This window comes from Streptomyces sp. NPDC085900 (assembly GCF_044540925.1).
Classification (GTDB): Bacteria; Actinomycetota; Actinomycetes; order Streptomycetales; family Streptomycetaceae; genus Streptomyces; species Streptomyces gilvifuscus.
In genome coordinates this window covers 450,904-505,861 of record NZ_JBITSP010000007.1, presented here as the reverse complement: position 1 = coordinate 505,861, position 54,958 = coordinate 450,904, and the positions used below count along the sequence as shown (strand labels likewise).

The window sequence follows — 54,958 nt, the reverse complement described above, 5'->3', positions numbered from 1 at the left end:
CGGGATGCCGCCCTGGCTCTCCCGGTCGTCCCGTCGTCGCCGGTCGTCCGGTCTGACCACGTCCGCCTCCCGCTACGCCACCGTCGATTCGGACGAGTCGTCGAAGTCGCTCAGGTGCTGTTCCACGAAGGCCGCCGCCCGCTCCTCCGCCTCCAGTTCGGCGGCGCGCAGGGCGTCGTCGGCCAGGTCGCTGGAGGACTCCGTCATCGCGCGGTCGGTGAAGACGAGAGGGCGTTCCGTCTCGGTGACGAGGTGTTTGACCACCTGGACGTTGCCGTTGACGTCCCAGACAGCGATACCGGGGGTGAGGGTGGGGATGATCTCCACCGCCCACCGGGGCAGGCCCAGGACCCGGCCCGTCGCGCGGGCTTCGTCGGCTTTCTGGGCGTAGATCGTCCGGGTCGACGCCATCTTCAGGATCGCGGCGGCCTCCTTGGCCGCCGCGCCGTCGACGACGTCGGACAGGTGGTGGACGACCGCAACGAAGGACAGGCCCAGCCGGCGCCCGAACTTCAGCAGCCGCTGGAACAGCTGCGCCACGAAGGGGCTGCTGATGATGTGCCAGGCCTCCTCGACCAGGAAGACGCGCTTCTTCCGGTCGGGGCGGATCCAGGTGTGCTCCAGCCACACGCCGACGATCGCCATCAGGATCGGCATGGCGATGGAGTTGCGGTCGATGTGGGACAGGTCGAAGACGATCAGCGGCGCGTCCAGGTCGATGCCGACCGTCGTCGGGCCGTCGAACATGCCGCGCAGGTCACCGTCGACGAGCCGGTCCAGCACCAGCGCCACGTCCAGGCCCCATGCCCGTACGTCCTCTATGTCGACGTTCATCGCCTCGGCCGACTCCGGCTCCGGGTGCCGTAGCTGCTCGACGATGTCCGTGAGGATCGGCTGGCGTTCGACGATCGTCTCGTTGACGTAGGCGTGCGCGACCTTGAGGGCGAAGCCGGCGCGTTCGTCCAGGCCGTGGCCCATCGCGACCTCGATGATCGTCCGGAGCAGCGCGAGCTGGCCGGTGGTCGTGATCGAGGGGTCGAGGGGGTTGAGCCGGATGCCGTGGTCGAGGGCGGCCATCGGGTCCAGCCGGATGGGAGTTATCCCCAGCTCCTCCGCGATGAGGTTCCACTCGCCGACGCCGTCCTCGCCCTGTGCGTCGAGGACGACGACCTGGCGGTCGCGGAAGCGCAGCTGCCTGAGGACGTAGGTCTTCTCCAGGGCCGACTTGCCGTTGCCGGACTCGCCGAGGACGAGCCAGTGCGGGGCGGGCAGCTGCTGGCCGTAGAGCTGGAAGGGGTCGTAGATGTAGCCCTTGCCCGAGTAGACCTCGCGGCCGATGATCACGCCCGAGTCGCCGAGGCCGGGGGCGGCCGTCGGCAGGTAGACCGCCTGGGCCTGGCCGGTGGACGTGCGCACGGGCAGGCGGGTCGTCTCGACCTTCCCGAAGAGGAAGGAGGTGAAGGCGTCGGTGAGGACGGACAGCGGATCCCGCATCGGCGAATCAGCCCCTACCTTCGAATGCCGGTGGCGAACGGAAGCGTGTTCACGAAGGCACGGTGGTGCTCGCGATCGCACCACTCCAGCTTCAGGTACGACTTTCCGGCCGAGGCGCGGATGGTCCGCTTGTCGCGGGCCAGCGCCTCGGGAGAGCGGGAGGAGACGGTGATGTAGCCGACCAGGTTGACGCCGGCGGCGCCGCTCGCGAGGTCCTCGCCGCGCTGGTCGAGGCGGGTGTGGGCGGCCACGTCGCGGGGGTCGACGGTGCGGTTCATCTTGGCGGCGCGGCTCGCTTCCGCCTCGTCGTTGGTCTTCTCCGTCAGCATGCGTTCGATGGCGACCTCGGTGGGTTCGAGGTCCATCGTGACGGCGACCGTACGGATGACGTCCGGGGTGTGGACCAGCAGCGGGGCCAGGAAGTTGACGCCCACCGGGGTCATCGGCCACTCCTTCACCCAGGCGGTGGCGTGGCACCAGGGGGCGCGGGTGGAGGACTCCCGTGTCTTCGCCTGGAGGTACGTGGGCTCCATGGCGTCTAGCTCGGCCGGCCAGGCGTTGCGCTTGGTCATCGCCTGGATGTGGTCGATGGGGTGGTCGGGGTCGTACATGGAGTGGATGAGGGAGGCGAGGCGGCCCTGGCCGAGGGGCTGGCGGACGCGGATGTCGGCCTCCTGCAGGCGCGAGCAGATGTCCGTCAGCTCGCGGGCCATGACGACAGCCAGACCCGCGTCCCGGTCGACCTTGCGGCCGTTGTGCGGGCGGGCCGCCCGCGCCATCGCCTGGGCCTCCGCGGCCAGTTCGCGGGTGTAGTGCATGCAGGCGACCAGGTAGGCGCGGTGCTGCTCACTGCTGGTGGACACCATGGACTGCAACTGGTCGTACGACTGCTGCAGCCAGCCCGGCGCCTTGTCGTCGCCGCGGACGGAGACGTCCTTGGCGTGGGCGTCGGGGTCGGCGGGCAGGGTGCGGGCGAGCATCTGCAGGCGGGTGACGAAGCCGTCGCCGTTGGCGACGTGCTTGAGGAGGGTGCCGAAGCGGTCGACGAGGGCTTCCTGGTCCTCGGAGTCGCGCAGGCCGACGCCGGGGCCCTCGATCTCGATGGCGGCGGTGACGGTCCTGCGGTCCGCGTGCAGCAGTACGGCGATCTCGTCGGGCCCGAAGGGGGCGGCGAGCCAGTTGATGCGGCCGATGCCGGGCGGCGGGCCGATCTCGATCTCGCGGCCGTCGATGCGCGTGCCGGCCTCCATGACGCCGGAGCGGTAGACGGTGCCCTGCTTCAGGGTGCGCTTGTAACTGCGGTTGATCTCGAACCACTTGTAGAACGTGCGGTGCTTGTACGGCACGTAGACCGCCGCGAGCGCGAGCAGCGGGAAGCCCATCAGCAGCACGATGCGCAGGGAGAGGACCGGGACGAGGAGCCCGCACATCATGCCGAGGAACGCGCCCACGATGATCAGCGCGATCTCGCCGGACTCGCGGTTCCGGCCGACGATCGCGTTCGGCCGGGCGCGGCCGATGAGATACGTACGGCGGGGCGTGACCGGATGGGACAGGTGGGACTCGGTCGTCAACGCCCTTCACCTCCCGTGCGGTTGGTACTGCTGTTGCGGGTGTTGCTGGCATGCGGGGTGTTCACCGGGCTCGCCGAACGGGGTGCGGGTGCGGCGGAGGGGACAGTTCCGCCGCCACCACCGGTCGGGGTGCGGGTGCTGTGGGCGGCTACGCCGCCGCTGACCGGGTTGGCCGGCCGGGGGCCGCCGCCGGAGGACGACTGGCCGCCGCCTCCGTTGTCGTTGGCCCGGGTGCTGTGGGTCTTGATGCCCTGCGCGACCATGTTCGCCGGGGAGCTGATGACGGCCGCGGCCTTGCCCTCGGCGCCCTGCATGATGCGGTTGTTACGGCCGCTGGCGATCTCGTCGCCGAAGCCGGGGACGAAGCGGTAGATCATCGCGCTGGCGAAGATGGCCAGCAGGATGATGGCGAGGCCGGAGACGACGGCGGAGAAGGAGTCGGGGCCGTTGGCGGAGGAGAGCGCGCCGGCGAGGCCCAGCACGATCACGATGATCGGCTTGACCAGGATGACGGCGATCATGATGCCCGCCCAGCGGCGGACGTGGCCCCAGAGGTTCTTGTCGACCAGGCCGGCGTAGACGACGGTGCCGAGGAGCGCGCCGACGTAGAGGAGCGCCGCTCTGATGACCAGCTCCAGCCAGAGGACGCCGGCGGCGAGGATGCTGACCAGTGACACGACGATCAGCATGATGGGGCCGCCGCCGATGTCGGTGCCCTTGTTGAGGGCGCCGGAGAAGGTGCCGAAGAAGACGTCGGTCTGGTCGCCGGTGGCCTTCGCGAGGACGTCGGTGACGCCGTCGGCCGCCGATACGACGGTGTAGAGGATCAGCGGCGTGAACGCCGACGCCAGGACCGTCAGCCAGAGGAAGCCGACGGCCTCCGAGATGGCCGTGGTGAGCGGAACGCCCCTGACGGCTCGCTTGGCCACGGCCAGGAGCCAGAGCACGAGGGTGAGGATCGTCGACGCCGCGAAGACGACCGCGTACTGCTGGAGGAACTTCTGGTTCGTGAAGTCGACGTTCGCGGTCTCCTTCACGGCCTCACTGAGCTTGTCGATGGTCCAGGAGGCGGCTTTGGCACAGCCCTTGGCGAGGGAGGAGAGGGGATCCAGGGTGGAGGTCGGGTCGAGGGAGGTGGACCCACTGGTGCCTTTGTCGTTGTTGCCGCGTTCGCAGTAGTCCTTGGCGGGGCCTCGGATGAGGTCACAGGGGTCATTGCTCGTCGTCGGGCTGGGCGTGGGTGCGGCGACGGCATGCGTGGCAAGCAGAACAGCGGTGGTCTGTACGGCGGCGAGGACGGCCGTGACCTTGAGGAAGCGGTGGTTAGCGCGCATACGTGAAGCCTCCGTACTCCTCGACGGCCTTCGTCATGTCGTCGGCAGTGGAGGCCTTCTGGTCCCGCCCGACCGGCACGGGGCCGTCCTTCTGCTGGAAGTCTGTGACTTTCCAGTCGTTGCCGACCCACTTCAGCTGGTACGTGGTGGTGTACCAGCTCTCGGACACCGGATTGGTCGAGCTGACGCCGGACAGGCCGAAGAGGGAGGTGTACCAGACCTCGACGGTGGCGGCGGTGGCGCTGGACGACGTCGTCTTGGTTCCGACCGGGATGATCCGGGAGACGAAGGTCTGGCCGCTCGGGGCCGAGCCGTTCTTGTCCAGGCCGATGTTGGTCAGGAACTTCTCGTTCGAGTACGCGCTGTCGGTGGCGGACAGGCGTGTGGCCGCCACGTCGGGGGCATAGACCGTGTTCACGATCTGATGCCGAGTGGACTCGGTGAACATGCCGGTGGAACCGAGCGCAACCGCGTAGTTGGCAGCCGCGCTCTGTGCCCCCTGCTGGTCGTGCGCGTACCCAGTCGGGATCCCGGCCGTCCGCCCCTGCACCGGCTTCGTCCCGCTGGCCGCGGTCGGTGCGCTGTTCGGCTTGTCCGCGGTGCCGCTCGTCGAAGAGGAATCGTCTCCTCCGCGGTTCGCGAAGGCGATCGCGGCGATGAGGAGGACCACCACGCCGACCACCGTGACCAGGCTCCGGGACGACGTGCGGCCGCCTCTCCGCGCGCCCCCGTACACGTCGCTGCCGCCGTCGGGCAGACGGGTCCGGGTCTGCCCCTCGTCTCCGAGACTCATGCCGCGTACGCCCTCTCCACCTCGTAGACATACGACGGTAGCCGTGCTGGAAGCCGCGCGGGCGCGGTGTGGTGACTCGACATCAGGGAAACGCAACCTCGGCCGGGGAGCACGACGGGCGGGTGGGGGAGGAGGGAACGTCTGCTAGACGGCCATGCCGTACACGATGGTGAAGAGCGTGCCCAGGGAGCCGATGATGAATACGCCGGTGAGGCCGGCGATGATGAGGCCCTTGCCCTGCTCCGCGCTGAAGGTGTCCCGCAGGGCGGTCGCGCCGATGCGCTGCTTGGCCGCGCCCCAGACCGCGATGCCCAGACAGAGCAGGATGGCGACCGCCATCACGACCTCGATCATGACCTTGGCCTCGTTGCCCAGGCTGCCGAAGGGGCCCCAGTCCGGAGCGATCCCGCCGATGATGGTGTTGATGTCTCCCTTGTCGGCCGCAAAGAGCATGTAAGTCACCGCCCCTGGTGGGTAGTTCCGCAGTTCCCTCTGCCGGGTGTGCAGAGGTCAGGCTCATTCTCGCCGACAATGCCGCGGTCGTATGTCGACTTGGCGTCATTGCTTGGCGGGTTTCGTACGAAAAGCACGCTCGGTCACTCTGTGTATCACGGCAGGTCACGCCGGGCAATGAGGCCTGAGCGGAACCTGTGTGTGGTTCAGTCGTTGACCCCTTCTGTGACCTGGGCCGGTTCTGACGGCTGGTCGGGTGAGGTGTCGCGCCGATGTTCTCCGGGTGAAGGGTAACCCGGGCACGCGGAGGAGCCGCGACCCATACCGGCCGCGGCTCGCTCCCTCGGTGACGGAGAGTCAGCCCGTGAAGGCGGAGACTCCTTCCGGGGTGCCCCAGCCGGTCGGGCCGTCGTAGCCCGTCTGGGCGGTGCACAGGTAGGTGGTGCTGCAGCTGCCGTTGTTGCCGCTGGTCACGTCGTTCAGCGCCGAGGTGCCGGCCTTCGTGTAGGGGAAGGAGGCCGGGTAGGAGGAGGACGACGGGGTGCCGGCGAGGGCGTAGACGGCGGCGATGATGGGCGCGGAGGCGCTCGTACCGCCGAAGGTGTACCAGCCGGCGGTGACGCCGTAGGAGTCGTAGACCGAGACGCCGGTCGCGGGGTCGGCCACGGCCGAGACGTCCGAGATCGTGCGCTTGGAGCAGCCGGTGTCGGTCTGCCAGCTCGGCTTGGTGTCGTAGGAGGAGCAGCCGGAGCCGGTGCCCTCGGTGCTGGAGGTCTTCCAGACGGTCTCGGTCCAGCCGCGGGTGGTGGAGGAGGTCTTCAGGGCCGTACCGCCGACCGAGGTGACGTAGCGGGAGGCGGCCGGGTACTCGGCGCCGTAGCCGCTGTCGCCGGCGGAGACGGTGATGGCGACGCCCGGGTGGTTGAAGTACGAGGAGTCGTACGAGGTGTCGGAGGAGGACTCGCTCCCGCCGTAGCTGTTGGAGACGTACTTCGCGCCGAGGGTGACGGCCTCGTTCACCGCCTTGCCGAGGTTGGCCATGGTGGCGCTGGTGGCCTCGACGAGCAGGATGTTGCAGTTCGGGCAGACGGCCGAGGCCATGTCGAGGTCGAGGGAGATCTCCTCGGACCAGCCGGCGTCGCTGGAGGGCAGCGAGGTCGTGGAGCCGGTCTGGCTGACCTTCTTGAAGCAGCCGTTGGCGGTCGTGCAGGCGGAGAGGCCGTAGTACGAGCGGTAGGTGGCGAGGTCGGACTCGGCGTTCGGGTCGTTGTACGCGTCGACGATGGCGATGGTCTCGCCGGAGCCGTTGGAGGCGGCGGCGGAGGTCAGGCCGTAGGCCGACTGGAGGTTCGTGGGGCCGTAGCCGGAGGGCGTGGCGGCGTCGGCGGCCTTGGGCGTGACGCCGGTCCTCGCCGCCTGCTGCTTCTGGAAGGCGGTGAGGCCGCCGGTCACGCGGTAGGAGTTGCAGGCCAGTTCGCCCTGGTGCTTCGGAGTGGCGCAGGGGGTGGCCGTCCAGGTCACCTTCGACGAGACGGTGGCCGCGTCGGCCTGGACGGCGGTGCCGAAGCCGGCGAAGACGAGCGCGGCGGCCGCGATCGCCGCGGCCCCGGCGCGGCGCAGGCCCCTGCGCACAGGTCTGTTGGGGGGAGTGGAACGCATCGTGCAGCCTCCTGATGTTCCTGGGTGGGGTGGAACAGGGGCGGTGCGGGTGCGATCCGCCGGTACGTTCCCCGGCGGAGGGCGGCGGCCCGCGACGACTGTCGCTTGTTGAGTACGCGACAACAAGAGGCTTATGGAATCCTGACTTCCGGATTACTGAACCTGTTTCGGCCCTTTACCCAACGCACAGGCCGCTCAATGGAGTTGCATGGGCGGGCCGGTGCGCGACCGCTAGCGCTTGGTGCACTTCGGGTAGTTCAGGCCCTCGGCGCAGAGGCTGTACGCGCTGCTGCTGACGTCCACCTCTTCCTCCTTGCCGGCCTTCGTACGGACCGTCAGTTCGTACTCGGTGTGGCAGCTGCGGGTCCTCTTCTTGCCCTTCTTCTTCGTCTTGCACTCGTGGTCGGTGTCCTTGCTGACGACCGTGCCGGTGACGGGCTTCGGCTTGCTGCAGCCGGCCAGCGGTGCGGTGAGCGCGGCGACGGTGAGCAGGACTGCGAGAGTGCGCTTCATGTGGTTTCCCCCGTGGGTGTCATGTACCGGATGTGCTGCCGGGGCATGGTACTGAGAACGGGAGGACGGGTCACGGCCGGCTGCCGTGACCCGTCCTCCTCGTGTGCCGCCGAGGAGACCCCACGTACTCCTCACTCGGGCGGCTCCCCGGTGACCCGTCGGGGAGGTCCTGGGCGGTGGTGCTCAGCCCGTGAAGGCGTCCAGGCCCTCCGGGGTGCCCCAGCCGGTCGGGCCGTCGTAGCCGGATCGGGCGGTGCAGAAGTAGGCGGTCGAGCAGGAGCCGTTGCTGCCGCTGGTGACGTCGTTGAGGGCGGAGGTGCCGGCCGCGTTGTACGGGTACTGGGCCGGGTAGTCGCTGCTGCCGGGGGTGCCGGCCAGCGCGTAGACCGAGGCGATGATCGGGGACGAGGCGCTGGTGCCGCCGTAGGTGTTCCAGCCGGTGCCGTCGGAGCCGTAGGAGTCGTAGACCGAGACGCCCGTGGCGGGGTCGGCCACGGCCGAGACGTCGGCGATCATGCGCTTGGAGCAGCCGGTGTCGGTCTGCCAGCTGGGCTTGGCGTCATAGGAGGAGCAGCCGGAGCCGGTGCCCTCGGTGCTGGAGGTGTTCCACACGCTCTCCGTCCAGCCGCGGCTGTTGGAGGAGGTGGAGAGCTTGGTGCCGCCGACCGCGGTCACGTACTTCGAGGCGGCCGGGTACTCGGCGCCGTAGCCGCTGTCGCCCGCGCTGGCGGTGATGGCGACGCCCGGGTGCTTGTAGTACGAGGAGTCGTACGTCGTGTCGGAAGAGGACTCGCTGCCGCCGTAGCTGTTGGAGACGAACCCGGCGCCCAGCTTGACCGCCTCGTTCACCGCCGTGCCCAGGTTGGCGTCGGACGCCGATTTGGCCTCGACGAGCAGGATGTTGCAGTTGGGGCAGGTCGCGCTGACCATGTCGAGGTCGAGGGAGATCTCGCCGGCCCAGCCGCTGTCGGCGGAGGGCAGGGAGGTCGTGGAGCCGGTCTGGGAGACCTTGGTGAAGCAGCCGTTGTCGGTGGTGCAGGCGGACAGGCCGTAGTAGTCGCGGTAGGTGGCCAGGTCCTCCTCGGCGTTCGGGTCGTCGTAGGCGTCGACGATGGCGACGGTCTGGCCGGAGCCGTTGGAGGAGGCCGCGTCGGTCAGGCCGTACGCCGACTGGATGTCGCTCGGGCCGTAGCCGGTCGGCGAGTCGGTGGCCGCGTTCGGCTTGACGGTCTTCGGGGCGATGCCCTTCAGCGCCGCCTGCTTCTCCATGTAGGCGGTGGTGCCGCCGGTGACGCGGAGGGCGTCGCAGGCGGCGTACCCCTTCTTCGGGGTGGCGCCGCAGGCCGCCTTCTCGTACTGCACGTGGGCCTTGGCGACCTGGGCGGCGATCGTCCGGGCGCTCACCTTGGGCGCGGTGGCCCGCGGGGCGGCGTCGGCGTGGGCCGCGGTGCCGAGGCCGGCGATGAGCAGGGCCGCGGTGGCCGCGGCGGCCGAGCCGGCTCTGCGCCATCTGCCTGATATGTGGGGGGAGTTGGGGGTGGACGTACGCAACGTACAGCCTCCTGTGTGAGGTGGGGCAGGGGCCTGCGGGTGGGGGCCACCGGTGAGGTGGCCGGTGGGGGCGGCGGCCCGCGAAAGACCATCGCTTGTTGAGTACGCGACAAACAAGAGCGTTTCGGAATCCTGACTTCCGCATTACCGAAGGGGGTTGCGGGATTGCTGCCCGATGGCGGCGGGATGGCCGGGGGATGGGCGCCGTTTGACCATGAGCACAGCAAAACCACAGCTTGACGCGCGTTGACCGGACCGGTGAGGGCGGCGGTCGCACGGGCCGGGAGGCGAGGTCGGCGGCGCCGCCGTACCGTGGATGTCATGGCCGTGTCGTCGAGCGTCCCGCCCAGGAAGCCGCCGTTCACGGAGATATCTCGGTGAACGGCAGACTCTTTTCTCACCTTCGTCGGCCACAGTGGTTGCCGATGAAGCGCACCTCACGCATTGGCAGGCGGGTTTCCCGCCCCGTGTTCGCGGCCGTCGTGCTGCTCGTGCCGGCCGTCACCTCGGCCTCTCTGGCGGCCGCCGACGACGGGCCCGGGCCGTTCGGCGTCACCGCCGTCGCGGCGGCGGGCGGACCGACCGAGAGAGTCGGGGCCCTCTTCGGGGCCGACCGGGCCGGCAAGCTCGCCGGCGGACACTTCTGCACCGCCTCCGTCGTGCACAGTCCGGGCCGCGACCTCGTCGTCACCGCCGCGCACTGCCTGGACGGGGACGGCGACCTGATCTTCGTGCCCGGATACCGGGACGGGAAGGCCCCGTACGGGGTGTGGAGCGTGCGCAAGCGGTTCCTGCCCGACGGGTGGGCCAAGGGGCAGGACGAGGACAGCGACGTCGCCTTCGCCGTGCTGGGGGAGCGGGACGGAAAGGGCGTCGAGGACGTCGTCGGGGGCAATCGGTTCGTCGCCGGTACGGCCACCGGAGCCACCGCCGTCACCGTCACCGGGTATCCCAACTCCCGTGAGGTACCGGTCAGCTGCACCAACAAGCCGACCGCGCACAGCCCCACGCAGCAGCGGATCGAGTGCCCCGCCCTCAGCGGCGGTACCAGCGGCAGTCCCTGGGTGAACGGGGACGGGCAGGTCGTCGGGGTGCTGGGCGGGCACGAGGAGGGTGGCTCCACCGACGACGTCTCCTACAGCGTGGTGCTGGGGACCGAGGCCGCCGAGCTCTACCGGGACGCCACGGCCGATCCGTGAGACCAATGGGGTCGAAGACCCCGCGTGATCATTCCGGAACACAGCGCACGCCCCTACACTGACCTGGGCTACGACTCCCGGGCGGCGAGGGGCGGTTGACGGTGCGTAAGGCGTGGATCATCGCGACGGCCGCTGTCGGCTCCGCCCTGGCCTTCGTGATGCTGCTCGTCGTCGGCGTCTACCTGGTCGCCGGGAACATCCTCAACGGGGTGGGCGGGGGGACCAAGGCGCTCGCCAAGGGCTCGGTGCCCGCCGCCTACGCGGCCATCGTGCAGAAGTGGGGCAACCTGTGCTCCGCCATCAACCCGGCGCTGCTCGCCGCCCAGCTGTACCAGGAGAGCGGGTTCAACCCGAACGCCAGGAGCGGGGCCGCGGCCGAGGGGATAGCGCAGTTCATCCCCGGGACCTGGGCCACGCACGGCATCGACGGCAACGGTGACGGCAAGAAGGACGTGTGGGACCCGCAGGACGCCATCCCGTCCGCCGCGTCGTACGACTGCAAACTCGCCTCGTACGTGAAGGACGTACCCGGGAATCCGACCGAAAACATGCTCGCGTCGTACAACGCCGGCGCGTACGCGGTGATCAAGTACGGGGGCGTGCCGCCGTACCGGGAGACCCAGAACTACGTCAAGACGATCACCACGCTCGAGGAGAGCTTCGCGGCGCCCGTGACCCGGGTGGACCCCAGCCAACAGGCGGCCGGCGCCATCTACTACGCGCAGAAGAAGCTGGGCACGCCCTACCTGTGGGGCGGCAACGGCACCGCCGCGGACGGCGGGCGTTTCGACTGCTCCGGGCTGACGAAGGCGGCGTACGAGAGTGTCGGCGTCACCCTCCCGCGGGTGGCCAACGACCAGTACAACGCCGGACCGCACCCCAAGCGCGACGAACTGCTGCCCGGAGACCTCGTGTTCTTCTCGAAGGATCCGACCGACTCCCGGGCCATCCACCATGTCGGCATTTATGTCGGCGGTGGGTACATGATCGACGCGCCGCGAACGGGCGCCGTGATCCGGTTCGACCCGATCGACACTTCCGAGTACTTCGGGGCAACCCGGGTCACCGAAGATGGCGCGAAAGCATTGCCGACCACGGTGTGAACCGAGCGTGAAACCACCCCCTGAGCTGGGGCAACGGGTCTCTCTTCGATAACGTCTGCGTGATCATTCGGTGGAGTGTGGAACGTAGTAAGCGGGACCGTGCGTTCCTGTTGACGTAGTGGCGCACGCGAGTGCCCGAAGCAACGACGAAGGGGCCGCGGCACGATGGCTGGACTCGCTGAATCCGGGTCGAACCCCGACGTCGACCTGCTCTACGACATCAACGGACTGGCCAAGGACGCCCCGCACTGGTTCGACCGGGGCATGGAGTTCGTCGGCGAGTACGGGCTGCTGCTGGCCATGGTGCTGCTCGTGCTGTGGTGCTGGTGGTCGGTGCGGCGGCGGGGCGCGGAGGACGCCGCCTCCTCCGTGGCCGCGCTGGTGTGGACGCCGATCGCCGCCGGGATCGCGGTCCTGGTGAACGTGCCGATAAGGGGTTTCGTCGAGCGGCCGCGGCCGTTCCTTCAACACCAGGGGCTCGATGTCCTGGTGTCCGGCAAGACCGACTACTCGTTCGTGAGCGACCACGCCACGATCACCATGGCCATCGGGGTCGGGCTGTTCGTCGCCAACCGCAAGTTCGGCATCGCCGGGATCGCGCTGGCGCTGCTCGAGGGGTTCTGCCGCGTCTACATGGGCGTGCACTATCCGACGGACGTCGTCGGCGGGTTCGCGCTCGGGACGGCCGTGGCCCTGCTGCTGTCGCCCCTGGCCATGGCCCTGCTCACGCCGCTGATGAAGGCCGTCGAGGGGTCCGCCTGGGGCGGCTGGGTCGTCCGCAGCCGCCGCCGGCCCGGTACGGGCCGGGACACCGTGCTCCCCGGCGCCCGCAAGGACGTCGAGTCGGAGGAACGCGACCTGGCGGCGTAGGCCTCCGGGGCTCTACAGCGCCTGCGGGTAGGTGAAGAAGCGGTTCGGGTCGTACTGCTTCTTCAGGGTCGCCAGCTTCGCCGCCGCGTCGCCGTAGTACGCCTTGCGCCAGTCCGTCAGGGTCGGGTCCGTGTAGTTCTGGTAGGCCGCGCCGGAGGCGTAGGGCTTCATCGCGTCGTGGGCGTGAGTGAGCCAGGACTGGGCCGCGGTGCCCGTCGTGCCGGGGCGCCAGGACGCTATGTACTGGGCCAGCATGCGGCTGCGGCGGTGCACGAAGGCGGTGGCCGTGGGGGAGACGCGGTTGACCGCGCCGCCGAGGGCCGTCAGCGCGATGCTGCCCGCGCCGCCCTGGACCGAGGAGATCTGCCGCAGCAGGGTCTGGATGCCCGCCGAGGAGATCGAGCGGTCGAAGAAGTCCGACCGGGCCGCGTAGGTCTCGCGGCCCAGCGCGCCCTGCGGGTTGCGGCCCGGCGTGGAGCCGGGGAGGTGGCACTGGGCGGCGGTGGGGAACGACGAGCAGCCCGCGTAGGCCTCCATCGCGCCCTCGTACGAGTGCCGCCTGAGCGTGACGCCGCGGGCCGCGGACCCCACCTTCGAGGCCAGGCGGTCCAGGGCGTTCTGGAGTTCGCCGTAGGTGCCGAGGGAGAAGGCGGCCACGGAGACGCTGGGCGAGCCGCCGTTCTCCAGGTGGCAGGAGGACCAGATCTCGTCCGGCTGGTCCGGGCCCCACTCCTGCCAGGCCCGCAGCACGGCGGCCGCCTTCGACCAGGGCCAGGTGACGTACGCCGACACCGCCTGCGGCGCCGGGTGGGTCTTGAAGCGCAGTTCCGTCACGACGCCGAAGTTGCCGTTGCCCGCCCCGCGCAGGGCCCAGAACAGGTCCTTGTTCTCGCTGGCGTTCGCGGTCAACTGCCTGCCGTCGGCCGTGATCAGCGTCGCCTGGGTGAGGCTGTCGCAGGTCAGGCCGTACGCCCGGGAGACCACACCGTGGCCGCCGCCGAGGACCAGGCCCGAGACGCCGACCGAGGGGCAGGAGCCCGCCGGGATCGTCACTCCCTTGGCCGTGAGGCCGCGGTAGACGTCGATCAGCTTGGAGCCGGCGCCCACGACGGCCTCGCCGCCGCCGACGCGGATTCCGTTCAGCCGGGAGACATCGAGGATCAGCTTGCCGTTGCCCGAGGACCAGCCCGCGTAGGAGTGGCCGCCGTTGCGGATGGCGACCCGGAGGCCGTGGGTGCGGGCGTAGGAGAGGGTTGTCCGGATGTCGTCCGTGTGTGCGACATAGGCGACCGCCGCGGGCTTCAGACCGTCGAAGCGGGTGTTGTACAGCTGGTGGGCGGTGGCCCACTTGGCGTCTCCCGGGCGCACCAGCGTGCCGTCGAGGTCGTGGGCGAGCGCGCTCCAGTTCGCGGCGGAAGCCGACATCACCGTCGTACCGGAGGAGCCGGTGGCCGTGGCGGGCGTGGCGTTCGAGGAGGTGGCGCCCGCTGTTCCGGTGCCCTTGCACGCCGCCAGGGCCACGCCGGATATCGCGGCCGCGCCGCCACCGATGAATGCACGCCGTTCCATGTTCTGCCTCCCGTTGGCTCTCGGGGAACGAGACGGCTCGCCGGACCCGTACGTTCCACCGGGAGTGTCACCGCTGTGTCACTGTGGGGCCGGGACCTCCACGTGCCCTCCCCGTGAGCATTCCGTGACCTAACCACAACGTCTGCAGGGGTTCACCTCGCGTTCATTTGTGGCCATCGGCGCCTTCACCTGATCTGCCTAATTTCGGCCCTACGAGATGCGGTCATGCCTCGCAGAGGCGGTCCGTGTCACCGAGACTTCGCAACCCTCGCACGCCGCCGGATTCAGGACGGCGGCTCCTGGAAGGAACTCTTTCACAGTGAAGCTTCAGCGCATGAACCGGCGGGCCCTCGCCCTCGGTGCCCTCGCCGCTTCCGGCGCCCTGGTCCTCACGGCGTGCGGCTCGGACGACACCAGCTCGGGCAGCGGTGGCAGCAGCGCTTCGGCGACGACGGGCGCCAGCTCCATCAAGTGCGACAACGCCAAGGGCCAGCTGCTGTCCGACGGCTCGTCCGCGCAGAAGAACGCGATCGACGCCTGGGTGGCCCAGTTCTCCAAGGCCTGCGGTGTGCAGATCAACTACAAGGCGGGCGGCTCCGGCGCCGGTGTCACCTCCTTCACCCAGGGCCAGCTGGCGTTCGCCGGCTCCGACTCGGCGCTGAAGCCCGAAGAGGTCACCGCCTCCAAGAAGGTCTGCTCCGGCGGCCAGGGCATCGACCTGCCGATGGTCGGCGGCCCGATCGCGGTCGGTTACAACCTGTCCGGCGTGAGCAACCTGGTCCTCGACGCCCCGACCCTGGCGAAGATCTTCAACAGCAAGATCGCCTACTGGGACGACGCGGCCATCAAGAAGCTGAACCCCTCCGCGAAGCTTCCGCACCTGAAGATCCAGGCCTTCCACCGCTCGGACGAGTCCGGCACCACGGACAACTTCACCAAGTACCTGATCGCCACCGCCAAGAGCGACTGGCCCTACTCCGGTGGCAAGGCATGGCAGGCCAAGGGTGGCCAGGCCGCCGCCCAGTCCTCCGGTGTGGCCGCCCAGGTCAAGCAGACCAACGGCTCCATCGGCTACTTCGAGCTGTCCTACGTCGCCGACGGTGTCAACGCCGTCAGCATCAACACCGGTGCCAGCGCGCCGGTCGCCCCGAGCAGCGACTCCGCCTCCAAGGCCATCGCCGACGCCAAGGTCGTGGGCACGGGCAAGGACCTGTCGCTGCAGCTGAACTACAACACCAAGGCCGACGGCGCCTACCCGATCACCCTGGTCACGTACGAGATCGTCTGCGACAAGGGCAACAAGTCCGACACCCTCCCGGCGACCAAGGCGTTCCTGCGCTACATCGCCTCCGAGGACGGCCAGAACGTTCTGTCCGGCCTCAAGTACGCCCCCATCCCCGCCGACATCATCGCCAAGGTCCGCACCACCATCGAGGGCCTGAACTGATCTGAGCGTGTGGTCCGGTCCCGGACCTGATCCGGGACCGGACCACACCGTCCGGTGCACCGCCGCCACGAGCCGTACCAGTCGTACGGCTTCGCAGAACCGCACAGGGTGCGGTTCCGCAGACCGGAGAACCCGATGGACACATCAACACAGATAACCGACGCCCCACCCCCCGTCCCGCAGCCGACCGAGGCCGAGCTGAAGCGCAACGCCCGCGGCGCGACCCGACCCGGAGACCGGATCTTCCTCGGTCTGTCCCGTGGGTCGGGCATCTTCCTGTTGGTGATCATGGCCGCGATCGCGGTCTTCCTCACCTACCGCGCGTCCCTCGCGCTCAGCAAGAACCACGGCAACTTCCTCACCACCTTCGAGTGGAACACCAACGTCACGCCGCCCAGCTTCGGCATCGCGGTCCTGGCCTTCGGCACGGTGGTCTCCTCGATCATCGCCATGGTCCTCGCGGTCCCGGTCGCGGTGGCCATCGCGCTGTTCCTCACCCACTACGCCCCGCGCCGGCTGAGCGGTCCCATCGCGTACGTGGTCGACCTGCTCGCCGCCGTGCCGTCCATCGTCTACGGCCTCTGGGGCGCGCTGATCCTCGTACCGCACATGACCGGCCTCTTCGGCTGGCTCAACGACTTCTTCGGCTGGACCGGGATCTTCTCCTGGGACCAGGGCGCCCCGCGCTCGCTGCTCACCGTGGGCATCCTGCTCGCGATCATGATCCTGCCGATCATCACCAACGTGAGTCGCGAGGTCTTCCGCCAGGCTCCGCAGATGATCGAAGAGGCCGCCCTGGCCCTCGGCGCCACGCGCTGGGAGGTCATCCGCATGGCCGTCCTGCCCTTCGGCCGCTCCGGTGTGATCTCCGCCTCGATGCTCGGCCTCGGCCGCGCGCTCGGCGAGACGATGGCCGTGGCCACCGTCCTGTCCCCGGACTTCCTGATCCACGGCAGCCTGCTCAACCCGGGCGGCGGCACCTTCGCCCAGAACATCGCCAGCAAGTTCAGCGAGGCGACCGAGTTCGGCCGGGACGCCCTGATCGCCTCGGGTCTGGTCCTGTTCGTCATCACCCTGTTGGTCAACGGCGCGGCCCGCATGATCATCGCCCGCCGCAAGGAGTACTCGGGGGCCAACGCATGAGCAACGCCGCCATCGCCGACAAGCGCCCCAGCACGCTGCGCGGCGCCAGTCTGCCGAAGTGGTCGCCGTGGGCGATCGCCGCCGGCTCCGTCGCCGTGGCCGTCGCGGTCGGGGTGGGTGCCGGGCTCACCAAGGTCCAGTGGGGCCTGATCTCGGGTCTGCTCTTCCTCGTCGCCACCTACGGCATCGCCGCCAAGGTCGAGGGCCGCCGGCAGGCGAAGGACCGCATCGCGACCGGCCTGGTCTGGGTCGCCTTCCTGCTCGCCCTCGTGCCGCTGATCTCCCTCGTCTGGACGACCGTCGTACGCGGTGTGAAGGTCCTCGACGTCTACTTCCTGAGCCACTCGATGGGCCTGACCGCCGACTCCCAGCCGGGCGGCGGCATCTACCACGCCATCATCGGCAGCCTGGAGCAGGTCGGCCTCGCCACGCTGATCGCGGCGCCGATCGGCGTGCTGACCGCCATCTACCTGGTGGAGTACGGCCGTGGCCGGCTCGCCCAGGCGGTCACCTTCTTCGTCGACGTCATGACGGGTGTCCCGTCGATCGTCGCGGGTCTGTTCATCCTGTCGCTGATGCTGATCTTCGACATGCAGCCGTTCGGCTTCGCCGGCTCGCTGGCCCTGGCCATCCTGATGATGCCGGTGGTCGTGCGTTCCACGGAGGAGATGCTCAAGCTCGTCCCGAACGAGCTGCGGGAGGCGTCACTGGCACTGGGCGTGCCGAAGTGGCGCACCATCCTGAAGGTGGTCCTGCCGACCTCCCTCGGCGGCATCACGACCGGCATCATGCTGGCCATCGCACGTATCGCGGGCGAGACGGCTCCTGTGCTGCTGTTGGTGTTCGGAAACCGGTTCATCAACAACAACCCCTTCGAGGGTCCGCAGCAGTCGCTGCCGCTGTACGTCTACCAGCAGTACGCCGCCGGCAACGACTACGCCTACGACCGGGCCTGGGCGGCATCGCTCACCCTGATCGCCTTCGTGATGATCCTCAACCTGGTGGCCCGCGCGATCGCGCGCTGGAAGGCCCCGAAGACCGGTCGCTGACCGCGGCCCCCTCAGCGACTGACTGGAAGTGAAGTAGTAATGGCCAAGCGAATCGACGTAAGCGGTCTGACCGCCTACTACGGGTCCCACAAGGCGATCGAAGACATCTCGATGACGGTCGAGCCGCGCTCGGTGACGGCCTTCATCGGCCCCTCCGGCTGCGGCAAGTCGACGTTCCTGCGCACCCTGAACCGGATGCACGAGGTCACCTCGGGCGGCCGGGTCGAGGGCAAGGTCCTGCTGGACGACGAGGACCTGTACGGCCCGGGGATCGACCCGGTGGCCGTGCGCCGCGAGGTCGGCATGGTCTTCCAGCGGCCCAACCCCTTCCCGACCATGTCGATCTTCGACAACGTGGCGGCGGGGCTGCGGCTGAACGGCAACTACAAGAAGAACGAGCTCGGCGACATCGTGGAGAAGTCGCTGAAGGGCGCGAACCTCTGGAACGAGGTCAAGGACCGGCTGAACAAGCCCGGTTCGGGACTCTCCGGCGGTCAGCAGCAGCGTCTGTGCATCGCCCGCGCGATCGCGGTCGAGCCGAACGTGCTGCTGATGGACGAGCCCTGCTCCGCCCTCGACCCGATCTCCACCCTCGCCATCGAGGACCTGATCGGTGAGCTCAAGGAACGCTTCACGATCGTCATCGTGACGCACAACATGCAGCAGGCGGCGCGCGTCTCGGACCGTACGGCGTTCTTCAACCTCGCGGCGGTCGGGCAGCCCGGCAAGCTGATCGAGATCGACGACACCGAGCGGATCTTCTCCAACCCGTCGGTCCAGGCGACGGAGGACTACATCTCCGGCCGCTTCGGCTGATCCCCAAGACCCCTCGCGGTGCTGCATGGCGGTGCCACCGCGAGGACGATGAAGGGCCCGCCCCCGGCTCCCGGGGGCGGGCCCGTCGTCGTTTCGGAGGCGCTCCCTACAGCAGCACCAGGTCCACCAGTTCGAAGGCGCCCGCGGCCACCAGGGCGGCGGCCGGCATCGTGATGAACCAGCCCAGGACGATGTTCTTGGCGACGCCCCAGCGGACGGCCTTGACGCGCTTGGTCGCGCCCACACCCATGATCGCGGAGGTGATCACGTGCGTGGTGGAGATGGGGGCCTTGAAGAGATAGGCCGTGGTGAACATGATCGAGGCGCCGGTGGTCTCCGCGGCGAAGCCCTGCGGGGGGTCCAGCTCGATGATCTTGCGGCCCAGTGTGCGCATGATGCGCCAGCCGCCGGCGTAGGTGCCCAGCGACAGCATCAGCGCGCAGACGATCTTCACCCAGACCGGAATCGGGTCGCTGAAGGTCATGTGGCCGGAGATCACCAGTGCCATCACGACCACACCCATCGTCTTCTGGGCGTCCTGCAGACCGTGGCCGAGGGCCATGCCGGCCGCGGAGACGGTCTGGGCTATGCGGAAGTGGCGCTTGGTCTTGTGCGGGTTGGCCCGGCGGAAGATCCAGAGGATGGCCAGCATCACCAGGTAGCCGACGATCAGACCGACGATCGGCGACAGGAACATCGGGATGACGACCTTGTCGAGCACGCCGTTCCAGTGGACGGTCGTGCTGCCGGCCAGCGCGGCTCCCACCAGGCCGCCGAACAGGGCGTGCGAGGAGGAGGACGGCAGGCCGTAGTACCAGGTGATGAGGTTCCAGGTGATCGCCCCCACCAGGCCCGAGAAGAGGATGGCCATCCCCGTCGAGCCCTCCGGCGTGGCGATCAGGCCCTCGCTGACGGTCTTGGCCACGCCGGAGCCCAGGAAGGCGCCCGCCATGTTCATCACCGCGGCCATGGCCAGAGCCGCCCGCGGGGTCAGCGCCCGGGTCGAGACCGACGTCGCGATCGCGTTCGCCGAGTCGTGGAAGCCGTTGGTGTACGTGAAGAAGAGCGCGACCGCGATGGTCACGACCAGAGCGAAGGTGTCCATGAAGGGGTCAGGACTCCTTGACCGCGATGGTCTCCACCGTGTTGGCCACGTGCTCGAACGCGTCCGCCGCCTCCTCCAGCACGTCCACGATCTGCTTGAGCTTGAGCACCTCGATCGCGTCGTACTTGCCGTTGAAGAGGTGCGCGAGCAGCTTGCGGTGGATCTGGTCCGCCTGGTTCTCGAGCCGGTTTACCTCGATCCAGTACTCGGTGAGGTTGTCCATCGTGCGCAGGTTGGGCATGGCCTCGGCGGTGAGCTCCGCCGCCCGTGCCAGCACCTCGATCTGCTGCTCGACGCCCTTCGGCAGCTCCTCCACGTTGTAGAGGACGACCAGGTCGACGGCCTCCTCCATGAAGTCCATGATGTCGTCCAGGGAACCGGCGAGGGTGTAGATGTCCTCGCGGTCGAACGGCGTGATGAAGGAGGAGTTCAGCTGGTGGAAGATCGCGTGCGTGGCGTCGTCACCGGCGTGTTCCGCGGCCCGCATACGCTCTGCGATCTCGGCCCGGGCGGAGGTGTCCGCCCCGAGCAGTTCCATCAGGAGCTTCGAGCCCGTGACGATGTTGTCCGCGGAGGCGGCGAACATGTCGTAGAAGCTCGTCTCCCTGGGGGTCAGACGAAAGCGCACAAGGGGTCCTCGGGGTGCATCGGTTTTCGGTCAGGCTGATGCTAAGTGCATCATCCGGCCACGGCTAATGGGCCGTCCCCCAGTGTCGCCCATCGGGCAGAGTGGTCGGCACGGGGGCCATGGACGGCCGGCCCAAGGCATTGGCCAAGGGCCCTATACCCAGCAAAGTTCGGTACCATATACCCACCTGGGGTATCTGTCCGCACGTCTTGCAGGAGGACGCGATGACGACCACCGAGGCCGGCGCGACGGCGCCCTCCGAGAACGGCACGCAGAGCACGCAGCACGCCACGCACGGCTACCACAAGCAGAAGGACGAGCACCTCAAGCGCCTGCGCCGGATCGAGGGCCAGATCCGCGGCCTGCAGCGGATGGTCGACGAGGACGTCTACTGCATCGACATACTCACGCAGGTGTCCGCCTCCACCAAGGCGCTGCAGTCCTTCGCGCTGCAACTGCTGGAGGAGCACCTGCGGCACTGCGTCGCCGACGCGGCCCTCAGGGGCGGTGACGAGATCGACGCGAAGGTGGACGAGGCGACGAAGGCCATTGCCCGGATGCTGCGTACGTGACACTGCCCACGTCGGGAGCTCCGGCTCAGCCGCCGGAGGCGTCGCGCTCCTCGGCCACTTTCAGCACCTCGTCGATGCTCTCCAGGCTGAGCCGCTCGTCCGCGGCCGAGGCCGCGATGATCAACTCTCCGCACAGCTCGATCTCGGCGAGGGCCACGTGGTCCTGAACTGCCGTACCGCCGACCGGAGCCACGCGCATCACCTCATCTCTGCCGTTACCGACTTCCTAGAGTAGGGAGCGGCCTACACACCGCGCATGGCACGGAAGGGCTAGTTCTCGACGCCCGTCACTCATCCTCAGGGCGGGTGCCGGGACCCGGGTCTAGTGCTCTGCGATCCGCCCCGCGTAGATGTCCCCGGACGCCGGCAGGCGTACGTCGACGGGGGCGCCGAAGCCGTAGAGCAGCGTCGTCGAGGCGACCGCGACGGTGCCTTTTTCCGCTCCGCCCACGAAGTCGAACCGGTGTCGGATCTTGCGGATGCGGCCCTGTTCGTCGAGGTAGACGTCGAACGGGACCTCGGCGCTGGCGAACCCTTTCGCCGCCGCCGTCAGGGATTCCCGTACGCCCTGCGGCGCGCCCTTCGCGGCGAGCGTGAGGTCGGCGGTGCCGCGGTAGTGACGCACCTCGGTGCCCGCCAGCTCGGTGCGGCCGAGATAGGCGGCCGTGCGCGTGCCGCGCAGCAACTCGGCCGCGGTGAACGGATCGGTGGCGCCGCCGGTGACCAGATTGCCGTCGGACAGGCCGGCCGTGTCGACGCGGACCCACTTGTCGGCGGGGACACCGGCGCCGCGGTTCTTCATGAACAGGGCGCCGGGAGCGAGGAGTTCGATGATGGGGCGGTGCTCGTTGGTGCCCGCCGGGTCCTGCGGCAGGGTCACCTTCAGACGGCCCAGCCGCCTGCCGTAGTCGTACACGCCCTGGCCGCGGATGGTGACGCGGGTGCCGCCGGTGGCCATCTCCATCGAGGTCGTGGCCCTGGACGTGCCCGCCTCCACCAGATTCCGGCCGGCCTGCCGCAGCAGGGGGACGGGGTCGGCGGAGCGGGCGTCCTCGGCGGCCGCGCCGCCGGAGCAGCCGGAGGCGCCGAGACAGCCGAGGCAGACCGCGACCCCCGCGGCAACTGCCCCGCGCCATCTGCGCTGTTGCTGGGTCATCGGCTGCCTACCCCCAAGCGGGTACGTCCGTCACGGGTCCCCTGTCGTTCCGTTCAACGACGGGTGGACAGCAGCCGTCACGCTCGTACGAACCCTTTACCCGGCCCGGGTAACGTTGTCGGCGTGGCGCAGGAGGAACACCGGACGACGACCGTCGAGCAGGGCCGATTCTGTTTCGCCCGGTGCGTGTGCGGATGGCGCGGGCCCGCCCGCAGAGCACGCAGTCAGGCCCGCACGGACGCCGCGGGGCACCTGAGTCCTCAGGCGTGACGCAGGGTCGCCAGCAGTTCGTCGACCAGGCCGCGGTCGCGGTGCTGGGTCAGCCGGCTGCGGGCGGCGGCGGGGGAGAGCCACAGGATGCGGTCGACCTCGTCGGTGGGCGTGAAGCCGCCCGAGGCCGCCTCGGCCGCCCAGTAGCGGACCTGCTTGGGCCGGTTCTGGGCGAAGTAGCGGACGGTCGACAGCTCGGCGCCGGGCTGCGCGGTGTACCCGGTCTCCTCGGCGACCTCGCGCAGGGCGCCCTCGAGATGGTCCTCGCCCCGTTTGAGCTTGCCCTTGGGGTGGGACCAGTCGTCGTACTTCGGCCGGTGCACGAGGCACACCTCCAGGTCGCCGTCGACCGGGGAGCGGCGCCACAGGACGCAGCCGGCCGCCTGGACGAGGGTGCCGTCGTTCTCCGGGTGCGCCGTCACGTGCTCACCACCTGTTTCTGCCAGCACTGCTGGAAGGCGAACCGGGCCGCCTCGACCTCGTGGCGCTGGTCGGCGTGGAGCACGCCGAGGGCGTACGCGGTGGCCGGGGCGATCCGGGGGGTGCGGGCCGCCGACGCCGCCGCTGCCGCCGCCTCGGAGGCGTCGCGGTGGCGGTGCAGGGCCTGGCCGGCGGTGAGGAGGCGGACGTCGAGGGAGGCCTTGTCGCCGTAGAGGGCCTCGCGGGCGTAGCGGTGCAGGCGCAGCAGGAGGCGGACCTGGTGCCAGGGGGCGTCCTGGGGGTGGGGCGCCGGGTCGGGGGACAGGCCGTGGACGAGGGCCGCCGCGTTGTAGGGGTGGCCCGCGGTGACGAGCGGGAGGGCGGCGACGGCGTCGGTGAGGCGTTCCTCGGCGGCGGCCGCCAGGGGGCGCAGGTCCGCTGCGGTGGCGGTGGGGGTGAGGGGGACCTCGCTGGCCAGGACGGCGACCTTGTCCGCGACGGCGTGGAAGCGGGAGGAGCCCAGGGCCTGGAGGGCGGTGCTGTGGGCGCGGGTCCTGGCGAGGGTGAGCTGGCGTTCGAGCAGGGCGCCGGCCTTGGCCGCGCCGACCGTCAGGTTGCCGCGGTCCGGCGTGGCGGAGGGGGGCCCGGCGTTCGCGTGCGGCGCCGTCAACTGGACCGCCTCGGAGGCCCGGTCGCCCATCGTCACGCCGGTCTGCACGGGGAAGACGGCCGCCCCCGACAGCCTCTGCAGGGCCAGCAACAGCCTTTCCAGGCGGGCCGCGTAGGCGTGCTCCATCGACAACGTGCCGGACAGCCAGGCCAGTTCGGGCCGCAGCACCTCCGACCAGTCGGCGTCCAGCAGTGGCCGGTAGGTGTGCAGGCTGGCGCTGATGCGGCGGACCGAGCGGCGCAGGGCACGCGTCGCCTCGACGGAACCCTCGGCGGTGCCCGGCGCCGTCCCGGTCTCCCGGTACTGGCGCAGGGCGCGGAGGAACTCCGTGGCCTGGGCCCGCAGGTAGACCGCGAGGGCATCGCCTGTGGGGGCGGGCCCGGCCGTGGGGTCCGTCGGGTCAAGGTGTTGCTGTGCCACGCCGGCGCCTCCGGGCGTCTATGAGCATCTCCTGGATGTTGCGCAGGGGTTGGCCGTCCGCGTCGGTGGCGTGCCGGATCCACTCGCCGTCCGGGCCGAGGTGCCAGGACGCCGTGTTGTCGGACATGCCGGTCTCCAACAGCCGGTTCAGGGCTGCGCGGTGGGCCGGGTCGGTGACCCTGACCAGGGCCTCGATACGGCGGTCGAGGTTGCGGTGCATCATGTCGGCGCTGCCGATCCACACTTCCGGTTCGCCGCCGTTGCCGAAGGCGAAGACGCGGGAGTGCTCGAGGAAGCGACCGAGGATCGAGCGGACCCGGATGTTGTCCGACAGGCCCGTGACGCCCGGGCGGATCGCGCAGATGCCGCGGACCCAGACGTCGACCGGGACGCCCGCCTGCGACGCCCGGTAGAGCGCGTCGATGAGGGCCTCGTCCACCATCGAGTTGACCTTGATGCGGATGAACGCGGGGCGTCCGGCACGGTGGTGCTGGACCTCCTTGTTGATCCGGGCGATCAGGCCGTCGCGCAGGGACTTGGGGGCCACCAGCAGGCGGCGGTAGGTCTCCCGGCGCGAGTAGCCGGAGAGGCGGTTGAAGAGGTCGGACAGGTCGGCGCCCACCTGGGGGTCGGCGGTGAGCAGGCCGAGGTCCTCGTACAGCCGGGCCGTCTTGGGGTGGTAGTTGCCCGTGCCGACGTGGCTGTAGCGGCGCAGGGTGTCGCCCTCCTGGCGGACCACGAGGGACAGCTTGCAGTGGGTCTTGAGGCCCACCAGGCCGTACACGACGTGGCAGCCGGCCTCCTCCAGCTTGCGCGCCCACTTGATGTTGGCGTGCTCGTCGAAGCGGGCCTTGATCTCGACCAGGACGAGGACCTGCTTGCCGGACTCGGCGGCGTCGATGAGCGCGTCGACTATGGGGGAGTCGCCGGAGGTGCGGTACAGGGTCTGCTTGATGGCGAGGACGTCCGGGTCGTTGGCCGCCTGCTCCAGGAACGCCTGCACCGAGGTGGAGAAGGAGTCGTACGGGTGGTGCAGCAGGACGTCACGGCTGCGCAGGGCGGCGAATATGTCGGGCGCGGAGGCCGACTCGACCTCGGCGAGGTCGCGGTGGACGCCGGCGATGAACTTCTTGTACTTGAGCTCGGGCCGGTCCAGGGAGGCGATGCGGAAGAGACCGGTGAGGTCCAGGGGGCCGGGCAGCGGGTACACCTCGGCCTCGGAGATCTTCAGCTCGCGCACCAGCAGGTCCAGCACCTCGCGGTCGATGGACTCCTCGACCTCCAGGCGCACCGGCGGCCCGAAGCGGCGCCGCATGAGCTCCTTCTCCAGGGCCTGCAGGAGGTTCTCGGCGTCGTCCTCCTCGACCTCCAGGTCCTCGTTCCTGGTCAGCCGGAAGGCGTGGTGCTCCAGGACCTCCATGCCCGGGAACAGCTCCTCCAGATGGGCGGCGATGACGTCCTCGATGGGGACGTAGCGGCCGGGAGAGCTCTCCAGGAAGCGGGACAGCAGCGGCGGCACCTTCACCCGGGCGAAGTGGCGGTGGCCGGTGACCGGGTTGCGGACGACCACGGCCAGGTTCAGGGAGAGGCCCGAGATGTAGGGGAAGGGGTGCGCGGGGTCGACCGCCAGCGGGGTCAGGACAGGGAAGATCTGGTGCCGGAACAGGGTGAACAGGCGGGCCTGCTCCTTCTCCGTCAGCTCGCTCCACCGGACCAGGTGGATGCCCTCCTCGGCGAGTGCCGGGGCGACGTCCTCGTGGTAGCAGGCTGCGTGCCGGGCCATCAGCTCGCGGGAGCGGGCCCAGATCATCTCCAGGACCTCGCGCGGCTGCAGGCCGGAGGCCGAACGGGTGGCGACGCCGGTGGCGATACGGCGCTTCAGACCGGCCACCCGGACCATGAAGAACTCGTCCAGGTTGCTGGCGAAGATCGCGAGGAAGTTGGCCCGTTCCAGGAGCGGGGTGTTCGGGTCCTCGGCGAGTTCGAGGACCCGCTCGTTGAAGGCGAGCCAGCTGCGCTCCCGGTCAAGGAAACGTCCCTGCGGCAGTTGCGGCCCGTCGAACGGCGACTCCTCGTACGCGTCGAGGTCGGCGTCGATGTCGGGTTCCAGGTCGGAGACCACGGCCGCCACCGTATGGGGCCGGTGCGCGGCTATGGAGCCGACGGAGGGCTGCGCGTGCTGAACCTGTGCCTGGGCGGTTTCTGGCTGACTCATGAACCCATTCTTCCGCGCTCCGAGCGATACAGGCGCGTCGGAAGCAGCGGGCGGGAGCGCAGGCATGGAACGGAAGGCGTCCCCGATCCCCGCGGGCCCCTCGGGGGGCGGCGAAGGTTTGGGTACGGAGGGCGTCATTGGCCGAGCGTCGCAAGACTGTCTGAACCGTTGGTTACGGCCACATGGCGTGCGGGATATCCGGGGGCGGCTCCCGTGCGTCGCACACCGGCCGGGCCGGCGCGGGAGCGCGCGGGAAGCCGCCCCGAGGATACGTACGTCCATCCCCCCGTGGAAGGACGTACGCGATCGGATGCCTCACACGGTCCGGCGGCGCAGCAGCAGGAAGGCGACGCCCACGGCGGCCGCGGTGACGGTGAGGTAGAGGCCGCTCTCGAGGGTCCGCAGCAGCCAGGGGTGGAGTGTGGGGTACCGGTCGCGGAGGATGCCGGTCGCGACGAGGACGGCTTGCGTGGCCGCGACGGCGGCGGCCGCCGCGGGCAGCGACCGGCGCAGCACCAGGCCGGCGAGGGCGCCGAAGGCCAGTCCCAGGAGGGGGCCGGTCAGGGCGAGGGCGCCGTCGCCCGGCAGGTTCTGGCTGTGCCGGGTCCAGTCGTACGGGAACGGGGGCGCCGCGGCCACCAGGTGGTGCAGCCCGACCAGGAGCGCGGAGCCGGTGGTGAGCAGCGCGGCGGGCAGCGTGAGCTTCGCGGCGAGCCAGCGGGTCGGGCTCACGCCCTGGGTCCAGGCCAGCCGCGCGGTCCCGGACTCCAGTTCGCGGCCGGTCAGGGCGGCGCCCGCCCAGGCCGAGACCGGCAGCGGGAGCACGGCCATGACGGTCTCGGCGAGCGTGCGGGCCCGGTCGTAGTCCGCGATCCCGTCGCTCCACACGCAGCCCAGCCGGCCGGCGCAGTACCGCAGCCAGTCGGCGTGCGCCGCGTCCTGGCCGGGGCCGTGGGCCCACAGCAGCAGGGCCGAGGTCAGCGCGGTCACGACGGCCCACACGACCAGGGCCGGGCGGTGCAGCCGGAGCATCACGGCGGGCAGGCCGCGGCTGCCCGTGGTGGCCGGTGCCCCGGCCGTCGCGTCGGTGGCGAGCGCGGTCACGCGGGGGACCCCTTCCCGACGGCCCGCCCGCGGCGGGGCAGGCAGCGGAAGGCGAGTACGGCCGCGAGGGCGGCGACGGCCAGCACGATGCCGGTCTCCACCAGGTGGAGCGGCCAGTAGTGGGACTGGGGGTGGTACGTGAGGTAGTAGCCGTCGATGCCCAGCCTGTCGGCGCACCGCTTGACCTGGGCGGGGTTGCCCTCGCACGGCGAGAGGCCGTGGTACGGGACGCGGTGGCCGTCCCGGATCGTCCCGGCGCCCATCTGCCAGGCGTGCGGGGCCAGCAGGCCCTCGGTCGCCGTGACGCGGGTGACCGGCGGCCACAGGTGCGGGCGCAGGCGTTCCATGAGGAAGACCAGCGCCCCCATCGCGGCGACGGAGACGCCGAGCGCGGGCAGGGCGCGGCGCAGCAGGAACGCGGCGAGGGTGCCGACGGCCAGGGCGCACAGGGCGTACGCCACGGCTGCCGGGCCGCGGGCGACGAAGGTGGCGGCGGAGGTCCAGTCGCCGTCCCGGAGCGCGGGGTGGGCGTTCCAGCCCCGGCGGTAGAACAGGACCAGCGTGGTGGAGCCGAGCGTCAGCAGCAGCGCGGGCACGGCGAGCTCGGCGGCCAGCCAGCGGGCGGGGGAGACGCCCTGCGTCCACGCCAACTTGGCCGTACCGGACTCCAGTTCGCGGCCGATCAGGGAGGCGCCCGCCCAGGCGGCCACGCCGAGGAAGCTGTAACAGACGAGTGCGGCGACCAGGGCCGTCCGCTGGCCGTAGTCCAGCCAGTTCAGGATGTTGCAGGTCTCGTGGTGGTCGCAGTAGAGGCGTTCCCGCTCGCCCGCCCTCGACGTCACCGTGTTCAGCCAGATCAGCCAGCCGGTCAGGGCGGCGACGAAGGCGGACCACACGATCAGCGCCGGGCGGTGCAGCCGCAGGACCGTCCGGGGCAGGCCCGGCAGCGTCGGCGCGCTCACAGCGCGGCCCTCTCGGGCTCGGCCGAAGTGGTCCCGGGCGCCTCGGGGTTGCGCAGGTAGGACAGGACGAGCTCCTCCAGGGCGGGGGTGCTCGTGCGCAGGTCCGCCGGGAGCGGGCCCGCCGGACGGATCAGGGCGCTGAGCTGGCGGCCGGTGGTGCGGGACTCGACGACGGTGTGCCCGTCGAGGGCGGTCCCCGCGAGGCCGGACACGCGCAGGTGTGCCTCCAGCAGGTCGTCCGTCTCGCCCGCGAGCCGGACGCGGCCGCCGCCGAGGAGGAGCAGGTGGTCGCAGGAGCCCTCCAGCTCGGCGACCACGTGCGAGGACATCACGATCGTGGTGCCGAACTGCGCGGCCTGGGACATCAGCACGCCCATCAGCTCGTGCCGGGCCAGCGGGTCGAGGTCGGCCATCGGCTCGTCCAGAAGCAGCAGTTCGGGCCGCTTGGCCAGAGCGAGGGCGAGGGCGACACGGGTGCGCTGGCCGCCGGAGAGCGCGCGGACCCTCGCCTTCGGGTCGAGGCCGCCGTCGGCCACGATCCGCTCGGCGGTGCGCGCGTCCCAGCGCTCGGGGTTGAGGTCGGCGCCCAGGCGCAGCGTGGCGGCGACCGTGAGCTGCGGGTACAGCGGCTTGTCCTGCGCGACGTAGCCCACGCGGGTGCGCGCCGAGGCGGGATCCGTGCCGAGGACGGTGACCGTGCCCTCGGTCGGCACCGACAGTCCGGCGGCGAGGGCGAGCAGGGTGGACTTGCCCGCCCCGTTGGGCCCGACGAGGGCGCACACGCGGCCCGTGGGCAGCCGGAGGTCGCAGCCGCGCAGGGCCCAACGGCCGGGCCGCCGAAGCCCGCCGAAACGCTTGCCCACGGCGTCCGCCACGAGGGCGAAGCCGTCCTTGTCCGTCATGAGAGGTCCCCCTGGCTGTGCTGGTCCGAGAAATGTCTGTCGAGTACGGCGGTGAAGAGCGCGGCCACGTCCTCGCGGTCCAGGCCGGCCTCGCGGGCCCGGGCGGCCCAGGCGTCCAGCTCCCCGTGCAGGGGGGACTCGGCCGGCGCGGTGCCCAGTGAGCGTCGTACGAAGGTCCCGAGGCCGCGGCGGGCCTCGACCAGGCCCTCGCGTTCCAGCTCCCGGTAGGCCTTCAGGACGGTGTTGGGGTTGATGGCGGTGGCCTCGACCACCTCGCGCGCGGTGGGCAGTCTGTCTCCCGGCTCCAGCAGGCCCAGTCGGAGGGCCTGCTTGGTCTGCTGGACGATCTGGACGTAGGTGGCGACGCCGGAGCGCCGGTCGATGCGGTACTCGACCACGCGGACAACCACCCTTTCACTAATTGAGTAGTGAAAGGGTGGTGCAAGGGGGCTGCGAAAGTCAAGAGCGTTCCCGTGAACCGATCCGCGGGCCCGGTGCGATGAGGGGACGTGAGCGAAACGAGAAGCGACGGGGAGCTGCTGCGGGCCGCCGCGGACGGTGACCGGCGCGCCTTCGAGGAGCTGTACCGGCGGTACGCGCCGTGGCTGACCGCCCGGCTGCGCGGCCGGTGCGCCGACGGGGGCGTCGTCGACGACGTCGTACAGGAGACGTTCCTCGCGATCTGGCGGGGCAAGGCCCGCTACCGCGAGGACGGTGACGTCGCCGGGTGGCTGTGGCGCGTCGGGTCCCGGCGGCTGATCGACGCCCTGCGCGGGGACGGGGCACGGGGGCGGGTGCGGCAGGCGCTGGCGCGGCTGCGGCACCGGGACGAGGCGTCCGCCGAGGAACGCGTGCTCGCGGGGGTGGAGCACGGGGACCTCGCGGGCGCCCTCGTCCGGCTCTCCCCGGAACTGCGCGCGGTGCTGCAGGCGACGGTCATCGACGGCCTGACCACCCGCGAGGCGGCCGTCCTGCTCGGCATCCCGCCGGGCACGGTCAAGACACGGGCGATGCGTGCCCGGAAGCAACTGCGGGAGGCGCTGACATGAGCGATCGGACAGACGATCGGGGCCTGCGGCGTCGGCGCGCCCGTCGACGTGCCGTCGGCGGCACGTGGGTTCGGGCCCGGTGGGTGCGGGAGGTGACGCTGTGACGTGGCATGTGGATGACGGGGATCTGCGGGCTTACGCCCGGGGCGAGTTGGCGGCGCCGATGCTGTGGTCCGCCGACGCGCACCTGATGACGTGCGGCCGGTGCCGTGAGGTGCTCGCCTCCGTGGGCGAGCCCGTCGACGCCGGCTGGGAGCGCCTGGACGCCGAACTCGACGCGCCCCGCCCGGGGCTGTTCGAGCGGCTGCTGCTGCGGGTCGGCGTCGCCGACCACCTCGCCCGGCTGCTGGCGGCCACTCCGGTACTGCGCCGCTCCTGGCTGGGCGCCGTCGTCGCGGTGCTGGTGACGTCCGTGCTGGCCGCCCAGACCGCCGACTCGCCGACGCTCTTCCTGGCCCTCGCGCCGCTGCTGCCGCTGGCCGGGGTCGCGCTGTCGTACGGGCCCGCGCTGGACCCGACGTACGAGATGGCGGTGGTCTCCCCGGTGCACGGGTTCCGGCTGCTGATGATCCGCACGGTCGCCGTCCTCGCCGCCGGCCTCGGCCTCGACGGCCTGGCGACCCTCGCCCTGCCCGGCTACGGCCTGCGCGTCCTGGCCTGGCTGCTGCCCGCGCTCGCCCTGACCTCGACCGGCCTGGCGCTGTCCGCCCGGCTCGGTCCGGTGCTCGCCCCGTCGCTCGTCGGCGGCGCCTGGGTGACGCTGCTGCTCGCGGCGGACGCCCACGCCCACGGCGCCACGGCGACCCTCGCGCCGTTCACCGCGCTCGGCCAGGGGGTGGCGGCGGCGGTCGCCGCGCTCGCCGGCGGGCTGCTGTTCCTCTCACGTGACCGTTTCGACCGCCTCCAGGGGAGTGCCGTATGACACCCACCGTTTCCGCCTCCGGGCTGGGCCTGCGCTTCGGCGGCACCCGCGCCCTCGACGACGTGTCACTGCGGCTGACCCCGGGCGTCACCGGCCTCATCGGCCCCAACGGCGCCGGAAAGACGACCCTGTTGCGGGTGCTGGCCACCGCCGTGCCCGCCGACACCGGCGCCTTCACCGTCCTCGGACACGACCCCGCCACCTCGGCCGGCCGCCAGGACGTGCGCCGCAGGCTCGGCTATCTGCCCCAGACCCCCGGCTTCCACCCCGACTTCACCTCCTTCGAGTTCGTCGACTACGTGGCCATCCTCAAGGAGCTGACCGACCGCGGCGCACGCCATCGCGAGGTACGGCGCGTGCTGGAGGAGGTCGACCTCGGCGACGTACGCGGCAAGCGCATCAAGAAGCTGTCCGGCGGCATGCGTCAGCGGGTCGCCCTGGCGGCGGCGCTGGTCGGCGACCCCGGCTTCCTCGTCCTCGACGAGCCGACGGTGGGCCTGGACCCCGAACAGCGCATGCGGTTCCGGGAGTTGATCGCACAGGCCGGCGAGGGCCGGACGGTCCTGCTGTCCACGCACCAGACCGAGGACGTGGCGATGCTCTGCCACCGCGTGCTGGTGATGGCGGGCGGCCGCATCCGCTTCGACGGCACCCCCGCCGAACTGACCGAACGGGCGGCCGGCCGGGTGTGGAGCAGCGCCGAACGCGACCCCGGCGCCAAGGCGGGCTGGCGCACCGGCACCGGCTCCTTCCGCAACGTCGGCACCCCACCGGCCGGGGCCACCCTCCTCGAACCCACCCTGGAGGACGGCTACCTGCTCACCCTGGACGACGCGGGCGCGGAGGTGGCGGCATGAGCGCGGTGCTGGAGACGACGGCCACACCCGTCGCCGCGCCCGAGCGGCGCACGCCCTGGGCGGCCGTGATCGAGCTGGCCCGCTTCGAGGCCCGCCAACAGCTGTGGTTCCTGCCGGTGTTCGCGACGCTGCTGCTGTACGTCGGCTACACCGGCTGGCGGTTGCTGTTCCCCGCCGACGGCATGGACGCCTACCCGGCCCTGCAGGACGTCGACCGGGCCACCCAGTCCGGGCCGGCGCTGCTGGGCATCGCGCTGTTCGTGTGCGTCAACCGGGCCGCCCTGCGCGACCGCCGGCGGGGCACCGACCGGCAGGTCGACGTGGCGCCGATGGAGCCGTGGCGGCGCACCCTCGCGCACGTCCTGTCCGTCGTCCCGTACGCGGTGCTCACCGCGCTGGTCGTCCTCGGCGAGTTCACCTGGCAGGCGCTCAGGTCCGGCGCGGTGGGCCACGGCTCACCCGCGGAGCTGGCCGTCGGCCCCCTCTACGTCCTGCTGTGCGGCACCCTCGGGGTCCTGGCCGCCCGCCTGGTCCCGTCCTCCTTCGCCGCCCCGCTCCTGGTCGTCGGCCTCTTCGCCGCCTCCTTGTTCCTCTCGGCCGGCACGGGCGACGCAGAGTGGTCGCGCTGGCTGTCACCCGTCGTGAGCGAGAACAACCGGGACACCCTTCCCTCGGACCTGATCGGACGCCCCGCCGCCTGGCACGCCCTCTACCTCACCGGCCTCGTCCTCCTCGCGGCCTTCGGCGCCGTACTGGCGGGCGGCGGCCGGACCCGGGTGCTGAAGGCGGGTCTCGCGGGCGCGCTGGCGCTCACGCTGGCCGGCGCGGTCGCCCAGTCGGGCGGTGTGACACCGCAGTTGCGGGCCGCCCGGGAGCGGGCCTCCGTCAGCCCGGAGAAGGAGCAGACCTGCGTGCGGCACGAGACCTCCACGTTCTGCGCGTTCCCCGAGTGGACGACCCGCACGGCCACCTGGGCGAAGGTCGTGCACGAGGTGCAGTCCCTGGCCGGCGGCACCGCGCACACCCAGCCCCTGCTCGTACGGCAGCGCATCGAGGCCCGTTACGGCCTGGACAGCGACTCCGCGCTCCTGCCCTCCGCAGACCCCCACCGGGTCACCGTCGGAACGGCCTGGGGCGGCAACCGCGTCCCCGAGTTCTCGGCCGCCGTCGCCTCCGTGCTGGTCGCGGGCGACGAGAAGACGGCGGGGGAGATGTGCGACGGCCGCATGGTCACCGTGATGTGGCTCGCCCTGTCCTGGCAGGACGACCCGACGCAGTCCCTGCGCAACGTGCGCCTCGACGACAGCCTGAGCGGTTCGGCGATCGTCCTCGCCCCGACGGACCCGCTGAGCATGACGGCGGCCCAGACGGACGTCGTACGCGAACTGCTGGGCAAGCCGCGGAGCGATGTCGAGGCCGCGGTGAAGGCGCACTGGACCCAACTGACGGCCCCGAAACTGACGACGGCCGACGCGGCACGACTGCTGGGCGCCACGGTGCCGAAGGGGAACGGGGACAAGTGCGAGGGCTGAGGAGGGTCTGTGCGGCGTCGAGCCCCAGCGGTGTGGGCGCCGGAAGGAGGCGCGGTGACGTGCGGAAGCTGATCGGGGCCGGCGCGGCCTGGCTGTTGGGGGTCGCGGTGGCGAGGGGAGGCGGGGACTCGTGCGAAGGCTGAGGAGGGTTTGTGCGGCGCGGAGACCGGGGGGTGTGGGTGCCGAAGGGAGGCGCGGTGACGTGCGGAAGCTGATCGGGGCCGGCGCGGCCTGGCTGTTGGGGGTCGCGGTGGCGAGGGGAGGCGGGGACTCGTGCGAAGGCTGATCGGGGAGTTGGTGGGGCCGGAGGGCCGGACGCTGCCGTGGCGGGCGCTGGTCGCGGGCAGCCTGCTGGGGCTGCTGCCGGTGGCCTTCTCCCGCCTGTCGGACGGGGCGCCCGATCCCTGGGCCGCCCTCACCCTCCTGCGGACCGCCGCCCTGGGCCACGCCCTCGCCCTGGCCTTCCTCCTGGACGACCCAGCCCGCCACACCACGGCGACGGTGCCGGTCCGGCGGCCGTTGCGCATCGCCCTCCGCCTCGCGCTGGTCACCCCGGTCACCGTGCTGTGGTGGACGGCCGTGGTCCTGCTCGTCCCGTCCTCGGTGCGCCCTCCCACGGGCGCCGTCACCCTGGAGGCGGCGGCGATCTGCGCCCTGGCGCTGGCCGGGGCCGCACTCGCCGTCCGCCTCGCGGACGAGCCGCGGCCGGGGCCGTCGGTGGCGGCGGCGCTGCTGCTCACGGCCCTCCTGGCCGTGCTGCTGTGGCCGGAGCGGTGGCCGCTGTTCACCTCGCCGGGGGACCCCAAGTGGGGCGAGGCGCACGAGCGGTGGGCGTGGCTGCTGGCCGGGTCGCTGCTGGTGCTGGGGGCGTGCCTGCCCGAGCCGGTGCGCAGAAGGGCGTGGCGCCGGGGGCGCCGGCCGTCCCTCAGCCCGTCCGGCGCCTGAGGACACCCCGGGCGGCTCAGGTCTCCGTGCGGTACATCAGGTCCGTCTCGTACGTGACGAACCCCAGCCGCTCGTAGACGGAGACGGCCGTCTTGTTGTCGGCGTCCACGTAGAGCATCGCGGTGGGCAGCCCCTGCCCCGCCAGATGCCGCAGCCCGATCGTGGTGAGCGCCTTGCCCAGGCCCCCGCCCTGCTCGCCGGGCCGCACGCCCAGCACGTACACCTCGCCCAGTCCCTCCTCGGCGTGCATCTTCGTCCAGTGGAATCCGATGAGTTCGTCGCCGCGGAAGGCGAGGAAGAACCCGGCCGGGTCGAACCACGGCTCGGCCTTGCGGTCGTCGAGGTCGCGCTGGGTGAGGGAGCCCTGTTCGGGGTGGTGGGCGAAGGCGGCGGCGTTCACCGCGAGCCACGCCGCGTCGTCGCGGCCGGGCACGAAGGCGCGGACCGTGACGCCCGGCGGCAGGACCGGGTCGGGCAGGTTCAGGTCGGTCAACGGCCGCCGCATCTGCCGCAGTTCGCGGAACAGCGTCAGACCGAGGACCTGTGCGAGGTGCCGCGCCGCCGAGTGCCCGCCGTGGGCCCACACCCGCAGCCGCTTGCCGGACGCGGCGAGGAGCGCCGTGCCGAGCGCCCGGCCGTGGCCGTGCCCGCGGTGGTCGGGGTGGACGACCAGCTCGGCCGCGGGCGCCTCGACCGGGTCGGTGTCCTCCAGCTGGGCGTAGCCCACGAGTTCACCGTCGACCGTGAGCAGCAGATGCGAGACCCCCTCACGTGCGCCGCCGCGCAGCTGCAGGCGCCCCTGTTCCGACACCGCCTGCCGGCCGTCGGCCCGGGCGGCCTCGGCCAGCAGCGCGAGCACGGCCTCGGTCTGCTCGCCGGTCAGCGCGGAGTGGGTCTCGATGGAGCGGGGGCGGCCCGTGCGTGCGGTGTCGTCGCTGGTCATGCGTACGAGGGTAAGGGGCGGCCGCGGCAAAGTGGCGGCACGGGACGAACGGAACCCAAAGGCAAAGCGGAGGACAAAGGGAAACCAGGATGTAACCAAGAACCCCCTGTTGTGCTACGCGCGTTGACCCTAGGCTGCGCCGGACGGAGCCGTGCCGTTCGGCGACATCCAGCAGACCCAACAGGGGGGCGCATGCCAGCCACTTCCCAGCCGTATCCGTACCGCAGACGCACCTACCGTCTGCTCGCCGCAGCCGCCGGTCTCGCCACCGTCGGCGCCCTGGCCGCCGCACTCCCGGCGGACGCGCACGAGAACAAGGGCGGCGGCCACCATCCGAGCCGCTACCAGGACGTGCAACTGCTGTCCTTCAACGACCTGCACGGCAACCTGGAGCCCCCGTCGGGCTCCTCCGGCCGGGTCACCGAACTGCAGGCGGACGGCACCACGAAGACGATCGACGCGGGCGGCGTCGAATACCTCGCGACCCATCTGCGCGAGGCCCGGCAGGGCAAGGCGTACTCCATCACGGCGGCCGGCGGCGACATGGTCGGTGCCTCCCCGCTGGTCTCGGGCCTCTTCCACGACGAGCCCACCATCGAGGCGCTCAACAAGCTCGACCTGGACGTCACCTCCGTCGGCAACCACGAGTTCGACGAGGGCTCCAAGGAGCTGAAGCGGCTGCAGTACGGCGGCTGCCACCCCACCGACGGCTGCTACACCGACGAGGGCTTCGAGGGCGCCGAGTTCCCCTACCTCGCCGCGAACGTCCTCGACGAGAAGACCAACAAGCCGATCCTCAAGCCGTACTGGGTCTGGAAGAAGAAGGACGTCCGGATCGGCTTCATCGGCGTGACCCTGGAGGACACCCCCGGTGTCGTCTCCGCGGACGGGGTCAAGGGCCTGAAGTTCAAGGACGAGGTCGAGACCATCGACAAGTACGCCAAGGTGCTGCGGGCCCAGGGCGTCAACTCCATCGTGGCCCTGATCCACGAGGGCGGGCTGCCGGCCTCCGGCGCGTACAACTACGACTGCGACTCCTCGGGCGCCGGCTCCGGCATCTCCGGCCCGATCGTGGACATCGCGAAGAACATCACCCCGTCCGTTGACGCGCTCGTCACCGGTCACACGCACGCGGCCTACGTCTGCACGATCCCGGACCCCTCGGGCAAGCCGCGCATGGTCACCTCGGCCGCGTCCTTCGGCCGCCTCTACACCGACACCACGCTGACCTACGACCGTCGCACCGGGGACATCGTCCGTACGGCGGTGAAGTCGGCGAACCACGTGGTGACCCGGACCGTCGCCAAGGCGCCGGACATGACCGAGCTGATCGGCCGCTGGAACACCCTCGCCGCGCCGGTCGGCAACCGTCCCATCGGCTACATCTCCGCCGACGTACCCAACACCGGCACCGAGTCCCCGATGGGCGACCTGATCGCCGACGCCCAGCTCGCGTACGGCAGGAAGCTGGACCCGGAGACCGACCTCGCGCTGATGAACCCGGGCGGTGTGCGGGCCGGCCTGACCTATGCGGCCAAGGGCGCCGAGGGCGACGGCGTCGTCACCTACGCCGAGGGCTTCACCGTGCAGCCGTTCTCCAACACGGTGAACCTGCAGGACTTCACGGGCGCCCAGCTGATCCAGGTGCTCAAGGAGCAGGTGAGCGGCACGAACACGGCGGCGCCGAAGATCCTGCAGCCGTCGGCCAACCTGACGTACACCCTCGACCTGACGAAGACGGGCGCGGACCGTGTGGTCACCGACTCCATCAGGCTGAACGGCGCCGCGATCGACCCGGCCGCCACCTACCGTGTCGCCACCAACAGCTTCCTCGCGGGCGGCGGCGACGGCTTCACCACGCTGGGCCAGGGCACGAACGACCTCGTCGGCACCGATGACCTGGCGGCGCTGGCGGAGTACCTGACCGCCAACTCCTCCGCGAGCGGCCCGCTCGCGCCTCCGGCCGCGAACCGCATCACGATCGTGCAGTAGCCGCCGCTTCCCCGGTCAGGGGCCCGGTGCCGACAGGCGCCGGGCCCCTTTCCTTTTAAATTCTGTGTAAGCGCGGGTTCGGTTCCTGAATTGACATAAGAATCTCTCACAGGATCAACTCAGGAACCTCTAAGTGGAATTGGCCTTTTTCGCTGTCGGGAATGCCGTAGTGTTTTCCATGTCGAAAGCGAACGGCGCAAACGACATCGAATCCAAGGAGAGCGCGATGAGCTTCCACAAGATCGCCCCGGTCAAGAAGCAGCACAAGCCCGCTCCGGCCGCCCCCAAGAAGCCGGCCCCGAAGAAGCCCGCCCCGAAGCGCCGACCGGTCGGCCATCAGCGCTGACGGAATTCTTACCCCAGATTCACGCACGTAAATAAGGAAAGGCACGGACATGAGCTTCAAGAAGATCGCCCCGGTGAAGAAGAACGACTGCAAGAAGGCCGCCCCGGCCGCCGCCAGGAAGCCGGCCCCGAAGAAGCCCGCCCCGAAGCGCCGCCCCGTCGGCCACGCGGGCTGAGGCACACCACGCGGCGGGGCCACCGGCGGGCGAACGAGCCCGCCAGGTGGCCCCGCCCGGCCATGTCCGCACCACATGAAGGGAGTTGTCGACGATGACAGAGGTCCGTGCGGCCTTCGGCCGGTTCTGGCCGCTGACCCGCGGCGACCGCAGATGGCTGGTGACGATCGTCGCCTGCGTGATCGTGTCCGCGATCGCCGAGACCGCCTCGATCCTGCTGTTCGCCGAACTCACCGACAACGCCCTGAAGGCCGGCTCGCTCTCCGCCTTCTGGGGACCGGCCGGCGCCTGGCTCGGCGTGGCCGCGCTCGGCGCCCTCGTCGGCTACCTCGGCAACTCGCTCGCCACCTGGACCGCGGAGAGATTCGTCCTGCGCCTGCGCGCCGGGGTGTTCCGGCACGTCCAGGACCTGCCGCCGCACTTCTTCCAACGGCACCGCCAGGGCGACCTGGTCGAGCGCCTCACCGGTGACGTCGAGGCCATCGAGCAGCTCGTCGTCTCCGGAGTCGTCGGCACGGTCTCCGCCGCCTTCTCCGCCGTCTTCTACGCCTGCGCCGCCCTCTACCTGCGCTGGGACCTGGCCCTGGCCACCTTCGTCCTCGCCCCCCTCTTCCTGCTCGCCGCCCGCCGGTTCTCCGGCCGCATCAAGACCGCCTCCCAGGACGAGCGGGTCGCCGACGGCGCCATCACCTCGGTGGTCGAGGAGTCACTGGGCAACATCGTCCTCACCCAGGCCTACAACCGCCGCGCGGACGAGGAGCGGCGGCTCGACCGCGAGGCCCGCGCCTGGATGCGGGCGAGCGTGCGCGGCGCCCGGCTCGGCGAGATGTACGAGCAGTTCGTCGAGGTCGTCGAGACCCTGTGCGTCCTCGCCGTGATCGGCCTGGGCGTCTGGGAGATCTCCGCCGGCCGCATGACCCTCGGTCAGCTCCTGGCCTTCGCCGCCTTCATCGGCTACCTCTACCCGCCGGTCCGCAGCCTCGGCCAGCTCGGACTCACCCTCACCGCGGCCACCGCGGGCGCCGAGCGGCTCAACGAGATCCTGGACGCCGAACCGGCCGTCGCGGACCCCGCCAGGCCGGTCGACGAGTGGCCCGTGCGCGGCTGGGTCGGCTTCCACGACGTCTCCTTCCGCTACCCCGAGTCCCGCCGCGCCTCCCTGCGCGACGTGACCTTCTCGGCGGGCCCCGGCGAGCTGGTGATCGTCACCGGATCGAGCGGCGCCGGCAAGTCGACCCTCTCCAAACTCCTCACCCGCTTCTACGACCCCGCCCAGGGCGTGATCACCCTCGACGGCGTCCCGCTCACCGACCTGTCCCTGCGCTTCCTGCGCGAGAACGTGGCCCTGCTGCCCCAGGAGACCCTGATCCTCAACGGCACCATCCGCGAGAACATCGCCTGCGGCCGCCCCGGCGCCGGCCAGGAGGAGATCGAGCGGGCGGCGCGGGAGGCGGCGGCGCACAACTTCATCACGGCACTGCCCGAGGGCTACGACACCCCCATCGCCCCCGGCACGGCTGCCCTCTCCGGCGGCCAGCTGCAGCGCATCGCCATCGCCCGCGCCATGCTGCGCGCCGCACCGGTCCTCGTCCTGGACGAGCCGACCGCGGGCCTGGACGCGGTGGCCGCCCGCCAGGTGGTGAGCCCGCTGCGCAAGCTGATGGCGGGCCGCACCACGATCATGATCACGCACGATCTGAGCCTGGCGCCGGACGCGGACCGCATCCTGGTCGTCGACCGCGGCCGGCTGGTGGAGACCGGCACCCACCGGGAACTCCTCGCGCGCGGCGGCGCCTACGCCGCCCTCGCCGAGCCGCTGCCGGACGCCGTGGCCGACCTGCCGCCGGCGCCGGACGAGACGATGATCCTCAGGTGGTAGTCCGCAGGGTGTAGCCGAGGCCCCGCACGGTCTGGATGAGCCGCGGTCCGCCGCGGCTCTCCAGCTTGCGGCGCAGGTACATCACGTACACGTCGAGGGTGTTGGACGTCGGCTCGAAGTCGAAGCCCCACACGTCCTTGAGGATCTGCCCGCGGCCGAGCACCCTGACCGGATGCCGCAGCAGGTACTCCAGCAGGCAGTACTCGGTCCTGGTGAGGTCGAGGGCGTGCGCGCCGCGGGTGACGGTGCGGGTCCGCAGGTCCATGGTGACGTCCTGGAAGACGAGCCGGTGCTCGGCCCCGGCCGGCGTCCCGGCGGCCGGGCACGGGGCACGCCGCAGCAACGCCCGTACCCGGGCGAGCAGTTCCTCGACCGCGAAGGGCTTCATCAGATAGCCGTCGGCCCCGTTGTCGAGGGCGACGATACGGTCGCCGACCGCGTCCCGGCCGGTGATCATCAGGATGGGGACGGTCGACCCGGAGGCCCGGATGCGCCGCGTCGCCGCCGGCCCGTCCAGGCCCGGCATCGTCACGTCCATCAGCACCAGGTCGGGCTCGCCGCCGTCCGCCCCGACCAGCTCCAGGACGGTACGGCCGTCCCCGGCGAGGAGCGTGTCGTACCCCTCGAACCTGAGCAGCCGCCCGATCCCCTCCCGCACGGCCTCGTCGTCGTCGGCCGGCAGAACCGTTGCCTTGCGCGCCATATGCACGCGGTGTGACGGACGGCTGTGCCGGACCTGGCAGAGGTGTGTGGGTGAGCTACGGCTGCGCGGCCGCGGGGCCGGTCGTCAGCCGTTGCAGGACGGCGCCGAGCGCCCCGAAGAAGGCCAGCGGCACGACCACGAGCAGCAGGAACAGGTGCTCGGGGCGGCCGGTGGCCACCTCCCAGATGTCGACCGCGAACATGGCGAAGAACACCACGATCGCGCTGTAGCCGGCCCGGGTCCACGCCTTGCGCCGGGCCGCACCCCGCCGGATGAGCTCCTCGACCCGCGGGGACGGCTCCCAGGCCAGGCTGCGGTACGGGGCGGCGGCCAGGCACAGCTCCGAGACCTCGGCGTAGGGGTCGCCCAACTGCCAGTCGTCGAGGTGCCAGAGCAGGTGCCGGCGGCCCTCGAAGTCGTACAGATAGGTCAGCCACCTCGGCCCCGACGAGCCCGAACCGCGCAGGGCGGGCTCGACCCGGATGTCGTACACGTCGGCCCAGTACCAGGACCGCGACCGCAGGCGACCCTGGACGCTGATGCCGGAGGCAGTGACCCGGGTGTACGCCCGCAGCTGCTCCAGGACGATCCGGACGAGGGTCGCCGTGAAGAGCACGCCCACCGACAAGGGCATCCAGAGCGGCGGGCCGTAGCGGTCGCCGTACGGATCACCGAAGCGGCCGGCGTGGAGGAGCGCGTTCCCGCCGATCAGCACGGCTATGCCGAGCTGCAGCCACGGCGGCCTGCGCCGTCTTCGGTACACCCGCTCGATCGCGTCCGTGTCCCCACCCATACGCCCACCCCAATCTGTTCGAGGTGATCGTAAGGCGGGGACCTTGGGCGTCAGGAGGCGGTCGGCGTCCAGTCGCCCAGCCAGTCCGCGACCTCCTGCTGGGCGGCCTGGGCGTCGGTCAGCTGGGGCCGGTCGGCGCTCGCCGCGCCCGAGCCCGCGCCGGTGTTCCTGTACTCGGCGAACCGGTCGTCCTTCCAGGAGAAGCCGCTCATGTCGGTCCACGGGGCGGTCCTGACCGCCGCGCTGAGGCTGGTGTTGCGGACGGTGGCCTGCGGGTCGAGGCTCGCGTCACCGCCGGCGTGCCAGGGCCGCCCGAGGTAGAACGAGCGGTCGGAGACGTCCCCGCTCACGGTGGAGTTGGCGATCAGGATGCCGTGGCGGCCCGCAGCGGTCGACGGGGCGGTGACGTATCCGGCGGAGGTGCCGTTGTAGCGCTTCTTCAGGGTGATGACCGACTTGTCGATCACGGCGGTCGCCCGGCCGAAGATGAAGTCGACGTTGCCGATGACGTAGGAGTCGGCCATGTAGACCCGGCCCAGCTTGTCCTTGGACGCGGTGTCGACGAGCAGGGTGTCCTGGTCCCCGCTGACGATGACACCGTCCAGGAACACCTTGTCGGCGCTGGTGCGCAGGGCGACGGCCTGCTGGGCGATGTCGGTGTGCGCGGCCTCGTCGAAGTCGTTGGAGATGGTCAGGTTGCGGGCCTGGAAGTCGTCGGCGTCCACGGCGACGGTCGCGCTGCCGCCGGTGCCGTACGTCCCCGAACCGTCGGGCTTCTGCGTGCCGGCCGCGTTGTTGTACACGATCACCGTGTCCTTGCGGCTGCCGCCGGTGCCCTGGACGGTGACGTGCGGCTTGTTCGCCGGGACCTTCACCAGCTCGCGGTACGTGCCCGGCTTGACGGAGATGACGACCCGCGAGGCGTTGTTCGCCGGTACGGCGTTCACCGCGGCCTGCACGGTCCTGTACTGACCGCTGCCGTCCTGGGCGACGGTGAGGGTGGTGGTGGCGGCGGACGCGCTCGCCTGGGTACCGGGGAGCAGGCCGTAGGCGGCGGCCGAGGTGGCCGCGAGGACGAGCGGGACGGCGACGGCGAGCGCGGCCTTGGGCCGGCGGTGCTGGGCCATGGGGGTTTCCGATCCGTGCGGGGACGATGACCGCTGATGGGTCGTCACCCCGCCGGGAAAGGTTGCCGGGTCGCCGTCCTACTGCGCCGAATCCGGCGGCGGCGTCGGCGCGCCCGGCAGCCGTACGGTCGCGACCGTTCCGCCGCCCTGCGCACGCTCCAGCGTCACCTCGCCGCCGACCTGCTGGACCGTGCGGACCACGATGGACAGGCCGAGCCCGGAACCGGGCAGCGCGCGGGCGCTCGGCGAACGCCAGAAGCGGTCGAAGACGTAGGGAAGTTCGTCCTCGGGGATGCCGGGGCCGTGGTCGCGGACGGTCAGCACGCCCTCGCTCAGCTGCACCTCGATGGTGCCGCCCTCCGGGCTGAACTTCACCGCGTTGTCGAGGATGTTGACGAGCGCCCGCTCCAGGGCGGAGGGCTCCGCGCGGACGTACCAGGGCTGGAGGTCGGCGGTGATCGTCAGCTCGGGGCCGCGGAGCCGGGCCCGGCGCAGGGCCGCCTCCGCGGTGTCCTGCAGCGACACCACCTGCACGCGCTCGCCCCGCTGCCCCTCCGACCTCGACAGCTCCTGCAGATCCCCGATCAGCGACGCCAGTTCGGTCATCTGCGCCTTCACAGAGGCCAGCAGCGCCTTGCGGTCGGCCTCGGGGATGGGGCGGCCGGTCTCCTCGCTGCGGGTGAGGAGCTCGATGTTGGTGCGCAGGGAGGTGAGGGGCGTACGCAGCTCGTGACCGGCGTCCGCGATGAGCTGCTGCTGCAGCTCGCGGGAGCTGGCCAGCGAGGAGGTCATCGAGTTGAAGGAACGGGACAGCCGGGCCACCTCGTCCTCGGCGTCGTCCTCCACGGGGATGCGAATACCGAGGTCCTCGGTCCGGGCGACGTGCTCCACGGCCTCGGTGAGCTTGTCGACGGGCCGCAGCCCGGCCCGCGCGACGGCGAGACCGGCGGCACCTGCGCCCAGGACTCCGATGCCGGAGACGAGGAGAAGGATCAGAGCGAGGTCGTTGAGGGTGTTCTGGGTGCTCTTCAGAGGGACGGCGACGACGAGTCCGACGTTGGGTCCCACTGCTCCGCTGGCGGTGGTCGTGGGACCCAGCGGCTGGGTCATCACGCGCACGTCATTGCCGTTCTCGTCGGTCCCGTTGCGGAAGTAGACCTCCCCGACGTCCCCTTCCTTGATCTCGCTCTTGTCGGCCTTGGTGACCTTGATGACACTCGCCGAGTCCTGCGTGACACAGACCCGCCCGTCCTGCGTCACCACCTGGGAGCTGGTGTTCCCGAAGAACCTGCCGTTCGGCTGTGCCGTCTTGGAGCAGTTGTTCAGGGCGTCCTGCGCCTTACTGATCTGAGGCCCTCGCATGCCTCGCTGCAAATCGGCGTTGACCTGCTCGTACAACTTCCCCTGCACGATGAACCAACAGGTCACCGACACCGCCGCCACCGCGAACGCGACCGCCGCGGCGACCAGCATCGCCAGTCGGGAGCGGATCGGCAGTGTCTGGAAGCGCCGTAGGACCTTCTTCACTCCGCCCCGCCCTGCCGCAGCACGTACCCCACGCCCCGCACGGTGTGCACGAGCCGCGGCTCGCCGCCCGCCTCCGTCTTGCGGCGCAGGTACATCACGTACACGTCCAGCGAGTTGGAGGACGGCTCGAAGTCGAAGCCCCACACCGCCTTCAGGATCTGCTCCCGGGTCAGCACCTGCCGCGGGTGCGCCATGAACATCTCCAGGAGGGTGAACTCCGTGCGGGTCAGCTCCACCTGCCGCCCGCCCCGCGTCACCTCCCGCGTCGCCAGATCCATCCGCAGGTCGGCGAAGGTGAGCGCCTCGTCCTCGTCGGCCGTGCCGGCACCGGCCGCCGCGGCGTAGGAGCTGCGCCGCAGCAGCGCGCGGACGCGGGCGAAGAGCTCGTCCAGCTCGAACGGCTTGACGAGGTAGTCGTCGGCGCCCGCGTCGAGCCCGGTGACACGGTCGCCGACCGTGTCGCGGGCCGTCAGCATCAGGATCGGCGTGGTGTCGCCCGCGCCGCGGATGCGGCGGGCGGCGGTGAGGCCGTCCATGCGGGGCATCTGGATGTCGAGGACCACGAGGTCGGGGCGGTAGGCGGTGGCCTTGTCGAGGGCGTCGGCGCCGTCGACCGCGACCTCGGTGTCGTACCCCTCGAAGGCGAGGCTGCGCTGGAGTGCTTCGCGCACGGCCGGCTCGTCGTCGACGATCAGGATGCGCTGCGGTTCACGGTCGCCGTCGGCGGGGCTCATGGAATCCGGTTCCTCGGGTGCGGTGGGGTGCGGGGGCTGACGATCTCAGCGTCGCACGGTTTCAGCCTCGTACGGTACGGCGGCGGGTGCGGCCGGCCGTCGCCCGTCGCCCGGCGACGAGGGCGGGGGCCACCTCCGGGGCGCGGGCCGCCGGTGCGTGCAGTTCGTACGCCACCTCGAGGGCCAGGGTGAAGGCGGCCGGGCCGGCGACGGCGCCGGGGTGGGAGACCTGCTTGATCATGACGTACTCCTTGCTGTCGCGGTGGTTCGTGGGTCAGCTGGTGGAGCCCGAGCGGAGCGTGGCCAGGTCGGCCTTGACGGTGTTGATCGGGATGGCGAAGCCGAGGCCGATGCTGCCGGCGTCCGAGGAAGACGAGCCCGAGGACGAACTGGCGGAGTACATGGCGGAGTTGATGCCGATGATGTTGCCGCCGGCGTCGATCAGCGCGCCGCCGGAGTTGCCGGGGTTGAGGGAGGCGTCCGTCTGGATCGCCTTGTAGGTGGTGGTGGAAGAGCCGGTGTCGCCGTTGAACTGGCGGCCGCCGAACTGGAACGGCCAGTTGTCGCCGCCACCGCCCTGCTGCTGGCCCTGGCTCTCGTCGGTGGAGACGGTCACGTCACGGTTGAGGGCGGAGACGATGCCGCTGGTGACGGTGCCGGACAGGCCCTCGGGGGAGCCGATCGCCACGACCGTGTCGCCGACCTGGACGCCGCTGGAGTTGCCGAGGGTGGCCGGCTTGAGGCCGGAGGCGCCCTCCAGCTTGATCAGGGCGAGGTCCTTCTTGCTGTCGGTGCCGACGACCTTCGCGGTGTACGACTTGCCGGCGCTGGTCGTCACCTTGATCGACTGGGCGCCGGAGACGACGTGGTTGTTGGTGACGATCTCGCCGTCACTGGTGATGATCACACCGGAGCCGGTGGAGGTGCCGTTGCTCAGCGTGGCGCTGACCTCGACGACGCTCGGGCTGACGGCCGAGGCGATGGAGGCGACGTCGCCCTTCTTGCTGGAGGGCACCACGCTGGTCGTCGTGGAGCTGGTGGCGACGGTGTCGCTGCCGGTCAGCTCCTGGAAGGCGTACGCGGTGCCGCCGCCTATCGCCGCGGCCACGATCGCCACGGCGGCCAGCAGGGCGAGGGGGCCCCGGGTGCGCTTCTTCGCGGCCGGCGCTGCCCCGGGCGCCGGCTCGGCGGGCACGGTGGGCAGCACCGCCGTACCGCCGCCGTGGCCGCCGCCCTCTCCGCCCGCCATGGCCTGGGCGCCGCCCGGCCACACGGTGGTGTTCGGCGCGACGCTGACCGGCTCCGCCTGCGCGGGCCGGTGCGCCGGCGGGGGCGGCCACTCCGGGTTCACGGGGGAGGAGTGCTGCTGGGCGCCCTGGTAAGGGTTCTCGTACTGCTCGTACTCGCCGTCGCGGCGGAAGCTCTCGGTCATGACATCGAGCTTGGCGCGCGACCATGAGAGCTTCCTGAGTGCCCGCTGAGAACGCCGCCAGAACCTCGTATGCCCGATATAAAGCCGAATACGGCGGCGGGCGGGGGTCTCTCAGAAACCCTTCATGAAGTCAGTCGCAGCCGCACGAGCGGCGTACGACCAGCCGGGACGGGAAGGTCTTCAGCCGCTCCCGCCGGGCGCCCGCCACCCGCAGACCGTCGTCCAGGACCAGGTCCACGGCGGAGCGGGCCATCGCGCTGCGGTCGGAGGCGACCGTCGTCAGCGGCGGGTCCGCGAGCGCCGCCTCCTTGATGTCGTCGAAGCCGGCCACCGCCAGCTCGCCGGGGACGTCGATGCGCAGCTCCCGCGCGGCCCGCAGCACGCCGATGGCCTGGTCGTCGGTGGAGCAGAAGACGGCGGGCGGCCGCCGCGGCCCGGAGAGGATCTCCAGCGCTATGCGGTACGCGTCGTAGCGGTTGTACGGCGCCTCGAACAGTCGCCCCTCGGTCGGCTTGCCGGCCTCCTCCATCGCGCGCCGCCAGCCCTCGACGTGGTCCGAGACCGGGTCGCCGACGGCGGGTGTCTCGGCGGTACCGCCCATACAGGCGACGTAGTCGTACCCGTGTTCCAGCAGATGCTGTACGGCGAGGTGGGCGCCGCCCAGGTCGTCGGTGACGACCGCGACGTCGTCGATGGCCTCGGGCCGCTCGTGCAGCAGTACGACGCGGGCGTCCCAGGCGTCGATCTCGGCGGCGGCGAGGTCGTTCAGGGCGTGCGAGACGAGGATGAGCCCGGAGACCCTCATGCCCAGGAAGGCGCGCAGGTAGTGGACCTCGCGCTCGGCGACGTAGTCGGTGTTGCCGACGAGGACCATCTTCCCGCGCTCGGAGGCGGCCTGTTCGACCGCGTGGGCCATCTCGCCGAAGAAGGGCTGGCGCGCGTCCGGGATGATCAGGCCTATGAGGTCCGTCCGGCGGGACGCCATGGCCTGGGCCACCCGGTCGGGCCGGTACCCCAGCTCCTTGATCGCGGCGAGGACACGCTCGCGCGTGGCCGGGGCGACCGGCCGGGGTCCGTTGTTGATGACGTAGCTGACAACGGCGGTGGAAGTACCCGCCAGCCGCGCCACATCGTCCCGAGTCACCTTGGCCACGCGCGGAGTCTACGCGGATATACCCGGTCCGGGCACGGCGAGCGGAACCTTCCCGCCGCCTCCTGTGCACAGGCAATGCCCTGCCCAGGGGCCGGTCATGCCTCCGCCGGCACCTCGATGCCGTCCCGCGCGGACTCGGTGTCCGAATCCTCCGCCTTTGCTCGTTCCGCCGTGGCCTTGGCCTCGTCGGCGACGCGGTCGGCCTTCTCCGGGGTAACGAATCGATAACCGACGTTCCGGACGGTGCCGATCAGCGACTCGTGCTCGGGGCCGAGCTTGGCGCGCAGCCGCCGTACGTGCACGTCGACCGTTCGGGTGCCGCCGAAGTAGTCGTAGCCCCAGACCTCCTGCAGCAGCTGCGCGCGCGTGAAGACGCGGCCGGGGTGCTGGGCGAGGTACTTCAGGAGCTCGAACTCCTTGAACGTGAGGTCGAGGACCCGGCCCTTGAGTTTCGCGCTGTAGGTGGCCTCGTCCACGGACAGGTCGCCGTTGCGGATCTCCATGGGGGAGTCGTCGTTGACGATCTGCTGCCGGCCCATGGCCAGCCGGAGCCGGGCCTCGACCTCCGCCGGGCCGGCGGTGTCGAGCAGGACGTCGTCGATGCCCCAGTCGGCGGTGACGGCGGCGAGGCCGCCCTCGGTGACGACGAGGATGAGCGGACAGCCCGGGCCGGTGGAGCGCAGCAGCTGGCACAGGCTGCGCACCTGCGGAAGGTCGCGTCGGCCGTCGATGAGGATGACGTCGGCGCCCGGGGTGTCGACGAGTGCGGGGCCTTCCGCCGGTGCCACGCGCACGTTGTGCAGCAACAGGCCGAGTGCCGGGAGCACCTCCGTCGACGGCTGGAGGGCATTGGTCAGGAGCAGCAGAGAACTCATACGTCTGGTTCCTCCTCGGTCCCTGCGAGGACGTGTGCGGTGCGTCACCTGCTCTGCGATCCCGAAAGGCCCCGTACACCAGCGGTCACCTGAGGTTTCCCGCTTCGTATACAACGCTTCCGAAAGCACAAAAGGACCCGGGGGCTACGCTGCCCGAGTCCTCTGCCGAGCAGAATAGCCCACATGAGCACTACTCCGGCAGGTCATGTGGGCCGTTCCACCGTCCGTCCGAATCCCGAGACGATCAGACGTGCACCTATGCGGACGTATCTCCACACGGACGACGGAGTGACGATCGATTCCGTATACGATCCGCCCGCCGCCGTATACGACACCTCGACGCCGCCTTCCGTCGACCTCGTGTTCGTCCTCGCCCACGGCTTCACCGGCGACGTGGACAAGCCCCACGTACGGCGGGTGGTGCAGGCGTTGACGCAGTTCGGGGCGGTGGTCTCGTTCTCCTTCCGCGGCCACGGAGCCTCCGGCGGGCGGTCGACGGTCGGCGACAAGGAGGTGCTCGACCTGGCGGCCGCGGTGGAGTGGGCGCGGGGCTTCGGGCACGCGCGCGTGGCGACCGTCGGCTTCTCCATGGGCGGCTCGGTGGTGCTGCGGCACGCGGCGCTGTACGGACCGGAGCGCGGGGGGCGCACCGAAGCGGGCACGGACGCGGTGATCTCGGTGAGTGCGCCGGCCCGTTGGTACTACCGGGGCACGGCCCCCATGCGGAAGCTGCACTGGCTGGTGACGCGACCGACGGGCCGAATGGTCAGCCGCTACGGCTTCGGTACGCGCATCCACCACCGGGAGTGGAACCCGGTACCGCTGTCCCCGGTGGAGGCCGTCCCGCGGATCGCCCCGACCCCCCTGCTGATCGTGCACGGCGACCGCGACGGCTACTTCCCGGTCGACCACCCCCGCATGCTGGCCGCGGCCGCCGGTGAACACGGCGAACTCTGGATGGAGGAGGGCATGGGCCACGCGGAGCACGCGGCGACCGACGAACTCCTGGCCCGCATCGGAGGCTGGGCCGTGGACGCGGCGGGCTAGCCTGGCGCAGTACACGGAATCTCCGGCCACGCCGGACAAGAGCCGAACGACTTCCCACTGATCGAGGAACGGATGCCAAAGGTCACGGTGCGCTACTGGGCCGCCGCGAAGGCCGCGGCCGGGGTCGCCGAGGAGCCGTACGACGCGGCCACCCTCGCCGAGGCGCTCGACGCGGTGCGCGAGCGACACCCCGGCGAACTCGCGCGCGTGCTGCAGCGATGCTCGTTCCTCATCGACGGGGACCCCGTGGGGACCCGCGGGCATGAGACGGTACGGCTGGCCGACGGCGGCACGGTCGAGGTGCTCCCGCCGTTCGCAGGAGGGTGAGGATGACCGAGCAGCCGTACCAGGACCAGAACCAGAACCCGTACCAGCAGGGTTACGACCCCCAGTGGCAGCAGGCGTACGACGACCAGTACGCCCAGCAGTACACGCAGCAGTGGCAGGGGCAGACGTGGGAGACACAGGTGCAGCCGGTGCAGCCGCCCGTGTCGTACCAGCCGCAGCAGGAGCAGCCGCAGGCCCAGCCGTACGGGTATCCGCACCACCAGCACCAGCACCAGCACCAGCACCAGCACCAGCAAGCGCAGGCGCAGCCGCAGCCGCAGCCGTATGTCCAGGCTCCTGAAGAGGTCCGGCACACCGACACTCCCGCGCCCGACGCCGCTCCCGCCTACGGCCCCGCCACCGTCGCCGGGAACTCCCGCATCACGGACGCCCAGCGGGCGCGCCTGGAGGGCCGTTCCCCGATCATCGAGCCGGGGATGCAGCCGGCCGCGCTCACTGCGCTGCTGGGTCTGCTGCTGTCCGGGGCGGCGGCGTTCGGCTCGTACGCCCTCCTCGTCCCGCTGGTCGCCCTGCAGGCCGTCACGGCGGCGGGCTGGTTCCGGCTGAACGGGATGTGGCCCGCGCGGCAGGGCATCGCCCTCGCCTTCCTAGGCGCGGTGGTCGCGGACGTCGTGCTGCTCGTCGCGGGGCGCGGACACGGGCCGGCGGCCATCCTCGGCACCCTCGGCGTCTGGGTCCTGCTCTCCCTGGTCCTGCAACTGCGCTCGCACGCCGACCCGGACGAGCGGATGTACGGCCTGATGGCCACGGTCGCCTCGGCGGCGCTGGCGATCGTCGCGGCCGGCTACCTCGCCGCCGACGCGGACGCGGTGACCGTGGGCGCGGCGGCGGTCGCGGTGGCCGTCCTGGCCCGCGCCCTGCCGCTGCCGACCCCGGCGTCCGTCGTCGTCTCCCTGCTCGCCGCAGCCGGCGCGGGCATCGCGGTCGGCGGCATGACGGACTTCGGCACGAAGGGCGCCGTCCTCGGCGCGGCGGCGGCAGCGTGCGCCCTGATCGGCCACCGGGTGGCGAGTTATGACTACCCGTCGAGGTTCGTCCACTTCACGGCCGGCGTGGCGCTCCCGCTGAGCGCGGCGGCACCGGTGGTGTGGGTACTGGGACGGGCACTGGGCTGAGAGGCGGGTGTTCTCGGCCCGGCCGACGGCGGGGACACCCAGCGAGCCACGTCACAGCTGATCGACAATCCCCCGGCCGGGCCCCCGGCCAGGGTTACGCTCGCGAACGGCGGCCACTCGAACCCTCGAGACCGCCGTACCGCCAGACCGTCAGACCTTCGCCGTTGTCGGCCAGTTGGGGGAACACCGGATGCGCGCCCTGCGAATACTCCTGATCGTCGTCGTGATCCTCGGCGGTCTCTTCGTGATCGCCGACCGGGTCGCCGTCCACTTCGCCGAGAACGAGGCCGCGGACAAGGTCAGGACCACCGAGAACCTGGCCTCCACCCCGGACGTCTCCATCAAGGGCTTCCCGTTCCTCACCCAGGTCGCCTCCGGCGAACTGGACGACGTGCAGATCGGCATCAAGGACTACGAGGCCGACACGGGCGCGAGCGCCGGCGCCAAGAGCGCCGGCGTGCCGAAGACGATCCGTATCGACGACCTGAAGGCCGACATGAAGGGCGTCTCCTTCTCCGGCGACTACAGCTCCGCCACCGCGACCAGCGCGACCGGAACCGCGACGGTCGCCTACGACGAGCTCCTCAAGGCCGCCAAGTCCGAGCCGACGCAGATCTTCCCCGGCATCAAGGCCCAGGTCGTCGACCTGTCCGACGGCGGCAACGGCAAGATCAAGGTCAACATCAAGATCACGACTCCGGCCGGTGCCCGCACGTACGCGGTGCTCAGCTCGGTCACCGTCCACGGCGACTCGGTGCAGGTCCACGCCGACGACCTGCCCAAGCTGGTCGTCGACCTCGCCGACGCCCGGATCCGCTCGATCACCGACTTCCAGCAGACCATCGACCGGCTGCCCGGCGGTGTGAAGCTGGACAGTGTGCAGGCCGCGAAGAACGGTGTGGAGATCACGGTGAAGGGTTCGAACGTCAGGCTGGCGGGGTAGTACGAGCCCCGGCGGACGGCGGACCGTACGCAAGGGGCCGCGGGGCGTCCAGAAGGTGAGACGCCGTCGTCCGTACCGCAGATGTGGTGACCGATACGCCCGCCCCCGAGCCGTGCGGCCACCGCCCGGGCCCTGCTTCCATCCCACATCCCGGACGATCGCGTCTCACCATACGACACGCCGGTGACACGCCCGCCTGTCCGTCCCTACGATCGACCGCATGAAGCGACAGGCGGACCTCACGAAGCGGCGGGCAGTAGACCTGTGCCGCGTCGCCGCCATGCTCTGTCGCCCCTTCTGAGCGGACGGCACAGGCCTCCGCATCCCCCCGCCCTGTTCAGGGCACCGGTGCGCCGCCCCCGTACGAGCGCGCGTACCCCTCACACTCGTATGCCCCGCCGCAACTGCCCCGGAGGAGAAAGAGCATGAGCCGCAGCGACGTCCTTGTCGATGCCGACTGGGTCGAGGCCAACCTCGACGACCCGAACATCGCGATCGTGGAGGTGGACGAGGACACGTCCGCCTACGAGAAGAACCACATCAAGAACGCGATCCGCATCGACTGGACCAAGGACCTGCAGGACCCGGTCCGCCGCGACTTCATCGACCAGGAGGGCTTCGAGAAGCTCCTGTCGGCGAAGGGCATCGCCAACGACACGCTGGTGATCCTGTACGGCGGCAACAACAACTGGTTCGCGTCCTACGCCTACTGGTACTTCAAGCTCTACGGCCACGAGAACGTCAAGCTCCTCGACGGCGGCCGCAAGAAGTGGGAGCTGGACGCCCGCGAGCTGGTCGAGGAGGTCCCCGAGCGCCCGGCCACGAACTACAAGGCCAAGCCGCAGGACACCTCCATCCGCGCCTTCCGCGACGACGTCGTGGCGGCGATCGGCTCGCAGAACCTGGTCGACGTCCGGTCTCCCGACGAGTTCTCCGGCAAGCTGCTCGCCCCGGCCCACCTGCCGCAGGAGCAGTCGCAGCGCCCGGGTCACGTCCCGAGCGCGCGCAACATCCCGTGGTCGAAGAACGCCAACGACGACGGCACCTTCAAGTCGGACGAGGAGCTCAAGGAGCTCTACGCCGAGGAGCAGGTGGACCTGGCGAAGGACACCATCGCCTACTGCCGTATCGGTGAGCGCTCCGCGCTGACCTGGTTCGTCCTGCACGAGCTGCTCGGCGTGGAGAACGTCAAGAACTACGACGGCTCCTGGACCGAGTACGGCTCCCTCGTCGGCGTGCCGATCGAGCTCGGCGCCAACAAGTAACCACCCCCCCCCCCGCAGAAACCCGGAAACCCGACCGGCCTTCCTCCGGTCAGACCCCTCTTGGAGAAAGACATGTGTGGAGCGAAGGCCGGCGGCCCCGACGCCTCGACGATCAAGCCCGGTGAGACCACCATCCAGGGTCACGTGACCCGCGACGGCGAGCCGGTGACGGGCTACGTCCGTCTGCTGGACTCGACCGGCGAGTTCACCGCCGAGGTCCCCACCTCCGCGACGGGCCAGTTCCGCTTCTACGCGGCCGAGGGCACCTGGACCGTCCGCGCCCTGGTTCCCGGCGGCACCGCCGACCGCACGGTCGTCGTCGCCGAGAAGGGCGCGCTCGCCGAGGTCGCGATCGCGGTCTGAACCACCGAGCACGGCGAAGGGCCGTACCCACGGGTGACCACCCGGGGCACGGCCCTTCGCCGTGTGCGGGCCTACCCTGGAGGCATGCTGGCCCGCCGCCGTCGCGTGTATTTCGCCATGATGGGCACCTGCGTGGGGCTGTTCGTCCTGGCCTGGGGGGTCGTCCGGATCTGGTCGATCCCGGCGGCCGTCGCCATGTGCGTGGTGGCGATGGTCATCCCGCCCGTCGCCGCGATGGTCGCCAACCGGCGCGGCCCCGACGACCGCTGGTGGGACGACCCCTCCGGGGACCCGCAGTCCGACGAGTGGTGGGACGAGCTGGACGGCAAGAAGCGCCGTCAGTAGACGAGCGCCTGCGTGTCCTCGCCCAGCGCCTCCTGGACGAAGACCTGGGCCCCGGCGATCCGTACGCCCTCGATGACGTCCTTCTCCGTGATGTCGCGCCGGGCCGCACACTGCGTGCACAGCGTCACGCGGCCGCCCGCGAGCAGGGAGTCGAGCAGATCCGGCAGCGGGGCGGCGTGCGGAAGCTCGAACTCGGCCGCCCGGCCCGGCAGCGCGAACCACGCGGACTCGCCGGTCAGCCACAGGGAGACGTCGACGCCGCTGGCCACGGCCACCGCCGCCACCGTGAACGCCTGCGAGCACCGCTCGGGAGCGTCCGCCCCCGCCGTCACCTTGATCACGAGCTTCTTCGCCATGGCCGAATCGTAATCAACGCTCCTACAACTCCGGCCCCCGGCCATGAGTCTCCTGTGAGCGCGCATACGGAATGCGTGCTTCACGTTTTGTGGGGGGACGTCTTGGAAGTACCCGAAGTGCCCGAACAGCCGAAGGAGCCGGAGAGATCGGAAGGGGCGGCAGCGGAGACGCTCGCGGCGTCGGCGCTGCCGGCAGCCGTTGCCGCGGAGCCCGTCGAGCCCGTCGCGCCCGCCGAGCCTGATGTGCCGCGGCCGCGGCGCCGGGGCCGTACCGCCCTGCTGATCGCCTGCGCGGCGGTCCTGGGTGTCGTCGCCGGCACCTGCACCGGATACCTGATCCAGGCCGACCGTGAGCCGACGAGGCTGCCCTCGCTGTCCCAGCCGACGCTCGGCCGGGCGAAGGGCGAGGCTCCCGAGCCGCTGTCCGCCGTACAGGACCGCCAGGTGAAGGTCGACGGCGACCTGCGCAAGCTGCTGCTGAAGAAGCCCGGCGGCGCGAAGGACGCCGAGTGGCTGTCCGGCGGCTGGATGGACCTGGCCGAGTACGCCGGCAACTACGAGAAGCCGGGCACGATGTTCGGCAACCTCGTGCGCGACGAGTTCCGCCGCGCCGCCGTCACCGGCTGGACGGTCGGCAACCACCAGACCACCGAGATCTACCTGGTCCAGTACCGCCAGCACCAGTCCCTGGAGGCCGCCGACGCCAGCGACAACGGCCAGTACTGGGCCGCGAAGAAGGCCGGCACCGACAGCTGGCCCATCCCCGGCACCGGCAGCGGCATGGTCTACGTCCACCACCGGCCGGAGACGAAGGTCGGCTACATGCCGGTGTACGGCGCGGAGGCGCACGCCTACCGCGGCGACGTCGCCATGGAGATCTGGATGTACGACACCAGTCCGATCCCGAAGGCGAAGATCATGGACCTGGCGAAGCGGCAGATGGAGCGGCTGTGAGCGAGAACCACAACGAGCCGACCACCCCGTCGGCCGAGACACCCCCCGCCGTGCCGCCCGCCGCGCCCCTCGCCGGGGAGCCGCCGGTCGCCCCGCCCGCCGGGGACTCGCCCGCCGCACCGCCGGCAGCCCCGCTCGCCACGGAGCCGCCCGCCGAGCCGTCGGCCGTGGCCGCCACACCGCTCGGTGAGCCCTCCGCCGTACCGCTCGCCGCCCCGCCCGCCCGCAAGCCCCGCAACCGCGGGCG

At 70.9% G+C, this 54,958-nt stretch carries 57 protein-coding genes and 1 pseudogene (2 of these 58 running past the window's edge); 26 read left to right on the top strand and 32 right to left on the bottom strand.

Going from position 1 to position 54,958, the window contains the following annotated elements; translation table 11 throughout:
- From ACIGDI_RS26365 to ACIGDI_RS26325, 9 genes are all read right to left on the bottom strand, one after another.
- A protein-coding gene (locus ACIGDI_RS26365; RefSeq protein ID WP_399901135.1) for a type VI secretion protein crosses the window boundary here: on the bottom strand, positions 1–60 show its 5' portion. The gene continues 1,410 nt to the left of window position 1, outside the view; the window shows 60 of its 1,470 coding nt (coding positions 1–60); its start codon is at positions 58–60; the stop codon falls past the left edge of the window.
- Between the two features lie 12 nt (positions 61–72).
- Complete coding sequence (locus ACIGDI_RS26360; RefSeq protein WP_399901132.1) at positions 73–1,494, bottom strand: ATP-binding protein; 1,422 nt, start codon at positions 1,492–1,494, stop codon at positions 73–75.
- A 14-nt stretch (positions 1,495–1,508) separates the two neighbouring features.
- Positions 1,509–3,068 carry an SCO6880 family protein gene (locus tag ACIGDI_RS26355; protein ID WP_200702808.1) on the bottom strand — a complete coding sequence of 520 codons (1,560 nt, stop codon included), beginning with the start codon at positions 3,066–3,068 and terminating at the stop codon, positions 1,509–1,511.
- A complete protein-coding gene (locus tag ACIGDI_RS26350) occupies positions 3,065–4,402 on the bottom strand; it encodes a hypothetical protein (RefSeq protein WP_399901128.1) in 1,338 nt (445 codons plus the stop codon). The genes ACIGDI_RS26355 and ACIGDI_RS26350 overlap by 4 nt, the downstream gene beginning before the upstream one ends.
- Positions 4,392–5,195, bottom strand: a complete 804-nt coding sequence (locus tag ACIGDI_RS26345) for a hypothetical protein (RefSeq protein WP_399901125.1) — start codon at positions 5,193–5,195, stop codon at positions 4,392–4,394. The genes ACIGDI_RS26350 and ACIGDI_RS26345 overlap by 11 nt, the downstream gene beginning before the upstream one ends.
- 144 nt (positions 5,196–5,339) lie before the next feature.
- Positions 5,340–5,648, bottom strand: coding sequence for a hypothetical protein (locus ACIGDI_RS26340; RefSeq protein ID WP_014673544.1), 309 nt, complete (start codon positions 5,646–5,648; stop codon positions 5,340–5,342).
- Positions 5,649–6,005: 357 nt separating this feature from the next.
- Complete coding sequence (locus ACIGDI_RS26335; protein ID WP_399901122.1) at positions 6,006–7,307, bottom strand: peptidase S8; 1,302 nt, start codon at positions 7,305–7,307, stop codon at positions 6,006–6,008.
- 231 nt (positions 7,308–7,538) lie between these two features.
- A complete protein-coding gene (locus tag ACIGDI_RS26330) occupies positions 7,539–7,820 on the bottom strand; it encodes a hypothetical protein (RefSeq protein ID WP_399901119.1) in 282 nt (93 codons plus the stop codon).
- A gap of 183 nt (positions 7,821–8,003) precedes the next feature.
- Complete coding sequence (locus ACIGDI_RS26325; RefSeq protein ID WP_399901116.1) at positions 8,004–9,371, bottom strand: peptidase S8; 1,368 nt, start codon at positions 9,369–9,371, stop codon at positions 8,004–8,006.
- A gap of 425 nt (positions 9,372–9,796) precedes the next feature.
- On the opposite strand from ACIGDI_RS26325, the gene ACIGDI_RS26320 reads away from it, so the two are divergent.
- The 3 genes from ACIGDI_RS26320 (at position 9,797) to ACIGDI_RS26310 (ending at position 12,543) form a co-directional block, all read left to right on the top strand.
- Positions 9,797–10,570, top strand: a complete 774-nt coding sequence (locus ACIGDI_RS26320; protein WP_399901113.1) for a trypsin-like peptidase domain-containing protein — start codon at positions 9,797–9,799, stop codon at positions 10,568–10,570.
- Between the two features lie 95 nt (positions 10,571–10,665).
- Positions 10,666–11,673 carry an NlpC/P60 family protein gene (locus ACIGDI_RS26315; protein ID WP_399901110.1) on the top strand — a complete coding sequence of 336 codons (1,008 nt, stop codon included), beginning with the start codon at positions 10,666–10,668 and terminating at the stop codon, positions 11,671–11,673.
- Between the two features lie 165 nt (positions 11,674–11,838).
- Entirely contained in the window at positions 11,839–12,543 is a 705-nt protein-coding gene (locus ACIGDI_RS26310) for a phosphatase PAP2 family protein (protein WP_399901107.1), read from the top strand.
- A 12-nt stretch (positions 12,544–12,555) separates the two neighbouring features.
- Here the strand turns inward: ACIGDI_RS26310 and ACIGDI_RS26305 are convergent, their stop codons facing one another.
- Complete coding sequence (locus ACIGDI_RS26305; RefSeq protein ID WP_399901104.1) at positions 12,556–14,112, bottom strand: FAD-binding oxidoreductase; 1,557 nt, start codon at positions 14,110–14,112, stop codon at positions 12,556–12,558.
- Positions 14,113–14,431: 319 nt separating this feature from the next.
- Between ACIGDI_RS26305 and pstS the strand changes: the two genes are divergently transcribed.
- From pstS to pstB, 4 genes are all read left to right on the top strand, one after another.
- Positions 14,432–15,559 (top strand): phosphate ABC transporter substrate-binding protein PstS, encoded by a 1,128-nt coding sequence (gene pstS, locus ACIGDI_RS26300; RefSeq protein ID WP_399901102.1) that lies wholly within the window; start codon positions 14,432–14,434, stop codon positions 15,557–15,559.
- A gap of 135 nt (positions 15,560–15,694) precedes the next feature.
- Positions 15,695–16,702: a phosphate ABC transporter permease subunit PstC gene (gene pstC / locus ACIGDI_RS26295; RefSeq protein WP_399901099.1), complete on the top strand. Its 1,008-nt coding sequence runs from the start codon at positions 15,695–15,697 to the stop codon at positions 16,700–16,702.
- Positions 16,699–17,751: a phosphate ABC transporter permease PstA gene (gene pstA / locus ACIGDI_RS26290; protein WP_399901096.1), complete on the top strand. Its 1,053-nt coding sequence runs from the start codon at positions 16,699–16,701 to the stop codon at positions 17,749–17,751. The genes pstC and pstA overlap by 4 nt, the downstream gene beginning before the upstream one ends.
- A 39-nt stretch (positions 17,752–17,790) precedes the next feature.
- Complete coding sequence (gene pstB / locus ACIGDI_RS26285) at positions 17,791–18,567, top strand: phosphate ABC transporter ATP-binding protein PstB (protein WP_399901093.1); 777 nt, start codon at positions 17,791–17,793, stop codon at positions 18,565–18,567.
- Between the two features lie 106 nt (positions 18,568–18,673).
- Here pstB and ACIGDI_RS26280 read toward each other — a convergent pair whose 3' ends face one another.
- Complete coding sequence (locus tag ACIGDI_RS26280; protein ID WP_399901090.1) at positions 18,674–19,672, bottom strand: anion permease; 999 nt, start codon at positions 19,670–19,672, stop codon at positions 18,674–18,676.
- A 7-nt stretch (positions 19,673–19,679) separates the two neighbouring features.
- Positions 19,680–20,300: a DUF47 domain-containing protein gene (locus tag ACIGDI_RS26275; protein ID WP_058924499.1), complete on the bottom strand. Its 621-nt coding sequence runs from the start codon at positions 20,298–20,300 to the stop codon at positions 19,680–19,682.
- Between the two features lie 224 nt (positions 20,301–20,524).
- Between ACIGDI_RS26275 and ACIGDI_RS26270 the strand changes: the two genes are divergently transcribed.
- Positions 20,525–20,872 (top strand): metal-sensitive transcriptional regulator, encoded by a 348-nt coding sequence (locus tag ACIGDI_RS26270; protein WP_351560457.1) that lies wholly within the window; start codon positions 20,525–20,527, stop codon positions 20,870–20,872.
- Between the two features lie 25 nt (positions 20,873–20,897).
- Here the strand turns inward: ACIGDI_RS26270 and ACIGDI_RS26265 are convergent, their stop codons facing one another.
- The 9 genes from ACIGDI_RS26265 to ACIGDI_RS26225 form a co-directional block, all read right to left on the bottom strand.
- On the bottom strand, positions 20,898–21,071 hold the full coding sequence (locus ACIGDI_RS26265; protein WP_399901087.1) for a hypothetical protein: 174 nt from the start codon (positions 21,069–21,071) through the stop codon (positions 20,898–20,900).
- Positions 21,072–21,194: 123 nt separating this feature from the next.
- The gene (locus tag ACIGDI_RS26260) at positions 21,195–22,028 is read right to left on the bottom strand and encodes a hypothetical protein (protein WP_399901084.1); all 834 of its coding nucleotides are present in this window, start codon (positions 22,026–22,028) and stop codon (positions 21,195–21,197) included.
- Between the two features lie 260 nt (positions 22,029–22,288).
- Positions 22,289–22,720 (bottom strand): NUDIX hydrolase, encoded by a 432-nt coding sequence (locus tag ACIGDI_RS26255; protein WP_399901082.1) that lies wholly within the window; start codon positions 22,718–22,720, stop codon positions 22,289–22,291.
- Positions 22,717–23,808, bottom strand: a complete 1,092-nt coding sequence (locus tag ACIGDI_RS26250; RefSeq protein WP_399901079.1) for a CHAD domain-containing protein — start codon at positions 23,806–23,808, stop codon at positions 22,717–22,719. Before ACIGDI_RS26250 ends, ACIGDI_RS26255 begins: the two co-directional genes overlap by 4 nt.
- The gene (locus tag ACIGDI_RS26245) at positions 23,789–26,023 is read right to left on the bottom strand and encodes an RNA degradosome polyphosphate kinase (RefSeq protein ID WP_200705091.1); all 2,235 of its coding nucleotides are present in this window, start codon (positions 26,021–26,023) and stop codon (positions 23,789–23,791) included. Before ACIGDI_RS26245 ends, ACIGDI_RS26250 begins: the two co-directional genes overlap by 20 nt.
- A 315-nt stretch (positions 26,024–26,338) precedes the next feature.
- The gene (locus tag ACIGDI_RS26240) at positions 26,339–27,127 is read right to left on the bottom strand and encodes a hypothetical protein (RefSeq protein ID WP_399901076.1); all 789 of its coding nucleotides are present in this window, start codon (positions 27,125–27,127) and stop codon (positions 26,339–26,341) included.
- Positions 27,124–28,089, bottom strand: a complete 966-nt coding sequence (locus ACIGDI_RS26235) for a hypothetical protein (protein ID WP_399901073.1) — start codon at positions 28,087–28,089, stop codon at positions 27,124–27,126. Before ACIGDI_RS26235 ends, ACIGDI_RS26240 begins: the two co-directional genes overlap by 4 nt.
- The gene (locus ACIGDI_RS26230) at positions 28,086–28,991 is read right to left on the bottom strand and encodes an ABC transporter ATP-binding protein (protein ID WP_399901070.1); all 906 of its coding nucleotides are present in this window, start codon (positions 28,989–28,991) and stop codon (positions 28,086–28,088) included. The genes ACIGDI_RS26235 and ACIGDI_RS26230 overlap by 4 nt, the downstream gene beginning before the upstream one ends.
- On the bottom strand, positions 28,988–29,389 hold the full coding sequence (locus ACIGDI_RS26225; protein ID WP_399901067.1) for a GntR family transcriptional regulator: 402 nt from the start codon (positions 29,387–29,389) through the stop codon (positions 28,988–28,990). The genes ACIGDI_RS26230 and ACIGDI_RS26225 overlap by 4 nt, the downstream gene beginning before the upstream one ends.
- 111 nt (positions 29,390–29,500) lie before the next feature.
- On the opposite strand from ACIGDI_RS26225, the gene ACIGDI_RS26220 reads away from it, so the two are divergent.
- The 5 genes from ACIGDI_RS26220 (at position 29,501) to ACIGDI_RS26200 (ending at position 34,296) form a co-directional block, all read left to right on the top strand.
- On the top strand, positions 29,501–30,040 hold the full coding sequence (locus ACIGDI_RS26220; RefSeq protein ID WP_200705096.1) for an RNA polymerase sigma factor: 540 nt from the start codon (positions 29,501–29,503) through the stop codon (positions 30,038–30,040).
- Between the two features lie 100 nt (positions 30,041–30,140).
- The gene (locus ACIGDI_RS26215) at positions 30,141–30,962 is read left to right on the top strand and encodes a zf-HC2 domain-containing protein (protein ID WP_399901064.1); all 822 of its coding nucleotides are present in this window, start codon (positions 30,141–30,143) and stop codon (positions 30,960–30,962) included.
- The gene (locus ACIGDI_RS26210; RefSeq protein WP_399901061.1) at positions 30,959–31,819 is read left to right on the top strand and encodes an ABC transporter ATP-binding protein; all 861 of its coding nucleotides are present in this window, start codon (positions 30,959–30,961) and stop codon (positions 31,817–31,819) included. Before ACIGDI_RS26215 ends, ACIGDI_RS26210 begins: the two co-directional genes overlap by 4 nt.
- Positions 31,816–33,351: an ABC transporter permease gene (locus tag ACIGDI_RS26205; protein ID WP_399901058.1), complete on the top strand. Its 1,536-nt coding sequence runs from the start codon at positions 31,816–31,818 to the stop codon at positions 33,349–33,351. The genes ACIGDI_RS26210 and ACIGDI_RS26205 overlap by 4 nt, the downstream gene beginning before the upstream one ends.
- 273 nt (positions 33,352–33,624) lie before the next feature.
- Positions 33,625–34,296: an ABC transporter gene (locus ACIGDI_RS26200; RefSeq protein ID WP_399901055.1), complete on the top strand. Its 672-nt coding sequence runs from the start codon at positions 33,625–33,627 to the stop codon at positions 34,294–34,296.
- 16 nt (positions 34,297–34,312) lie between these two features.
- Here ACIGDI_RS26200 and mshD read toward each other — a convergent pair whose 3' ends face one another.
- Entirely contained in the window at positions 34,313–35,239 is a 927-nt protein-coding gene (mshD, locus tag ACIGDI_RS26195) for a mycothiol synthase (protein WP_399901052.1), read from the bottom strand.
- Between the two features lie 192 nt (positions 35,240–35,431).
- Here mshD and ACIGDI_RS26190 point away from each other — a divergent pair, with 192 nt between their 5' ends.
- From ACIGDI_RS26190 to ACIGDI_RS26180, 3 genes are all read left to right on the top strand, one after another.
- Entirely contained in the window at positions 35,432–37,231 is a 1,800-nt protein-coding gene (locus tag ACIGDI_RS26190) for a bifunctional metallophosphatase/5'-nucleotidase (RefSeq protein WP_399901049.1), read from the top strand.
- A 395-nt stretch (positions 37,232–37,626) separates the two neighbouring features.
- Positions 37,627–37,752, top strand: a complete 126-nt coding sequence (locus ACIGDI_RS26185; RefSeq protein WP_399901046.1) for a hypothetical protein — start codon at positions 37,627–37,629, stop codon at positions 37,750–37,752.
- A 94-nt stretch (positions 37,753–37,846) separates the two neighbouring features.
- Positions 37,847–39,631 carry an ABC transporter ATP-binding protein gene (locus tag ACIGDI_RS26180; protein WP_399901043.1) on the top strand — a complete coding sequence of 595 codons (1,785 nt, stop codon included), beginning with the start codon at positions 37,847–37,849 and terminating at the stop codon, positions 39,629–39,631.
- Here ACIGDI_RS26180 and ACIGDI_RS26175 read toward each other — a convergent pair.
- From ACIGDI_RS26175 to ACIGDI_RS26135, 9 genes and pseudogenes are all read right to left on the bottom strand, one after another.
- The gene (locus ACIGDI_RS26175) at positions 39,621–40,334 is read right to left on the bottom strand and encodes a response regulator transcription factor (RefSeq protein ID WP_399901040.1); all 714 of its coding nucleotides are present in this window, start codon (positions 40,332–40,334) and stop codon (positions 39,621–39,623) included. The genes ACIGDI_RS26180 and ACIGDI_RS26175 overlap by 11 nt on opposite strands.
- 55 nt (positions 40,335–40,389) lie before the next feature.
- Positions 40,390–41,127, bottom strand: a complete 738-nt coding sequence (locus ACIGDI_RS26170; RefSeq protein WP_399901037.1) for a PH domain-containing protein — start codon at positions 41,125–41,127, stop codon at positions 40,390–40,392.
- A gap of 50 nt (positions 41,128–41,177) precedes the next feature.
- Positions 41,178–42,221: pseudogene (locus ACIGDI_RS26165) on the bottom strand (pectinesterase family protein); the annotation flags it as partial.
- Positions 42,222–42,332: 111 nt separating this feature from the next.
- Positions 42,333–43,727, bottom strand: coding sequence for a sensor histidine kinase (locus tag ACIGDI_RS26160; protein ID WP_399901195.1), 1,395 nt, complete (start codon positions 43,725–43,727; stop codon positions 42,333–42,335).
- Between the two features lie 50 nt (positions 43,728–43,777).
- A complete protein-coding gene (locus tag ACIGDI_RS26155) occupies positions 43,778–44,515 on the bottom strand; it encodes a response regulator transcription factor (RefSeq protein WP_200703583.1) in 738 nt (245 codons plus the stop codon).
- A gap of 61 nt (positions 44,516–44,576) precedes the next feature.
- Positions 44,577–44,756 carry a hypothetical protein gene (locus ACIGDI_RS26150; RefSeq protein ID WP_399901033.1) on the bottom strand — a complete coding sequence of 60 codons (180 nt, stop codon included), beginning with the start codon at positions 44,754–44,756 and terminating at the stop codon, positions 44,577–44,579.
- A 33-nt stretch (positions 44,757–44,789) separates the two neighbouring features.
- Positions 44,790–45,947 (bottom strand): S1C family serine protease, encoded by a 1,158-nt coding sequence (locus ACIGDI_RS26145; protein ID WP_399901030.1) that lies wholly within the window; start codon positions 45,945–45,947, stop codon positions 44,790–44,792.
- A 130-nt stretch (positions 45,948–46,077) separates the two neighbouring features.
- Positions 46,078–47,100, bottom strand: a complete 1,023-nt coding sequence (locus ACIGDI_RS26140; RefSeq protein ID WP_200703586.1) for a LacI family DNA-binding transcriptional regulator — start codon at positions 47,098–47,100, stop codon at positions 46,078–46,080.
- A gap of 95 nt (positions 47,101–47,195) precedes the next feature.
- Complete coding sequence (locus ACIGDI_RS26135) at positions 47,196–47,975, bottom strand: winged-helix domain-containing protein (RefSeq protein ID WP_399901027.1); 780 nt, start codon at positions 47,973–47,975, stop codon at positions 47,196–47,198.
- 183 nt (positions 47,976–48,158) lie between these two features.
- On the opposite strand from ACIGDI_RS26135, the gene ACIGDI_RS26130 reads away from it, so the two are divergent.
- From ACIGDI_RS26130 to ACIGDI_RS26095, 8 genes are all read left to right on the top strand, one after another.
- Entirely contained in the window at positions 48,159–49,022 is an 864-nt protein-coding gene (locus tag ACIGDI_RS26130; protein WP_399901024.1) for an alpha/beta hydrolase family protein, read from the top strand.
- Between the two features lie 72 nt (positions 49,023–49,094).
- Positions 49,095–49,349: a MoaD/ThiS family protein gene (locus ACIGDI_RS26125; protein WP_058924521.1), complete on the top strand. Its 255-nt coding sequence runs from the start codon at positions 49,095–49,097 to the stop codon at positions 49,347–49,349.
- Between the two features lie 2 nt (positions 49,350–49,351).
- Positions 49,352–50,485: a hypothetical protein gene (locus ACIGDI_RS26120; protein ID WP_399901021.1), complete on the top strand. Its 1,134-nt coding sequence runs from the start codon at positions 49,352–49,354 to the stop codon at positions 50,483–50,485.
- Between the two features lie 190 nt (positions 50,486–50,675).
- Complete coding sequence (locus ACIGDI_RS26115) at positions 50,676–51,428, top strand: DUF2993 domain-containing protein (protein WP_399901019.1); 753 nt, start codon at positions 50,676–50,678, stop codon at positions 51,426–51,428.
- Between the two features lie 220 nt (positions 51,429–51,648).
- Positions 51,649–51,729, top strand: coding sequence for an Ms5788A family Cys-rich leader peptide (locus ACIGDI_RS26110; RefSeq protein WP_350751515.1), 81 nt, complete (start codon positions 51,649–51,651; stop codon positions 51,727–51,729).
- Between the two features lie 124 nt (positions 51,730–51,853).
- Complete coding sequence (locus ACIGDI_RS26105; protein WP_200703591.1) at positions 51,854–52,693, top strand: sulfurtransferase; 840 nt, start codon at positions 51,854–51,856, stop codon at positions 52,691–52,693.
- 72 nt (positions 52,694–52,765) lie between these two features.
- Positions 52,766–53,056 (top strand): DUF1416 domain-containing protein, encoded by a 291-nt coding sequence (locus tag ACIGDI_RS26100; protein ID WP_200703592.1) that lies wholly within the window; start codon positions 52,766–52,768, stop codon positions 53,054–53,056.
- A gap of 84 nt (positions 53,057–53,140) precedes the next feature.
- Positions 53,141–53,401, top strand: coding sequence for a DUF3099 domain-containing protein (locus ACIGDI_RS26095; protein ID WP_399901015.1), 261 nt, complete (start codon positions 53,141–53,143; stop codon positions 53,399–53,401).
- On the opposite strand, the gene ACIGDI_RS26090 is transcribed toward ACIGDI_RS26095, so the two are convergent.
- Positions 53,395–53,757: a DsrE family protein gene (locus ACIGDI_RS26090; protein WP_142153176.1), complete on the bottom strand. Its 363-nt coding sequence runs from the start codon at positions 53,755–53,757 to the stop codon at positions 53,395–53,397. The genes ACIGDI_RS26095 and ACIGDI_RS26090 overlap by 7 nt on opposite strands.
- A gap of 102 nt (positions 53,758–53,859) precedes the next feature.
- On the opposite strand from ACIGDI_RS26090, the gene ACIGDI_RS26085 reads away from it, so the two are divergent.
- Positions 53,860–54,711, top strand: a complete 852-nt coding sequence (locus ACIGDI_RS26085) for a hypothetical protein (RefSeq protein WP_399901012.1) — start codon at positions 53,860–53,862, stop codon at positions 54,709–54,711.
- Positions 54,708–54,958, top strand: partial view of a hypothetical protein gene (locus tag ACIGDI_RS26080; protein ID WP_399901008.1) — the beginning only. Its footprint extends 724 nt past the window's final position; the window shows 251 of its 975 coding nt (coding positions 1–251); it begins with the start codon at positions 54,708–54,710; its stop codon lies beyond the right edge, outside the window. Before ACIGDI_RS26085 ends, ACIGDI_RS26080 begins: the two co-directional genes overlap by 4 nt.

Bases quoted from the DNA above. Each gene is read 5' to 3' on its own strand.
- ACIGDI_RS26360 (WP_399901132.1), bottom strand. From the start codon at position 1,494: ATGCGGGATCCGCTGTCCGTCCTCACCGACGCCTTCACCTCCTTCCTC.
- ACIGDI_RS26350 (WP_399901128.1), bottom strand. From the start codon at position 4,402: ATGCGCGCTAACCACCGCTTCCTCAAGGTCACGGCCGTCCTCGCCGCC.
- ACIGDI_RS26345 (WP_399901125.1), bottom strand. From the start codon at position 5,195: ATGAGTCTCGGAGACGAGGGGCAGACCCGGACCCGTCTGCCCGACGGC.
- ACIGDI_RS26340 (WP_014673544.1), bottom strand. From the start codon at position 5,648: ATGCTCTTTGCGGCCGACAAGGGAGACATCAACACCATCATCGGCGGG.
- ACIGDI_RS26335 (WP_399901122.1), bottom strand. From the start codon at position 7,307: ATGCGTTCCACTCCCCCCAACAGACCTGTGCGCAGGGGCCTGCGCCGC.
- ACIGDI_RS26330 (WP_399901119.1), bottom strand. From the start codon at position 7,820: ATGAAGCGCACTCTCGCAGTCCTGCTCACCGTCGCCGCGCTCACCGCA.
- ACIGDI_RS26320 (WP_399901113.1), top strand. From the start codon at position 9,797: ATGAAGCGCACCTCACGCATTGGCAGGCGGGTTTCCCGCCCCGTGTTC.
- ACIGDI_RS26310 (WP_399901107.1), top strand. From the start codon at position 11,839: ATGGCTGGACTCGCTGAATCCGGGTCGAACCCCGACGTCGACCTGCTC.
- ACIGDI_RS26305 (WP_399901104.1), bottom strand. From the start codon at position 14,112: ATGGAACGGCGTGCATTCATCGGTGGCGGCGCGGCCGCGATATCCGGC.
- pstC (WP_399901099.1), top strand. From the start codon at position 15,695: ATGGACACATCAACACAGATAACCGACGCCCCACCCCCCGTCCCGCAG.
- pstA (WP_399901096.1), top strand. From the start codon at position 16,699: ATGAGCAACGCCGCCATCGCCGACAAGCGCCCCAGCACGCTGCGCGGC.
- pstB (WP_399901093.1), top strand. From the start codon at position 17,791: ATGGCCAAGCGAATCGACGTAAGCGGTCTGACCGCCTACTACGGGTCC.
- ACIGDI_RS26280 (WP_399901090.1), bottom strand. From the start codon at position 19,672: ATGGACACCTTCGCTCTGGTCGTGACCATCGCGGTCGCGCTCTTCTTC.
- ACIGDI_RS26270 (WP_351560457.1), top strand. From the start codon at position 20,525: ATGACGACCACCGAGGCCGGCGCGACGGCGCCCTCCGAGAACGGCACG.
- ACIGDI_RS26265 (WP_399901087.1), bottom strand. From the start codon at position 21,071: ATGCGCGTGGCTCCGGTCGGCGGTACGGCAGTTCAGGACCACGTGGCC.
- ACIGDI_RS26260 (WP_399901084.1), bottom strand. From the start codon at position 22,028: ATGACCCAGCAACAGCGCAGATGGCGCGGGGCAGTTGCCGCGGGGGTC.
- ACIGDI_RS26245 (WP_200705091.1), bottom strand. From the start codon at position 26,023: ATGAGTCAGCCAGAAACCGCCCAGGCACAGGTTCAGCACGCGCAGCCC.
- ACIGDI_RS26230 (WP_399901070.1), bottom strand. From the start codon at position 28,991: ATGACGGACAAGGACGGCTTCGCCCTCGTGGCGGACGCCGTGGGCAAG.
- ACIGDI_RS26210 (WP_399901061.1), top strand. From the start codon at position 30,959: ATGACACCCACCGTTTCCGCCTCCGGGCTGGGCCTGCGCTTCGGCGGC.
- ACIGDI_RS26205 (WP_399901058.1), top strand. From the start codon at position 31,816: ATGAGCGCGGTGCTGGAGACGACGGCCACACCCGTCGCCGCGCCCGAG.
- mshD (WP_399901052.1), bottom strand. From the start codon at position 35,239: ATGACCAGCGACGACACCGCACGCACGGGCCGCCCCCGCTCCATCGAG.
- ACIGDI_RS26190 (WP_399901049.1), top strand. From the start codon at position 35,432: ATGCCAGCCACTTCCCAGCCGTATCCGTACCGCAGACGCACCTACCGT.
- ACIGDI_RS26185 (WP_399901046.1), top strand. From the start codon at position 37,627: ATGAGCTTCAAGAAGATCGCCCCGGTGAAGAAGAACGACTGCAAGAAG.
- ACIGDI_RS26180 (WP_399901043.1), top strand. From the start codon at position 37,847: ATGACAGAGGTCCGTGCGGCCTTCGGCCGGTTCTGGCCGCTGACCCGC.
- ACIGDI_RS26175 (WP_399901040.1), bottom strand. From the start codon at position 40,334: ATGGCGCGCAAGGCAACGGTTCTGCCGGCCGACGACGACGAGGCCGTG.
- ACIGDI_RS26170 (WP_399901037.1), bottom strand. From the start codon at position 41,127: ATGGGTGGGGACACGGACGCGATCGAGCGGGTGTACCGAAGACGGCGC.
- ACIGDI_RS26160 (WP_399901195.1), bottom strand. From the start codon at position 43,727: ATGCTGGTCGCCGCGGCGGTCGCGTTCGCGGTGGCGGCGGTGTCGGTG.
- ACIGDI_RS26155 (WP_200703583.1), bottom strand. From the start codon at position 44,515: ATGAGCCCCGCCGACGGCGACCGTGAACCGCAGCGCATCCTGATCGTC.
- ACIGDI_RS26150 (WP_399901033.1), bottom strand. From the start codon at position 44,756: ATGATCAAGCAGGTCTCCCACCCCGGCGCCGTCGCCGGCCCGGCCGCC.
- ACIGDI_RS26145 (WP_399901030.1), bottom strand. From the start codon at position 45,947: ATGACCGAGAGCTTCCGCCGCGACGGCGAGTACGAGCAGTACGAGAAC.
- ACIGDI_RS26135 (WP_399901027.1), bottom strand. From the start codon at position 47,975: ATGAGTTCTCTGCTGCTCCTGACCAATGCCCTCCAGCCGTCGACGGAG.
- ACIGDI_RS26130 (WP_399901024.1), top strand. From the start codon at position 48,159: ATGAGCACTACTCCGGCAGGTCATGTGGGCCGTTCCACCGTCCGTCCG.
- ACIGDI_RS26125 (WP_058924521.1), top strand. From the start codon at position 49,095: ATGCCAAAGGTCACGGTGCGCTACTGGGCCGCCGCGAAGGCCGCGGCC.
- ACIGDI_RS26120 (WP_399901021.1), top strand. From the start codon at position 49,352: ATGACCGAGCAGCCGTACCAGGACCAGAACCAGAACCCGTACCAGCAG.
- ACIGDI_RS26115 (WP_399901019.1), top strand. From the start codon at position 50,676: ATGCGCGCCCTGCGAATACTCCTGATCGTCGTCGTGATCCTCGGCGGT.
- ACIGDI_RS26110 (WP_350751515.1), top strand. From the start codon at position 51,649: ATGAAGCGACAGGCGGACCTCACGAAGCGGCGGGCAGTAGACCTGTGC.
- ACIGDI_RS26105 (WP_200703591.1), top strand. From the start codon at position 51,854: ATGAGCCGCAGCGACGTCCTTGTCGATGCCGACTGGGTCGAGGCCAAC.
- ACIGDI_RS26100 (WP_200703592.1), top strand. From the start codon at position 52,766: ATGTGTGGAGCGAAGGCCGGCGGCCCCGACGCCTCGACGATCAAGCCC.
- ACIGDI_RS26095 (WP_399901015.1), top strand. From the start codon at position 53,141: ATGCTGGCCCGCCGCCGTCGCGTGTATTTCGCCATGATGGGCACCTGC.
- ACIGDI_RS26090 (WP_142153176.1), bottom strand. From the start codon at position 53,757: ATGGCGAAGAAGCTCGTGATCAAGGTGACGGCGGGGGCGGACGCTCCC.